51 protein-coding genes and 2 pseudogenes (1 of these 53 only partly in view) are annotated in these 56,645 nt (G+C 61.5%); 24 read left to right on the plus strand and 29 right to left on the minus strand.

The genetic code is table 11. The features are described 5' to 3' along the window. The first annotated feature begins 102 nt into the window (after window positions 1–102). The 7 genes from ytfR (at window position 103) to Tal182_RS11380 (ending at window position 8,705) form a co-directional block, all read left to right on the plus strand. Window positions 103–1,623 carry a galactofuranose ABC transporter, ATP-binding protein YtfR gene (ytfR, locus tag Tal182_RS11350; protein ID WP_085859493.1) on the plus strand — a complete coding sequence of 507 codons (1,521 nt, stop codon included), beginning with the start codon at window positions 103–105 and terminating at the stop codon, window positions 1,621–1,623. Next, window positions 1,620–2,624 (plus strand): ABC transporter permease, encoded by a 1,005-nt coding sequence (locus tag Tal182_RS11355; protein ID WP_085859494.1) that lies wholly within the window; start codon window positions 1,620–1,622, stop codon window positions 2,622–2,624. The genes ytfR and Tal182_RS11355 overlap by 4 nt, the downstream gene beginning before the upstream one ends. Window positions 2,625–2,629: 5 nt before the next feature. Further along, entirely contained in the window at window positions 2,630–3,598 is a 969-nt protein-coding gene (yjfF, locus tag Tal182_RS11360; protein WP_064802549.1) for a galactofuranose ABC transporter, permease protein YjfF, read from the plus strand. Window positions 3,599–3,614: 16 nt separating this feature from the next. Next, the gene (locus tag Tal182_RS11365; RefSeq protein WP_085860909.1) at window positions 3,615–4,400 is read left to right on the plus strand and encodes a FadR/GntR family transcriptional regulator; all 786 of its coding nucleotides are present in this window, start codon (window positions 3,615–3,617) and stop codon (window positions 4,398–4,400) included. Window positions 4,401–4,565: 165 nt separating this feature from the next. Next, window positions 4,566–5,927 (plus strand): bifunctional UDP-N-acetylglucosamine diphosphorylase/glucosamine-1-phosphate N-acetyltransferase GlmU, encoded by a 1,362-nt coding sequence (gene glmU, locus Tal182_RS11370; protein ID WP_085859495.1) that lies wholly within the window; start codon window positions 4,566–4,568, stop codon window positions 5,925–5,927. 109 nt (window positions 5,928–6,036) lie between these two features. Next, complete coding sequence (glmS, locus tag Tal182_RS11375) at window positions 6,037–7,863, plus strand: glutamine--fructose-6-phosphate transaminase (isomerizing) (RefSeq protein ID WP_085859496.1); 1,827 nt, start codon at window positions 6,037–6,039, stop codon at window positions 7,861–7,863. Between the two features lie 134 nt (window positions 7,864–7,997). Continuing rightward, window positions 7,998–8,705, plus strand: a complete 708-nt coding sequence (locus Tal182_RS11380; protein ID WP_085859497.1) for a DUF502 domain-containing protein — start codon at window positions 7,998–8,000, stop codon at window positions 8,703–8,705. A 77-nt stretch (window positions 8,706–8,782) separates the two neighbouring features. Here the strand turns inward: Tal182_RS11380 and recG are convergent, their stop codons facing one another. Next, entirely contained in the window at window positions 8,783–10,888 is a 2,106-nt protein-coding gene (gene recG, locus Tal182_RS11385; protein ID WP_085860910.1) for an ATP-dependent DNA helicase RecG, read from the minus strand. 92 nt (window positions 10,889–10,980) lie between these two features. Here recG and Tal182_RS11390 point away from each other — a divergent pair, with 92 nt between their 5' ends. From Tal182_RS11390 to Tal182_RS11400, 3 genes are read left to right on the plus strand one after another with little or no spacing between them, the layout of a single operon-like run. Then, complete coding sequence (locus tag Tal182_RS11390) at window positions 10,981–11,286, plus strand: succinate dehydrogenase assembly factor 2 (RefSeq protein ID WP_004680228.1); 306 nt, start codon at window positions 10,981–10,983, stop codon at window positions 11,284–11,286. Beyond that, window positions 11,283–14,786, plus strand: coding sequence for a transcription-repair coupling factor (mfd, locus tag Tal182_RS11395; RefSeq protein WP_085859498.1), 3,504 nt, complete (start codon window positions 11,283–11,285; stop codon window positions 14,784–14,786). Before Tal182_RS11390 ends, mfd begins: the two co-directional genes overlap by 4 nt. Window positions 14,787–14,801: 15 nt before the next feature. Continuing rightward, window positions 14,802–15,269 carry an OsmC family protein gene (locus Tal182_RS11400; protein WP_085859499.1) on the plus strand — a complete coding sequence of 156 codons (468 nt, stop codon included), beginning with the start codon at window positions 14,802–14,804 and terminating at the stop codon, window positions 15,267–15,269. Between the two features lie 15 nt (window positions 15,270–15,284). Here Tal182_RS11400 and Tal182_RS11405 read toward each other — a convergent pair whose 3' ends face one another. Genes Tal182_RS11405 through Tal182_RS11415 form a run of 3 tightly spaced genes read right to left on the minus strand, consistent with a single transcriptional unit; the run spans window position 15,285 to window position 18,384 of the window. Then, window positions 15,285–15,842, minus strand: a complete 558-nt coding sequence (locus Tal182_RS11405; protein ID WP_064802563.1) for a GrpB family protein — start codon at window positions 15,840–15,842, stop codon at window positions 15,285–15,287. Between the two features lie 8 nt (window positions 15,843–15,850). Then, window positions 15,851–16,522 (minus strand): DsbA family oxidoreductase, encoded by a 672-nt coding sequence (locus Tal182_RS11410; protein ID WP_064802565.1) that lies wholly within the window; start codon window positions 16,520–16,522, stop codon window positions 15,851–15,853. 59 nt (window positions 16,523–16,581) lie between these two features. Continuing rightward, a complete protein-coding gene (locus Tal182_RS11415; protein ID WP_085859500.1) occupies window positions 16,582–18,384 on the minus strand; it encodes an extracellular solute-binding protein in 1,803 nt (600 codons plus the stop codon). Window positions 18,385–18,671: 287 nt separating this feature from the next. Here Tal182_RS11415 and Tal182_RS11420 point away from each other — a divergent pair, with 287 nt between their 5' ends. Beyond that, window positions 18,672–19,334, plus strand: a complete 663-nt coding sequence (locus tag Tal182_RS11420; protein WP_064802569.1) for an invasion associated locus B family protein — start codon at window positions 18,672–18,674, stop codon at window positions 19,332–19,334. A 121-nt stretch (window positions 19,335–19,455) separates the two neighbouring features. Here the strand turns inward: Tal182_RS11420 and hspQ are convergent, their stop codons facing one another. From hspQ to Tal182_RS11435, 3 genes are all read right to left on the minus strand, one after another. Beyond that, complete coding sequence (hspQ, locus tag Tal182_RS11425) at window positions 19,456–19,785, minus strand: heat shock protein HspQ (RefSeq protein ID WP_064802571.1); 330 nt, start codon at window positions 19,783–19,785, stop codon at window positions 19,456–19,458. A gap of 158 nt (window positions 19,786–19,943) precedes the next feature. Further along, window positions 19,944–21,353: a type I glutamate--ammonia ligase gene (gene glnA / locus Tal182_RS11430; RefSeq protein WP_011425369.1), complete on the minus strand. Its 1,410-nt coding sequence runs from the start codon at window positions 21,351–21,353 to the stop codon at window positions 19,944–19,946. Window positions 21,354–21,431: 78 nt separating this feature from the next. Next, window positions 21,432–21,770 (minus strand): P-II family nitrogen regulator, encoded by a 339-nt coding sequence (locus Tal182_RS11435; protein ID WP_003539626.1) that lies wholly within the window; start codon window positions 21,768–21,770, stop codon window positions 21,432–21,434. Window positions 21,771–22,114: 344 nt separating this feature from the next. Here Tal182_RS11435 and Tal182_RS11440 point away from each other — a divergent pair, with 344 nt between their 5' ends. Beyond that, entirely contained in the window at window positions 22,115–23,587 is a 1,473-nt protein-coding gene (locus Tal182_RS11440; RefSeq protein WP_085859501.1) for an NAD(P)H-hydrate dehydratase, read from the plus strand. 21 nt (window positions 23,588–23,608) lie between these two features. Here Tal182_RS11440 and Tal182_RS11445 read toward each other — a convergent pair whose 3' ends face one another. From Tal182_RS11445 to uvrA, 3 genes and pseudogenes are all read right to left on the minus strand, one after another. After that, a complete protein-coding gene (locus Tal182_RS11445) occupies window positions 23,609–24,415 on the minus strand; it encodes a DUF72 domain-containing protein (protein ID WP_064802577.1) in 807 nt (268 codons plus the stop codon). Between the two features lie 23 nt (window positions 24,416–24,438). Next, window positions 24,439–24,555, minus strand: a pseudogene (locus tag Tal182_RS32725) (GNAT family N-acetyltransferase); the annotation flags it as partial. A 30-nt stretch (window positions 24,556–24,585) separates the two neighbouring features. Further along, entirely contained in the window at window positions 24,586–27,507 is a 2,922-nt protein-coding gene (gene uvrA, locus Tal182_RS11455; protein ID WP_064802578.1) for an excinuclease ABC subunit UvrA, read from the minus strand. A gap of 282 nt (window positions 27,508–27,789) precedes the next feature. On the opposite strand from uvrA, the gene Tal182_RS11460 reads away from it, so the two are divergent. After that, window positions 27,790–28,302: a single-stranded DNA-binding protein gene (locus tag Tal182_RS11460; protein WP_064802580.1), complete on the plus strand. Its 513-nt coding sequence runs from the start codon at window positions 27,790–27,792 to the stop codon at window positions 28,300–28,302. Window positions 28,303–28,522: 220 nt separating this feature from the next. Next, window positions 28,523–29,089: a DUF2569 family protein gene (locus Tal182_RS11465; RefSeq protein WP_085859502.1), complete on the plus strand. Its 567-nt coding sequence runs from the start codon at window positions 28,523–28,525 to the stop codon at window positions 29,087–29,089. A gap of 134 nt (window positions 29,090–29,223) precedes the next feature. Here Tal182_RS11465 and Tal182_RS11470 read toward each other — a convergent pair whose 3' ends face one another. Beyond that, on the minus strand, window positions 29,224–29,871 hold the full coding sequence (locus Tal182_RS11470; protein ID WP_064810390.1) for a MarC family protein: 648 nt from the start codon (window positions 29,869–29,871) through the stop codon (window positions 29,224–29,226). 237 nt (window positions 29,872–30,108) lie between these two features. Here Tal182_RS11470 and gyrA point away from each other — a divergent pair, with 237 nt between their 5' ends. Continuing rightward, the gene (gyrA, locus tag Tal182_RS11475) at window positions 30,109–32,898 is read left to right on the plus strand and encodes a DNA gyrase subunit A (RefSeq protein ID WP_064802585.1); all 2,790 of its coding nucleotides are present in this window, start codon (window positions 30,109–30,111) and stop codon (window positions 32,896–32,898) included. A 174-nt stretch (window positions 32,899–33,072) separates the two neighbouring features. On the opposite strand, the gene Tal182_RS33100 is transcribed toward gyrA, so the two are convergent. The 3 genes and pseudogenes from Tal182_RS33100 to Tal182_RS11480 form a co-directional block, all read right to left on the minus strand. Continuing rightward, on the minus strand, window positions 33,073–33,207 hold the full coding sequence (locus tag Tal182_RS33100; RefSeq protein WP_010056528.1) for a hypothetical protein: 135 nt from the start codon (window positions 33,205–33,207) through the stop codon (window positions 33,073–33,075). A 36-nt stretch (window positions 33,208–33,243) separates the two neighbouring features. Further along, window positions 33,244–33,399 (minus strand): hypothetical protein, encoded by a 156-nt coding sequence (locus Tal182_RS32230; protein ID WP_003539654.1) that lies wholly within the window; start codon window positions 33,397–33,399, stop codon window positions 33,244–33,246. Window positions 33,400–33,564: 165 nt separating this feature from the next. Continuing rightward, window positions 33,565–33,844 (minus strand): annotated as a pseudogene (locus Tal182_RS11480) (hypothetical protein). 90 nt (window positions 33,845–33,934) lie between these two features. Between Tal182_RS11480 and coaD the strand changes: the two are divergent. The 5 genes from coaD (at window position 33,935) to tgt (ending at window position 37,869) form a co-directional block, all read left to right on the plus strand. Then, window positions 33,935–34,429, plus strand: a complete 495-nt coding sequence (coaD, locus tag Tal182_RS11485; RefSeq protein ID WP_064802587.1) for a pantetheine-phosphate adenylyltransferase — start codon at window positions 33,935–33,937, stop codon at window positions 34,427–34,429. Between the two features lie 43 nt (window positions 34,430–34,472). Beyond that, entirely contained in the window at window positions 34,473–35,045 is a 573-nt protein-coding gene (locus tag Tal182_RS11490; protein WP_064810392.1) for a peptidylprolyl isomerase, read from the plus strand. Between the two features lie 28 nt (window positions 35,046–35,073). Then, the gene (locus tag Tal182_RS11495; protein ID WP_064802591.1) at window positions 35,074–35,583 is read left to right on the plus strand and encodes a peptidylprolyl isomerase; all 510 of its coding nucleotides are present in this window, start codon (window positions 35,074–35,076) and stop codon (window positions 35,581–35,583) included. Window positions 35,584–35,655: 72 nt separating this feature from the next. After that, a complete protein-coding gene (gene queA, locus Tal182_RS11500) occupies window positions 35,656–36,738 on the plus strand; it encodes a tRNA preQ1(34) S-adenosylmethionine ribosyltransferase-isomerase QueA (protein WP_085859503.1) in 1,083 nt (360 codons plus the stop codon). Next, window positions 36,739–37,869 carry a tRNA guanosine(34) transglycosylase Tgt gene (gene tgt, locus Tal182_RS11505; protein WP_064810394.1) on the plus strand — a complete coding sequence of 377 codons (1,131 nt, stop codon included), beginning with the start codon at window positions 36,739–36,741 and terminating at the stop codon, window positions 37,867–37,869. It abuts the gene before it with no gap. Window positions 37,870–37,888: 19 nt separating this feature from the next. On the opposite strand, the gene Tal182_RS11510 is transcribed toward tgt, so the two are convergent. The 9 genes from Tal182_RS11510 to Tal182_RS11550 all read right to left on the minus strand — a co-directional run bounded on the left by Tal182_RS11510 (window position 37,889) and on the right by Tal182_RS11550 (window position 47,273). Beyond that, entirely contained in the window at window positions 37,889–38,317 is a 429-nt protein-coding gene (locus tag Tal182_RS11510; protein WP_064802597.1) for a DUF4864 domain-containing protein, read from the minus strand. Between the two features lie 80 nt (window positions 38,318–38,397). Continuing rightward, window positions 38,398–39,663: a beta-ketoacyl-ACP synthase II gene (gene fabF / locus Tal182_RS11515; RefSeq protein ID WP_085859504.1), complete on the minus strand. Its 1,266-nt coding sequence runs from the start codon at window positions 39,661–39,663 to the stop codon at window positions 38,398–38,400. A 13-nt stretch (window positions 39,664–39,676) separates the two neighbouring features. Beyond that, entirely contained in the window at window positions 39,677–40,183 is a 507-nt protein-coding gene (locus Tal182_RS11520) for a helix-turn-helix domain-containing protein (protein ID WP_085859505.1), read from the minus strand. 65 nt (window positions 40,184–40,248) lie between these two features. Further along, window positions 40,249–40,782, minus strand: coding sequence for an NUDIX hydrolase (locus tag Tal182_RS11525; protein ID WP_016733049.1), 534 nt, complete (start codon window positions 40,780–40,782; stop codon window positions 40,249–40,251). Between the two features lie 138 nt (window positions 40,783–40,920). After that, a complete protein-coding gene (locus tag Tal182_RS11530) occupies window positions 40,921–41,730 on the minus strand; it encodes an inositol monophosphatase family protein (RefSeq protein ID WP_085860911.1) in 810 nt (269 codons plus the stop codon). A 31-nt stretch (window positions 41,731–41,761) separates the two neighbouring features. Further along, complete coding sequence (locus tag Tal182_RS11535; protein WP_085859506.1) at window positions 41,762–42,823, minus strand: ABC transporter ATP-binding protein; 1,062 nt, start codon at window positions 42,821–42,823, stop codon at window positions 41,762–41,764. Next, complete coding sequence (locus tag Tal182_RS11540; protein WP_085859507.1) at window positions 42,820–45,048, minus strand: iron ABC transporter permease; 2,229 nt, start codon at window positions 45,046–45,048, stop codon at window positions 42,820–42,822. Before Tal182_RS11540 ends, Tal182_RS11535 begins: the two co-directional genes overlap by 4 nt. 88 nt (window positions 45,049–45,136) lie before the next feature. Beyond that, complete coding sequence (locus Tal182_RS11545; RefSeq protein ID WP_012483807.1) at window positions 45,137–46,162, minus strand: ABC transporter substrate-binding protein; 1,026 nt, start codon at window positions 46,160–46,162, stop codon at window positions 45,137–45,139. A gap of 118 nt (window positions 46,163–46,280) precedes the next feature. Next, on the minus strand, window positions 46,281–47,273 hold the full coding sequence (locus tag Tal182_RS11550; RefSeq protein ID WP_085859508.1) for an ABC transporter substrate-binding protein: 993 nt from the start codon (window positions 47,271–47,273) through the stop codon (window positions 46,281–46,283). Window positions 47,274–47,508: 235 nt separating this feature from the next. On the opposite strand from Tal182_RS11550, the gene Tal182_RS11555 reads away from it, so the two are divergent. Continuing rightward, window positions 47,509–48,249, plus strand: coding sequence for a response regulator transcription factor (locus Tal182_RS11555; RefSeq protein ID WP_085859509.1), 741 nt, complete (start codon window positions 47,509–47,511; stop codon window positions 48,247–48,249). Beyond that, a complete protein-coding gene (locus Tal182_RS11560) occupies window positions 48,246–50,348 on the plus strand; it encodes an ATP-binding protein (protein WP_085859510.1) in 2,103 nt (700 codons plus the stop codon). The genes Tal182_RS11555 and Tal182_RS11560 overlap by 4 nt, the downstream gene beginning before the upstream one ends. Here the strand turns inward: Tal182_RS11560 and Tal182_RS11565 are convergent. Beyond that, window positions 50,345–50,638 carry a hypothetical protein gene (locus Tal182_RS11565; RefSeq protein ID WP_064810401.1) on the minus strand — a complete coding sequence of 98 codons (294 nt, stop codon included), beginning with the start codon at window positions 50,636–50,638 and terminating at the stop codon, window positions 50,345–50,347. The genes Tal182_RS11560 and Tal182_RS11565 overlap by 4 nt on opposite strands. 397 nt (window positions 50,639–51,035) lie before the next feature. Next, window positions 51,036–51,224: a hypothetical protein gene (locus Tal182_RS11575; protein ID WP_064802617.1), complete on the minus strand. Its 189-nt coding sequence runs from the start codon at window positions 51,222–51,224 to the stop codon at window positions 51,036–51,038. A 208-nt stretch (window positions 51,225–51,432) separates the two neighbouring features. Here Tal182_RS11575 and Tal182_RS11580 point away from each other — a divergent pair, with 208 nt between their 5' ends. Then, window positions 51,433–51,828, plus strand: a complete 396-nt coding sequence (locus tag Tal182_RS11580) for a hypothetical protein (RefSeq protein ID WP_085859511.1) — start codon at window positions 51,433–51,435, stop codon at window positions 51,826–51,828. A gap of 168 nt (window positions 51,829–51,996) precedes the next feature. Here the strand turns inward: Tal182_RS11580 and Tal182_RS11585 are convergent, their stop codons facing one another. The 3 genes from Tal182_RS11585 to Tal182_RS11595 form a co-directional block, all read right to left on the minus strand. After that, on the minus strand, window positions 51,997–52,677 hold the full coding sequence (locus tag Tal182_RS11585; RefSeq protein WP_085859512.1) for a GNAT family N-acetyltransferase: 681 nt from the start codon (window positions 52,675–52,677) through the stop codon (window positions 51,997–51,999). After that, window positions 52,674–53,195 carry a MarR family transcriptional regulator gene (locus Tal182_RS11590; protein WP_085859513.1) on the minus strand — a complete coding sequence of 174 codons (522 nt, stop codon included), beginning with the start codon at window positions 53,193–53,195 and terminating at the stop codon, window positions 52,674–52,676. Before Tal182_RS11590 ends, Tal182_RS11585 begins: the two co-directional genes overlap by 4 nt. A 131-nt stretch (window positions 53,196–53,326) precedes the next feature. Beyond that, window positions 53,327–54,487 (minus strand): MFS transporter, encoded by a 1,161-nt coding sequence (locus Tal182_RS11595; RefSeq protein ID WP_245344762.1) that lies wholly within the window; start codon window positions 54,485–54,487, stop codon window positions 53,327–53,329. A 117-nt stretch (window positions 54,488–54,604) separates the two neighbouring features. Between Tal182_RS11595 and Tal182_RS11600 the strand changes: the two genes are divergently transcribed. Then, window positions 54,605–56,113: a winged helix-turn-helix domain-containing tetratricopeptide repeat protein gene (locus tag Tal182_RS11600; protein ID WP_085859514.1), complete on the plus strand. Its 1,509-nt coding sequence runs from the start codon at window positions 54,605–54,607 to the stop codon at window positions 56,111–56,113. Window positions 56,114–56,148: 35 nt separating this feature from the next. Here the strand turns inward: Tal182_RS11600 and Tal182_RS11605 are convergent, their stop codons facing one another. After that, window positions 56,149–56,645: the 3' portion of a peroxiredoxin-like family protein gene (locus Tal182_RS11605; protein ID WP_064802623.1), read on the minus strand. 184 nt of this gene lie beyond the right edge of the window; only the last 497 of its 681 coding nucleotides appear in the window; its start codon lies beyond the right edge, outside the window; the stop codon is at window positions 56,149–56,151.

The following is a 56,645-nucleotide window of genomic DNA, read 5'->3' on the forward strand; positions in this document are numbered from 1 at the left end:
CTGGCCCATCATGGGCCGGTGCGGAACTGCCGGTGCCGGATCGGGCGTCATGCCCGGTCTCGGCGCGGGCGCACGGCGCAATATCAGGACACAGCAGCCCTCATGGTTCACAATAACGAGAATATTCTCGCAGCCTCGGCCATATCCAAGTTTTTTCCCGGCGCCGTCGCCTTGGACAAGGTGGATTTCACGCTGCGCCGCGGCGAGGTTCATGCGCTTCTCGGCGAGAACGGTGCCGGAAAATCGACGCTGATCAAGTGCATCACAGGCGCCTATCATCGCGACGGCGGCAGCATGGTGCTCGACGGCCAGGAAATCAATCCGGCCAACACGCTCGCCGCCCAGAAGCTGGGTATCGGCACCGTCTATCAGGAGGTCAACCTCCTCACCAATCTGAGTGTCGCCGAAAACCTGTTTCTCGGACGCCAGCCGAGGCGGTTCGGTATGACCGACGTGCGCGCGATGAACCGCAAGGCGCGCGAACTGCTCGCCGGCTACGGCATCGATATCGACGTCACCGCCGAACTCGGACGTTTCTCCGTCGCCGTCCAGCAGGTCGTCGCCATCGCCCGTGCCGTCGATCTCTCCGGCAAGGTGCTGATCCTCGATGAACCGACGGCCAGCCTCGACAACCAGGAAGTGGCGCTGCTCTTCCGGATCATTGAGGACCTGAAGAAGCGGGGGCTCGGCATCGTCTTCATCACCCATTTCCTCGAGCAGGTTTATGCGATCAGCGACCGAATCACTGTGCTGCGCAACGGCAAGCTCGTCGGCACCCGCGATGCTGCCGAACTGCCGCGCCAGGGCCTGATCGCCATGATGCTCGGCCGCGAACTCGCCCAGGCCGAAGAGACGGTCGGGGAGCGCAGCATCGCAGCCGGCGAGGTCCGGTATCGTTTTTCCGGCTACGGCAAACGCGGCAAGGTCAAGCCCTTCGATCTCGATGTGCGCGCCGGTGAGGTGGTTGGCGTGGCCGGTCTGCTCGGTTCCGGGCGCACCGAAACCGCCGAATTGCTGTTCGGCGTCGAACATGCCGACAGCGGCAGTGCGACGATCGATGGCCAGCCCGTCACCCTTTCCAGCCCGCGCGCTGCAATCGAAAAGGGTTTCGGCTTCTGCCCTGAGGACCGCAAGACCGATGGCATCGTCGGCGACCTGTCGATCCGGGAAAATATCGCGCTGGCGCTGCAGGCTCGCCGCGGCTGGACCCGACCACTGTCGCGCGCCGAGCAGAATGCGCTCGCCGACCGCTATATCAAGGCGCTCGACATCCGCACCACCGACCGCGAAAAGCCGATCCGGCTGCTCTCCGGCGGCAACCAGCAGAAGGCGATCCTCGCCCGCTGGCTGGCAACCAATCCGAAGTTTCTCATCCTCGACGAGCCGACCCGCGGCATCGATGTCGGCGCCCATGCCGAGATCATCCGGCTCATCGAACAGCTCTGCGCCGAAGGCATGTCATTGATCGTAATTTCCTCGGAACTTGAAGAGCTTGTCGCCTATAGTTCACGTGTCATCGTGCTTCGCGACAGGCAGCATATCGCTGAACTCACGGGCGAGCGCATCACCGCAGCCGGCATCGTCGATGCCATCGCCGCCGCCGAGCATAAGGAGGAAGCATGAAATCCTCCCGGAATGCGCTGGCCTATCGCCTGGCGCCGCAAGTGGTCGCCCTCGTTGTCATTCTTCTTTTGAATTTCATAACGTCGCCGCAGTTTTTTAATGTCGTTGTTCAAAACGGCCGCCTCTATGGCAGCCTGATCGACGTGCTCAATCGCGGCGCGCCGGTGGCTTTATTGGCAATCGGCATGACGTTGGTGATTGCCACCAAGGGCATCGATCTTTCCGTCGGCGCGGTCATCGCCATTTGCGGTGCCGTTGCCGCATCCTCTATTGTTTCGGGAAATTCAGTCGTTTATACGATTCTCCTGACGTTGATGATCGGGCTTGCCTGCGGCGTTTGGAACGGCTTCCTGGTGGCAATCCTCAACATCCAGCCGATCATTGCCACGCTGGTGCTGATGGTGGCCGGCCGCGGCATCGCCCAGCTCATCACCGAGGGCGCCATCCTGACCTTCAACGATGACGGTTTGATCTTCTTCGGCAGCGGCTCCATGGCGCTCCTGCCGATGCCGGTCGTCATCTGGCTGCTCGTTGGCCTGCTCGTCATCCTGCTCGTTCGCCGCACGGCGCTCGGCATGCTGCTTGAGGCTGTCGGCGTCAACCGCCGTGCCAGCACGCTCTCCGGCATTCAGACGCCGGTGCTGCTGATGGCCGTCTATATGCTGAGCGGGCTCTGCGCCTCGATCGCGGGCATTATCGTCGCGGCCGACATCAAGGGCGCCGATGCCAATAATGCCGGTCTCTGGCTGGAGCTTGATGCCATCCTCGCCGTCGTCGTCGGCGGCAATTCGCTGCTCGGCGGACGGTTCAGTATTGTCGGGTCGCTGATCGGCGCGATGATCATCCAGGCGGTCAACACCGGCATCCTGTCCTCCGGATTTCCGCCCGAGTTCAACCTGATCATCAAGGCGGTCATTATCATCGTGATCCTCGTCATTCAGTCGCCGGCGGTGCAATCGCTCGCCATCTTCGCCAGCCGCCGGCAGGGCGGAAGGGAGTAGCCGAAATGAACTCCAAATATCTGCCGCTGCTTGCGACCATCGTCATCTTCGTGCTCGCCTATGCCGGCTGCACGCTGCAATATCCGAACATGCTATCGACGCGCGTCATCGGCAATCTTCTGACGGACAACGCCTTTCTCGGCATTGCCGCCGTCGGCATGACCTTCGTCATCATCTCCGGCGGCATCGACCTGTCGATCGGTTCGATCATCGCCTTCACCGGCGTCTTCCTCGCGGTGATCCTGCAGAATACCTCGATCCATCCGCTTCTTGCTTTCGCGCTCGTTCTCGTCATCACCACCGCCTTCGGCGCCATCATGGGCGCGATCATCCACTATCTCGAAATGCCGGCCTTCATCGTGACGCTTGCCGGTATGTTCCTGGCGCGCGGTATCGCCTTTGTGCTCTCGATCGACAGCATTCCGATCAACCACGACTATTATTCGACGCTGACGAGCCTCTATTGGCGGCTGCCCGGAGGCGGGCGGCTGACGCTGATCGGCGCCATCATGCTTCTCGTCTTCGCCGCCGGCATTTTCATTGCCCACCGCACCCGCTTCGGCACCAATGTTTATGCGCTCGGCGGTGGTCCGCAGACCGCGCGGCTGATGGGCGTGCCGGTCGGCCGCACGACGATCCAGATCTATGCGCTGTCGGGTTTTCTCGCCGGCCTATCCGGAATCGTTTTTTCGCTGTACACCTCTGCTGGATATTCTCTTGCGGCGGTCGGCGTCGAACTCGACGCCATCGCGGCAGTCGTCATCGGAGGGACGCTGCTGACCGGCGGAGCGGGATTCGTGGCGGGAACCTTGATCGGTATCCTGATCCAGGGGCTCATTCAGACCTACATCACCTTCGACGGCACGCTGTCGAGCTGGTGGACGAAGATCCTGATCGGCCTTCTGCTGTTTGCATTCATCCTGATGCAGAAGGCGATCCTGTTCCTTTCCAGTCTGAACAAGAGGTATGCCTGAGGAGGAGACGGATCGCTTGCGCAACAAATTGATCGAGACACGCAAGACAGGGCGCCGGACCCGGACGAGCCATGCCCAGGTGGTCGACGAGCTCGGCAAGGCGATCGTCGCAGGCACCTATCCCGTCGGCTCGATCTTGCCGGGCGATACGGAACTGGCGCAACGCTTCAAGGTGTCGCGCACGGTCTTGCGCGAGACGATGAAGACGCTCGCCGCCAAGGGCATGGTCGTCGCCAAGGCGCGCGTCGGCACGCGTGTGACCGAGAAGAACCTCTGGAACATGTTCGACAGTGAGATTATCGCCTGGCACTTCGACAATGGTGTGACGGAAGAATTCCTGTTGCAGCTTTACGATATCCGCCTTGCCGTCGAACCCTTCGCCGCTGGCCTCGTCGCCGAGCGGGCCAATGCCGAGGAAATCGAGACGCTGCGCGGGCTGGCGGAGGAGATGGCGGCGAGAGACCATACGGCCGACAGCCTGGCGCTCGCCGACCTGCACTTTCATCTGGCGCTCGCCGAAGCCTCGCACAATCCCTTCATGCGCACCCTCGGCAGCCTTATCGAGGCGGCTCTCGTCGGCATGTTCCGTATCAGCACGCCGCCCTCCGAAAACGGGTTTGCCAACATTGCCGACACCCATATGCGCATCGTCGATGCCATCGCTTCCGGTGACAGCGCCGCAGCGCGCCGGGCGATGGAAGTCGTCATCCTGGACGGCCGCGATCATGTGCGCGAATCCTTTGCGACCAGCGGCTCTCCTGATGTCATGGAGCCGCTTTCGCCGGAAATTTCACCTAAGTAAGGGCTTTGCCTGAGCTGTGACTTTGCCCTTCTTTGGAGACGCGCAAAGCACGCCAACGCACTTTCGATCCTTCCATCGCGGCTTCCGAAAATCGATTCCGATTTCAGGAATTATGCAGTATGAGGCAACAAAGCCGCCTCATGGCGCGGATTCGCGGAGCAGATCATGGAACGTACTTGCCTTGCCGTCATCTTAGCTGCCGGTGACAGCACGCGGATGAAATCCTCGAAATCGAAGGTGCTGCATCCGGTCGCCGGGCGGCCGATGATCGCCCATGTCGTCGAGGCAGTCGCCTCCGCCGGCATTTCCTCCGTTGCCCTTGTCGTCGGCCGCGACGCCGAGGAGGTGGCAAAGGCCGCAAGCATCGATGGTGTCGGCGTCGAATCCTATCTGCAGCAACAGCGGCTCGGCACCGGCCATGCCGTGCTGGCGGCGCGCGAAGCGATCGGCAGGGGTTATGACGATATTCTCGTCACCTATGGCGATGTGCCGCTGCAGACCGACGGCCCGTTGAAAGCCGCCCGCCGGGGTCTTGCCGATGGCAGCGACATCGTCGTCATCGGTTTCCACACCGACCGCCCGACCGGTTACGGCCGCCTGCTTGTCAAGGACGGCGAACTCATCGCCATCCGCGAAGAGAAGGATGCGACCGATGCCGAGCGCGCGGTGACCTGGTGCAACAGCGGGCTGATGGCGATCAACGGCCGCAAGGCGCTCGACCTGCTCTCGCGCATCGGCAATGCCAATGCCAAGGGCGAATTCTATCTGACCGATCTCGTCGAGATCGCCCGCTCGCTCGGCGGCCGCGTCACCGCCGTCGATGCGCCTGAAATCGAGATGACCGGCTGCAACAACCGCGCCGAACTCGCCGTCATCGAGCGCTTCTGGCAGGAGCGCCGCCGCCGCGAGATGATGCTGGCGGGCGTCACCATGATCGCACCGGAAACGGTGTTCCTCTCCTACGATACGGTCATCGGCCAGGACGCGCTGATCGAGCCGAACGTGGTCTTCGGTCCCGGCGCGGTGATCGACAGCGGCGCCGTCATTCACGCCTTCTCGCATATCGAAGGCGCCCATATCAGTGAGGGTGCGACCGTCGGTCCCTTCGCCCGGCTGCGGCCGGGGGCCGACCTCGCCAGCGGTTCGAAGGTCGGCAATTTCTGCGAGGTCAAGAATGGCCGGATCGGTGAGGGCGCCAAGGTCAACCATCTCACCTATATCGGTGACGCCGTCGTCGGCGCCGGCAGCAATATCGGCGCCGGTACGATCACCTGCAACTATGACGGCGTCAACAAGAGCGAGACGGTGATCGGCGAAAACGCCTTCATCGGTTCCAACTCGTCGCTGGTCGCGCCGGTGACGATCGGCGACGGCGCCTATGTCGGCTCCGGCAGCGTCATCACCGCCAACGTGCCGGCCGATGCGCTGGCGCTCGGCCGCGCACGCCAGGAGATCAGGCCCGGCCGCGCATCCTTGCTGCGCGAACGCGCGCTCGCCATCAAGGCGGCGAAGAAGGCCAAGGCTTGAGGCCGCTTTCCGTAACCGGCGGAAATTGAAAGTGACCGCCGAGGCGATTGAGAAATAAGCGAAAATCGTTAGGACTGGCCTCGTTGTCAGAGGCTCATGGGGACATTGCATGTGCGGAATTGTGGGGATCGTCGGAACTCAGCCTGTTGCCGGGCGCTTGGTCGATGCGCTGAAGCGTCTCGAATATCGCGGCTATGATTCCGCCGGTGTCGCCACCATCCATGAGGGCGTGATGGATCGCCGCCGCGCCGAAGGCAAGCTGTTCAATCTGGAAAAGCGCCTGGATGTAGAACCGCTGCCGGGTCTGGTCGGCATCGCCCATACGCGCTGGGCGACGCATGGCGTTCCGAACGAGACCAATGCCCATCCGCATTTCGTCGAAGGTGTCGCCGTCGTCCATAATGGCATCATCGAAAACTTCTCCGAGCTTCGCGACGAACTGACCGAGGAGGGCTCGGTCTTCGAAACCCAGACCGACACCGAGGTCGTCGCCCAGCTGATGGCGAAATATCTGCGCGAGGGCCTCGATCCGCGCGCCGCCATGCTGAAGATGCTGAACCGGGTGACCGGCGCCTATGCGCTGGCCGTCATGCTCAAGGCCGATCCGGGCACGATCATGGCCGCCCGTTCCGGCCCGCCGCTTGCCGTCGGCCATGGCCGCGGCGAGATGTTCCTCGGCTCGGACGCCATCGCGCTGTCGCCCTTCACAAATGAGATCACCTATCTCGTCGACGGCGACTGCGCCTTCATCACCCGCGATAGTGTCTCGGTGCTGGATTTCGCCGGCAAACAGGTTAAGCGCGCCCGCCAGATCTCGCAGGCGACCGCCTATGTCGTCGACAAGGGCAATCACCGCCACTTCATGGAAAAAGAAATCTACGAGCAGCCGGAGGTCATCTCCCATGCGCTCAGCCATTATGTCGATTTCGCCGAGAACACGATCGGCGCCAATGCCGCGGCGATCGACTTCAAGGCGGCGACCGGCCTGGCGATCTCGGCCTGCGGCACGGCCTATCTCGCCGGTCTCGTCGGCAAATACTGGTTCGAGCGTTATGCCCGTCTGCCGGTCGAGATCGACGTCGCGTCGGAATTCCGCTACCGCGAAATGCCGCTTTCGCCCTCGCAGGCAGCGCTCTTCATCTCGCAGTCCGGCGAAACCGCCGATACGCTGGCCTCGCTGCGTTATTGCCGCGACAACGGCCTCAAGATCGGCGCCGTCGTCAATGTCCGCGAATCGACGATCGCCCGCGAATCCGATGCCGTCTTCCCGATCATGGCAGGCCCGGAAATCGGCGTCGCCTCGACCAAGGCCTTCACGTGCCAGCTCGCCGTGCTGGCGTCGCTGGCGATCGGCGCCGGCAAGGCGCGCGGCACTGTCAGCGCCGCGGAAGAGAGGGCGCTGGTGCGCCATCTCGCCGAGATGCCGCGTATCATGAGCCGGGTGCTGAACCTCATCCAGCCGCAGATGGAAAGCCTGTCGCGTGAGCTCTCCAAGTGCAAGGACGTGCTTTATCTCGGGCGCGGCACCAGCTTCCCGCTTGCCATGGAAGGCGCGCTGAAGCTCAAGGAAATCTCCTATATCCATGCTGAAGGCTATGCCGCCGGTGAGTTGAAGCACGGTCCGATCGCGCTGATCGACGAGAACATGCCGGTTATCGTCATTGCCCCCTACGACCGCTTCTTCGAAAAGACCGTTTCCAATATGCAGGAGGTCGCAGCCCGCGGCGGCCGCATCATTTTCATCACCGACGAGGCGGGTGCGGCGGCCTCCAAACTGCCGACCATGGCGACGATTGTCCTGCCTGTCGTCGACGAAATCATCGCGCCGATGATCTTTTCGCTGCCGATCCAGCTGCTCGCCTATCACACCGCCGTCTTCATGGGCACCGACGTCGATCAGCCCCGCAATCTGGCGAAATCCGTGACTGTGGAGTAAGCCGGCAAGGTCGGATCTCGGCGCCGAAACATATTGTGCGGCGCCTGGAATTCTGGCAATTTTACCAAATGGACAAGGGGGAAGGGTCGGCGTTCCGGCCCGTCCAGGACTGAGATGGAGTTCATCAGGAAACGATGGCCGACAACGCCCCCAGAATGCCGGTAGCGACCCGGCTGAGGAACAATTTTCTCGCAGGCCTGATCATCTGCGCGCCGATTGCGATTACCATCTGGCTGACCTGGACCTTCATCCACTGGTCGGACAGCTGGGTCAGGCCCTATATCCCGGCGCGTTGGAACCCCGAAAGCTATCTTAATTTCGCTATTCCCGGTTTCGGCCTGCTGATTGCTGTCGTGCTGATCACCGTCGTCGGCTTCCTCGGCAAAAACCTCATCGGCCAGAGCATCGTCCGTTTCGGCGAGTCGATCGTCCAGCGCATGCCGCTGGTGCGCACGATCTATAAAAGTGTGAAGCAGATTTTCGAAACCGTGCTGAAGGAGCAGGCGAATTCCTTCAAGAAGGTGGGCCTCATCGAATATCCGAGCCCGGGCCTCTGGGCCCTGGTATTCATCGCCACCGACGCAAAAGGCGAAATCGCCTCGAAATTCAACGCCATGGGCCAGGATATGGTCGCCGTCTTCCTGCCGCCGACGCCGGTGCCGACGGCGGGCTTCCTCGTCTTCGTGCCGCGCGAAAAGATCGTCCTGCTCGATATGAGCCCGGAAGACGCCGCCAAATTCCTGATTTCGGGCGGTCTCGTCGCACCCGGACACATGCCATCCGAGCCGAAGCAGAAGCATCTGCCGCGGCCGAAGCCTGTGGCGGTTTCCAAGGCGGATTGATGCATATCGCCCAAAAGTGTTTGGCGTTTTGCGATAACGATATGCATGGAAAGAAGATTAAAGCGCCGCGGCGCGCTTTATCCTGCTCTTAAGAAGCGGATCGCCTCGTCGCGGCGGAACAGGTAGAGCAGCGTGCGGATCGCCTGTCCTCTGTCACTGGTCAGCTCCGGATCGCGCTCGATGAGATAGGCCGCATCCTTGCGGGCGATTTCCAGCAGGTCGGCATGCGCCTCGAGGCTGGCGATGCGAAAACCCGGCGTGCCGGACTGGCGGGTGCCGAGCAGTTCGCCTTCGCCGCGCAGTTTCAAATCCTCCTCGGCGATGCGAAAGCCGTCTTCGGTCTCGCGCATGATCGAAAGCCGGGCATGGCCGGTCTCGCCGAGCGGCCCCTTGTAGAGCAGGATGCAGGTCGAGGCCTCTTCGCCGCGCCCGACGCGGCCGCGCAGCTGGTGCAATTGCGCCAGGCCGAAGCGTTCGGCATGTTCGATCACCATGATCGTCGCATCCGGCACGTCGACGCCGACCTCGACGACAGTGGTGGCGACGAGCAGCCGGGTCTCGCCGTTCTTGAAGGCCATCATCGCCGCATCCTTCTCCGGCCCGCTCATGCGGCCGTGGATGAGGCCGATGTCGGGGCCGAGCGCGGCAACAAGTGTCGCATGCCGCTCCTCGGCCGACATCAGGTCGAGCTCTTCGGATTCTTCGACCAGCGGGCAGATCCAGTAGGCTTTCTTGCCCTCGGCAAGCGCGCTCTGCAGCCGGCCGACGATTTCACCGGTCCGCTCCATCGGCACGGTGATCGTCTGGATCGGCTTGCGGCCGGCCGGTTTCTCGGTGAGCTTGGAAACGTCCATGTCGCCGAAGGCGGCAAGCACCAGCGTGCGCGGGATCGGCGTCGCCGTCATGACGAGCATGTGCGGTGAGATGCCCTTGGCCGTGAGCCTCAAACGCTGATGCACGCCGAAACGGTGCTGCTCGTCGACGACGGCGAGAATCAGATTGGCGTAAGAAACAGTGTCCTGGAACAGCGCATGCGTGCCGATGACGATCTGCGCCGCGCCAGAGGCGATGCGCTCCAGGATCTCCTCGCGTTCGCGTCCCTTGGTGCGTCCGGTCAGCACCTCGATGCCGAGCCCGGCGGAGGCGGCGAATTTCGAAATCGTCGCGTGGTGCTGGCGGGCCAGGATTTCGGTCGGTGCCATCAGCACGGCCTGGCCGCCGCTCTCGATCACCGCCGTCATCGCCATCAGCGCCACCAGCGTCTTGCCGGAACCGACATCACCCTGCAGCAGCCGCAGCATGCGCTCGGTGCCGGTCATGTCCTTCAGAATCTCGGCGATCGCCTCGTTCTGGCTTGATGTGGGCGAGAAGGGCAGCGCCTTCAGGATCTTGCTGCTGACCGCGCCCGTCGCATGGACCGGCTGGCCGGCCACCTTGCGCAGCCTCTGGCGCACCAGGCTCAGCGAAAGCTGACCGGCGAGGAACTCGTCATAGGCAAGCCGCCGTCGCGCCGGGGCCCGTGGGTCTATATCGGAGGGGTCGCGCGGCTCGTGCAGCATATGGAAACTGTCGCGGATCGACGGCAGGCCCTGTTTTTGCGCCAGCGCGGGGTCGATCCATTCCGGCAGCTCGGGAAAACGCGGCAGGGCGGCGTCGATGATCTTGCGCAAAGTCTTCGGCGAAAGCCCCGCCGTCAGCGGATAGATCGGCTCGACCAGCGGCAGGTTCTCCGCTTCCTCCGCTCTGACGATATAGTCGGGATGCACCATCGAGGCGCGGCCGTTGAACCAGTCGATCTTGCCGCTGACCGTCACCTCCGCATCGATGGGCAGCTGCTTTTCCAGCCACGCCGCCTGGCCGCGGAAGAAGACCAGCGTCAGCTCGCCGGTGTCGTCATGCAGGAAGACCCGATAGGGGACATTGCTTTTGCCGCGCGGTGGCACCTGATGCCGATCGACACGTGCGGTGATGGTGACGATCGCGCCCTGCGGCGCCTGGGTGATCCCCGGCTGGTTGCGGCGGTCGATCAGTGAGAAGGGGGCGTGAAACAAAAGGTCGATGACCCGGCAATCCTCCGGCGTCTCGCATCCGAGCAGCTTGACCAGCAGTTCGGCGATCTTCGGGCCGACGCCCGGAAGGCCCGAAATGGAGGAAAACAGCGGATCGAGAATGGCGGGGCGCATGCGGTCAAAATGCGATGAACAATGCGGCCTTGGCAAGGCTGACAAGCCGCTTTCCAGGGTCTATAGAGGCGCATCAACAGGAAGGTAATGCCATGACAGGTGTCACGCTCACGAGTGCCGGTCTCGACCCGCGCCGCCGCAGGATCCTTTTCCGCTGCTGGCATCGCGGCATCCGCGAGATGGATCTGGTCTTCGGCCAGTTCGCCGAAGCCGAGATCGCGACGCTTTCGGACGCAGAGCTCGACGAGTTCGAGACGATCATGGCCGAAGAGGATAACGACCTGGTCCGCTGGATCATGGGAACCTGGCCGGTGCCTGAGCGTTTTCAGACACCGATGTTTGCCCGCCTTGCCGCCTACACGCCCGATTTCGACAAGCCCCTCAGGACGCCGGAATGATCCCTGGTTTCGATGCGAAGAAGCTTGCGGCCATTGCCGAGCCGCTGACGATCGGCAATGTGCCTGCCGGCCTCGAACCGCTGCTGCTCGCCGAACTCGCCCGCACGGGAGAGCCGGTCGCCTATGTCATGTCCGACGGCCACCGCATGGCCGATCTCGAGCAGATGCTGGGTTTTGTCGCCCCCGACATTCCGGTTCTCACCCTGCCTGCCTGGGACTGCCTGCCCTATGACCGCGTCTCGCCGAGCGCCGATACATCGGCCCGCAGGCTTGCAGCACTGAGCGGCCTCATCGCCCACCGCAAAAAGCCGCATGCGGCCATCGTGCTCGTCACCGCCAATGCCATGCTGCAGAAGGTCGCGCCGCAGGATGTCATTGAAAGCCTGAGCTTTTCGGCCCGTCCCGGCAACCAGCTGCGCATGGACGATCTCGCCGGGCGCCTGGAGCGCAACGGTTTCGACCGCGTCGCGACCGTACGCGAGGTCGGCGAATATGCCGTGCGCGGCGGCATCCTCGATGTCTTTGTGCCGGGGTCGGAAGAACCGGTCCGCCTCGATTTCTTCGGCGACACGCTGGAATCGATCCGCAGCTTCGATCCGGCGAGCCAGCGCACCACCGGCCAGGTGCGCTCGCTCGATCTCAATCCGATGAGCGAGGTGACGCTGACGCCGGATACGATCAGCCGCTTCCGCAAGAACTACCTCTCGGCTTTCGGCGCGACGACGCGTGACGATGCGCTTTATCTCGCCGTCTCCGAAGGTCGCCGTTATCCCGGCATGGAGCATTGGCTGCCGCTCTTCTACGAGAAGCTCGATACCGTCTTCGATTATCTCAGCGGCTTCCGTATTGTCACCGACCACACGGTCCGTGAGGCGGCGGAGGAGCGCTCCAAGCTCGTCCTCGATTATTTCGACGCCCGCCTGAATTCCGGCCAGCCGGCCAAGGGCCAGATGGCGCAGGGCACGCCCTACAAGCCGGTGACGCCGGGCCAGCTCTATCTCGACAGCAAGCTTTTCGCCAAGACTCTCGACGCGCTCGGCGCGATCCGCATGAGCCCCTTTAACGAGATCGAGGGCGAGGCGAGGCGGGTCATCAATATCGAAGCCCGCCAGGGCCAGCGCTGGGCTCGCTCGAATGCCGAAGGCGGCGGCGATGCCGAGCGCGTCAATATCTTCGACGTCGTCGTCAAGCATATCGCCTACCGGCGCGCCGGCGGGGCGAAGGTGCTGGTAACCGCCTGGACCGAAGGTTCGCTGGAGCGCCTGCTGCAGGTGCTGAACGAGCATGGCCTGGAAAAGGTGAAGCCGGTCGAGGCGCTGAAAGATCTCGGCGCGTTGGCCAAAGGCGAGGCGGCCGCCGCCGTGCTCAATCTCGAATCCGGCTTCGAGGCCGGCGATCTCGTCGTCATCGGCGAGCAGGATATCCTCGGCGACCGCATGGTGCGCCGCTCCAAACGCCGCAAGCGTGCCGCCGATTTCATCGCCGAGGTCGCGGGCCTCGACGAAGGCTCGATCGTCGTCCATGCCGAACACGGCATCGGCCGCTTCATCGGCCTGAAGACGATCGAGGCGGCAGGCGCCCCGCATGCCTGCCTCGAACTGCAATATGCCGATGAGGCCAAACTCTTCCTGCCGGTCGAAAACATCGATCTGCTCTCGCGCTACGGCGGCGAGGGCACCGACGCCCAGCTCGACAAGCTCGGCGGCGGCGCCTGGCAGATGCGCAAGGCCAAGCTCAAGAAGCGGCTGCTCGATATGGCGGACGCGCTGATCCGCATCGCCGCCGAGCGCCTGACGCGCCACGCGCCTGTTCTGACGACCCCGGACGGGCTTTACGACGAGTTTTCCGCCCGCTTCCCCTATGACGAGACCGAGGACCAGGATAACGCCATCGATGCGGTGCGCTCCGATCTCGGCGCCGGCCGGCCGATGGATCGTCTCGTCTGCGGCGACGTCGGCTTCGGCAAGACAGAGGTGGCGCTGCGCGCCGCCTTCGTCGCCGCGATGAACGGCGTCCAGGTTGCCGTCGTCGTGCCGACGACCTTGCTTGCCCGCCAGCATTTCAAGACTTTTTCCGAGCGGTTCCGTGGCCTGCCGGTGCGTGTCCAGCAGGCCTCCCGTCTTGTCGGCGCCAAGGATCTGGCGCTGACCAAGAAGGAAGTGGCCGAAGGCAAGACCGATATCGTCGTCGGCACGCATGCGTTGCTCGGCGCCGGCATCAAATTCGCCAATCTCGGCCTGCTCGTCATCGACGAAGAGCAGCATTTCGGCGTTAAGCACAAGGAGCGGCTGAAGGAGCTGAAGAGCGACGTGCACGTGCTGACGCTGTCGGCGACACCCATCCCGCGCACCTTGCAGCTTGCCATGACCGGGGTGCGCGAACTGTCGCTGATCACCACGCCGCCGGTCGACCGCATGGCGGTGCGCACCTTCATCTCGCCCTTCGACAGCCTTGTGATCCGCGAGACGCTGATGCGCGAGCACTATCGCGGCGGCCAGAGTTTTTACGTCTGCCCAAGGCTTGCCGATCTCGCTGATATCAATGCCTTCCTGCAGTCCGATGTCCCGGAGCTGAAGGTCGCCGTCGCCCATGGCCAGATGCCGGCCGGCGAACTGGAAGACATCATGAACGCCTTTTATGAAGGCCGCTACGATGTGCTGCTGTCGACCACCATCGTCGAATCCGGCCTCGATGTGCCGACAGCCAACACGCTGATCGTCCACCGCGCCGACATGTTCGGCCTTGCCCAGCTCTATCAGCTGCGCGGCCGCGTCGGCCGCTCGAAGGTGCGCGCTTTCGCGCTCTTCACCCTGCCGGTGAACAAGGTACTGACGGCGACTGCCGACCGACGGCTGAAGGTGCTGCAGTCGCTCGATACGCTCGGCGCCGGCTTTCAGCTCGCAAGCCACGACCTCGACATCCGCGGCGCCGGCAACTTACTCGGCGAGGAGCAGTCGGGTCACATCAAGGAAGTCGGCTTCGAACTCTATCAGCAGATGCTGGAAGAGGCAGTCGCCGAGGTCAAGGGTGTCGACGAGATCCACGACACCGGCTGGTCGCCGCAGATCTCCGTCGGAACGACGGTGATGATCCCGGAAGACTACGTGCCCGACCTGCATCTGCGCATGGCACTTTACCGCCGTCTCGGCGAACTCACCGAACTCAAGGAGATCGACGGCTTCGGCGCCGAGATGATCGACCGCTTCGGGCCGATGCCGATCGAAGTGCAGCATCTCCTGAAGATCGTCTACATTAAGTCGCTCTGCCGCACCGCCAATGTCGAAAAGCTCGATGCCGGCCCGAAGGGCGTGGTCGTGCAGTTCCGCAACAAGGAATTCCCCAACCCGGCAAACCTCGTCGGTTATATTGGCAAGCAGGGCACGATGGCGAAGATCCGCCCCGATCACAGCCTGTTCCTGACTCGCGACCTGCCGACACCGGAAAAGCGCCTGCAGGGTGCTGCCGTGATCATGACGCAACTGGCCGAGATGGCGAAATAACGGAGCGAGACTGATATGGCGACATATGGCGCGACAATTGCCTGGGAACGACATGGCGAGACCTTCACCGACAACCGCTACAGCCGCGCCCATCGCTGGACCTTCGATGGCGGTATCGAGGTGAGGGCATCCTCATCCGCGCATGTCGTTCCGCTGCCTTATTCAGCCGAAGACGCAGTCGATCCGGAGGAAGCTTTCATTGCCTCGCTTTCGAGCTGTCACATGCTCTGGTTCCTCTCTCTTGCCGCCAAACAGGGCTTTTGTGTCGACAGCTACACCGATGCCGCCGAGGGCGTGATGGAGAAGAATGCCGAAGGCCGTCTCGCCATGACTGTCGTGACGCTGAGGCCACACGTCGTCTTCAGCCGTGAAAAGCAGCCCGCTCTGGGCGAACTCGAAGCTCTGCATCATCGCGCCCACGACGAATGTTTCATCGCCAATTCGGTGAAGACCGAAGTGCGCTGCGTTCCGGTTCTGGGCTGAGTTAAAGCCGCGGCTTCAGTCGCCCGGTGGCTCCGACCAACCAATCAGCTTTGCCCATTCATTGGCGCCGTCCATGATGATGTCGAATACCGGGTCCTTGATGTCGTAGTAGAAATCGACGTCCTCGGGGAAACGCTGGGCGAGCCGCTGTTTGATCAGCGCATAGGCGTTGGCCGCCGTCGGATGGGCACGCAGGAAGTCTCGGCAGAGCAGGGAGTAGCGCTGATTGAAACGGCCTCTTTGCCGGATATGCAGATTGGCCGGGCGTCCTTTGCTGCGATAGAAGGCCTTGCGCAGTTCGCCTTCCGCCAGTTCAAGTCCCGGAGGGCAGTGATCGATGGTGATGGGCCGGCGCTCGAAACCGGCCTGTTCGAATGCGTCGGCATCGACCTCGGCCAGATCGTTGACCGTAAGCTGGAGATCGATGATATCCTTGGCCGGAAGGCCGGGAATGGCCGTCGAGCCGATATGATGCAGATAGGCTCCGGCGGGTGCTGCGCCCATGAGGGCGCGCTTGAGCGCTGCGAAATCCTCGATCCAACTTTGTCGCGGCTGTTCGATCTCGATTCGCATCGATTGACTCAGTTCAATCCCGATCGCGCCTCGGCCTTTGCCTTTGCGATGTCGCGCAACGCGTTCGCCAGCACGTCAGGCGTCTGAGCGCCGCTGACGGCATACTGCTGGTCGAAGATGAAAAACGGCACGCCGTTGACGCCCATCTCCTGCGCGGCCTTGATTTCGGCGACGATCAGATCGCTATCGGCATTGGACGCAAGCAGCGAGGCGATGACCGAACGGTCGAGGCCGGCCTTCTCGGCGATGTCGAGCAGCACCGCATGGTCGCCGACATTGCGGCCTTCCTCGAAATTCGCCTTGAACAAGGCGGTGACGACCTTGTCCTGCTTCTCGCGGCCTTCGATCATCGCCCAGTGGATCAGCCGGTGGGCGTCGAGCGTGTTCGGGCCGATCTTGATCGCTTCGAAATCGAAGGCGATGCCGACCTCACGACCGTAATCGGTCAGCATCTTGTGCGCCTGCGCCACGCGCTCCTCGCCGCCGAGCTTCTCCGCCAGCGCCTTCTTCTGGTCGACACCTTCCTTGGGATAGTCGGGATTGAGCCGGTACGGCCGCCAGTTGATGTCGACGCCGATCTCGTCCTGCACTTCCGCAATGGCAAGCTCCAGCCGCGCCTTGCCGAGATAGCACCAGGGGCAGACGACATCCGAGACTACGTCGATGGTGATGCGCTCCATGATGATGTTCCTTCTGTGTATCTCCGGGGGAGACATAGGGCCGAAGTTTTCGGCCGCTTCTATTGGGCGCTTGTATCCCACCAAACCGGCAGCTGGTAGCCGTAAAGCGGTACCGCGTCGGGATGGCCGATGCGCTTGCTGCGGGCAACCCACTGCTGGTCCATATGATATAGCGGCAGGACGTAATGGCTGGATAGCAGCAGCCGGTCGTAGGAGCGTACCGCCGCGGTGAAATCTTCCGCAGAGCGTGCCCTCAGCAGATGGTCGATCAGCGTATCGAGATCGGGATCGTTGGCGCCGGCAAAACTATCGGTCCCCTCGCGGGTGCGCGCAGCCGAAGACCAGCGGCCGAGCTGTTCGTTTCCAGGTGATAGCGACGAGGTATAGGACTTCATGATCATGTCGTAATCGAAGCTGTTCGTCCGGCTCTGATACTGCGAATCATCGACAGTGCGAATCGAAGCCGCAATGCCGATCGTCTGCAGCGAACGCTGATAGGCGACGGCAAGCTTCTCCTGGTCGGCATTCTGCGTCATGATCTCGAAAGCGAGCTGGCGGCCGGAGGCGTCAAGCATCTTGCCACCCTGAATCGCATAGCCGCCCTGTTTCAGAAGCGCGACGGCCTGCTTCAGCACATTGCGGTCTCGTCCGGAACCGTCGGTGACCGGCAGCTTATAGATGCCCTCGAGAATTTCAGGCGCGATCTTGTCCTTGATCGGCCCGAGCAGCGCAAGCTCGGCCGCATTCGCGGGAACACCGAAGCTTGAGAGTTCCGAGTTCTGCCAGAAACTCTGCGTCCGCTTGTAGGCGCCGGAATAGAGATTCTTGTTCGCCCATTCGAAATCGAACACCAGCGACAGGCCTTCGCGCACCTTCGGATCGGCAAAGATCGACCGGCGCGTGTTGAACACGAAGCCGAGCATGCCGCTTGGCAGTTTCGGTGTGAACACGTCCTTGATCACGGCCCCGGAGGTGGCGGCCGGGAAGTTATAGGCATTGGCCCAATGGCCGGGATTGCCGTCGGGATAGAGGTCGACATCGCCCTTCTTGAAGGCTTCGAACAGCGTCGTGTCCTGCAGGAAATACTGGACGGTGATCTGGTCGTAATTGTCAGTGCCAACCTTGGCCGGAATGTCCTTGCCCCAGTAGGTCGGATCGCGCTCATAGGTGATGCTCTCGCCGGGCTTCACCGTCTTCACCTTGTAGGGACCGGAACCGACCGGCGGCGTCAGGGACGTGCGGTCGAAGGTTTCCGGGTCGACCGCGTGTTTCGGCAGCACCGGAAAAAGACCGAAAATCAGAGGCGTCTCGCGGTCTGCCTTGTCGTTGAAGGTGAAGCGTACGCTGTGCTCGCCGACCTTCTCCATCTTGGCGACGACGTTGATGCGGTTGGAGTAGGGCACGCGTCCCTTGTCGCGCATCAGTTCGAAGGTGAACATCACGTCCTCCGGCGTCACCGGCTGACCGTCGGACCACTTCGCTTTCGGATTGAGGTTGAACTGGATGAAGCTCCTGTCCTCATCCCATTCGACCGTTTCGGCAAGCAGGCCGTAAAGCGTGAAAGGCTCGTCCCGGGAGCGCTGCATCAGCGATTCGTAGACGAGGTTCCCATATTCCGGATCCCACATGCCGCGCGCCGTCGTGCGCATGCTCTTCAGGATGAACGGGTTGAGGTTGTCGAAAGTGCCGACGACGCCATAGGTGATCTTGCCGCCCTTTTTCACGTCGGGATTGACGTAGGGAAAGTGCTTATAGTCAGGCGGCAAGGCCGGCTCGCCATGCATCGCGATGCCGTGCAGCGGCTCTGCGGCGACGGTGCCGCACAGCAAGGAGAGGACGAGAGGGACGATGATCCGGAGCATTCGGCAATCCTTGATCCGCGAAAAATAAGTGCATGATTCATCGCGAGATTAGCATGGGGTCGACTGATTCCAACACGCAGGCGCGATTTCTTTGGCCTGTCGATGAAATTGACTCTTAAATTGCCAAAGAAAAGCTGGATATCTTGAACGCTGCGATGTAACAGGTGAACCCGAAGTTTCGGGGTCATGCATTTGCCTTATTTTTCCATGAGGTGGACTGCCGAACGACCCGATGGTTGGGGCGGCACGTCGCTGCTCCGAACGGATATCAGGAGACGGAATTCGTTATGATGTTCAAGTCTGAAAAGAAAATGCGGGCAGCACTGTCCGTTCTGGCAGTGGTGTTCGGCGCTTCGGCACCGGTCTCCTCCTTCGCACAGGATGCGGCGGCGCAGGCTCCGGCCGATGCCCCGGCACAGGCCGCTGGCGCGCCGAAGCTCGGCTGGTACAAGACCTGCAGCAAGCAGGAAGACAACGACATCTGCGTCGTCCAGAACCTGATTCTCGCCAATGGCGGCCAGCTCGTCACGGCTGTCGGCCTGATTTCGGTCACCGGCAAGATCAACCGCAAGCTCCTGCAGGTCTCCGTTCCCACGGCACGCCTCATTCCTCCGGGCATCAGCATGCAGATCGACGGCGGCAAGGGCCAGAAGCTCGATTATGCCGTCTGCCTGCCGGACAAGTGCACCGCTGAAATTCCGCTGACCGACGCGATGATCGCCAGCCTCAAGAAGGGTAGCGACGTGATCTTCACTTCGATCAACTTCCGCCGCGCGCCGAACCCGATCAAGATTTCGCTCGAAGGCTTCACCGGCGCTTATGATGGCGAACCGGTTTCCGAATCCAAGCTCGCTGAAAGCCAGCGCAGCCTGCAGGAAGGCATGCAGAAGAAGGCTGAAGAAGCCCGTAAGAAGCTGGAAGACGCTCAGAAGGCTGCCAAGGCTCAGTAATCTAGTCGACAGGCTTGAACAAAAAACCCGGCTTCGTGCCGGGTTTTTTGTTTCTCGCCAAGAAAAAGGCCTCGCCGGGAGATGCGAGGCCTCGTTTCATCGATCGGCGTGTCTGATCTTATTAGTGGGCGAAGCTCATCTTGGGTTTGAACTGCCCGGACGGAGCCTGATCGAAAATCTGGTAGATCTGCGGGTTGCGAAGCGGCGTGCCGCTTTCGTCATTCACCAGGTTCTGCTCGGAGACATAGGCGACATATTCGCTTTCGTCGTTTTCGGCGAGCAGATGGTAGAAGGGCTGGTCCTTGCTCGGGCGCACTTCGGCGGGAATGGAGTTCCACCATTCCTCGGTATTCGCGAATTCCGGATCGACATCGAAGATGACGCCGCGAAACGGAAAAACCTTGTGCCGGACCACTTCGCCGATACTGAACTTTGCTAGTCTTTCTTTCATGGTACGACTTCCTTTCATCACCAAATTTGGTGATTGGTGCGGTGCAAATCAAGAATTTTGCACCAGCGCGTCACATGAACGTCATATCCTCCTTCTGCCGTTCATGACCGGGGGAGGTAAAGGTCCCGGCGAACCGGGACTTTCCGCGTGGCGGCCGATCAGGCCGAATAATACATGTCGTATTCGACAGGATGCGGCGTCATTTCGAAACGCATCACCTCTGCCATTTTCAGCTCGATGAAGGCATCGATCTGGTCGTCGTCGAAGACGCCGCCGGCGGTCAGGAACTTGCGGTCCTTGTCGAGGCTTTCGAGCGCTTCGCGCAACGAACCGCAGACGGTCGGGATCTTCTTCAGTTCCTTCGGCGGCAGATCGTAGAGATCCTTGTCCATGGCCTTGCCGGGATGGATCTTGTTCTTGATGCCGTCGAGGCCGGCCATCAGCATGGCGGCGAAGGCGAGGTAGGGGTTGGCGGTCGGATCCGGGAAGCGGACTTCGACGCGCTTGGCCTTCGGGTTGGAGCCGAACGGAATGCGGCAGGAAGCCGAGCGGTTGCGGGCCGAATAGGCGAGTAGCACCGGCGCTTCATAACCCGGCACGAGACGCTTGTAGGAGTTCGTCGACGGATTGGTGAAGGCATTGATTGCCTTGGCGTGCTTGATGATGCCGCCGATGTAGTAGAGGCAGGTCTCGGAGAGGCCGGCATATTCGTCGCCGGCAAACGTCGGCTTGCCGCCCTTCCAGATCGACTGGTGCACGTGCATGCCCGAACCGTTGTCGCCGAAGATCGGTTTCGGCATGAAGGTCGCCGTCTTGCCGTAGGCGTTGGCCACCTGGTGCACGACATATTTGTAGATCTGCATCTTGTCGGCGTTGCGCACCAGCGTGTCGAACTTGATGCCGAGTTCGTGCTGGGCGGCGGCGACTTCATGGTGATGCTTTTCGACGACGACGCCCATTTCCGAGAGCACCGTCAGCATTTCCGAACGCATGTCCTGAGCGCTGTCGACCGGGGGAACCGGGAAATAGCCGCCCTTGACGCGCGGGCGATGGCCGAGGTTGCCGGTTTCATAATCGGTGTCGTCGTTCGACGGCAATTCGGTCGAATCGAGCTTGAAGCCGGTATTGTAGGGATCGGCCTTGTACTTGACGTCGTCGAAGACGAAGAATTCGGCTTCCGGGCCGACGAAGATCGTGTCGCCGATCCCGGAGGCTTTGAGATAGGCTTCGGCCTTCTTGGCGGTGCCGCGCGGATCGCGGTTATAGGCCTCGCCGGAAACCGGATCGAGAATGTCGCAGACGATGACCATGGTCGACTGGGCGAAGAATGGATCCATATGCACCGTTTCGGTATCGGGCATCAGCACCATGTCGGACTCGTTGATGGCCTTCCAGCCGCCGATCGAGGAGCCGTCGAACATCACGCCGTCGGCGAACATGTCTTCGTCGACGACGGCAACGTCCATCGTCACATGCTGCAACTTGCCCTTCGGATCGGTGAAGCGCAGATCGACGAACTTCACGTCGTTTTCCTGGATCTGCTTCAGAATTTCGCTTGCGGTCGCCATTAAATACCTTCCTCCAATTAGCAATGACAATAGGTGGGCGCGGTGACGGTATCGGACTTTGCGCGGTAGGCAAAGTGGTCAGATGGCATCGATGCCGGTCTCGCCGGTGCGGATGCGGATAACCTCTTCGACATTGGAGACGAAGATCTTTCCGTCGCCGATGCGGCCGGTTTGCGCCGCCTTGCGGATCGCGTCGATGACCGCCTCGGCGTTTTCGTCGGCCAGCACCACCTCGACTTTCACTTTCGGCAGGAAATCGACGACGTATTCGGCACCGCGGTAGAGTTCCGTATGGCCCTTCTGACGACCGAAGCCCTTGGCTTCCGTGACTGTGATACCCTGCAGGCCGACTTCCTGAAGGGCTTCCTTCACTTCGTCCAGCTTGAAGGGCTTAATGATCGCTTCGATCTTTTTCATGAGAAAATGTCTCTCCGCTTCTCCTGTTATGGCAGGGATGTTCCCGCTCGCGGATATGATGCAGATATCGTGCCAGTTTGAAATCCGTGTTATCGAAAAAAAACGTCGATTTTGTCGAAACCGGCGCGTCTGCGGGGAATTTAATGTCGATTTGGTGACGAGAGGGGTGGAAAAACGTCGGCTATCGGAGAAAAATCGGCCGAAAACCGGAAAAGCCAGGTTTTCCTTCGATTGCAAAACCAAGTTGCGAGGCGATTAAAATATAAGCAAATGCACAAATTTAGATCTCTGTCGCTTCTCTCCAGACGGTTGTTTTTTGTGCGTTTTTTGAATTGAATAGGCTGATGAGCAAACATCTCTCCGAGCTTCTGGTGACGCCTGCCGAAATGAGCGCCATCGATGCGGCCGCAGCTGCCTCCGGAATCGATTCCTTCGGCCTGATGGAAAGGGCAGGGGCCGCCGCCGCGGCTGCCGCGCTCAGGCTTCATCCCGGGGCGCTGCGTTTCGTCGTGCTCTGCGGCCCCGGCAACAACGGGGGCGACGCCTATGTCGCGGCAAGGCATCTGCTGGAGGCCGGAGCGACCGTGGCACTTTTTCATCTCGGCGATCCCGCAAAGCTGAAAGGCGATGCCGCCCGCGCTCGGGCTGGCTGCGCATTGCAGGGCCAAGAACTCGGCCGCTATCGGCCGGAAGCCGGCGACGTCGTCATCGACGGTCTGTTCGGAGCAGGCCTCGGGCGCGCGGTGCCGGCCGATGTGGCTGCCTTGACCAAGCGTGTCGCCGAGGCCGGTATCGCGGTGCTCGCCATCGATCTGCCCTCAGGCGTCGATGGCCGCACCGGCAAGGTGCTGGGTGCTGCCTTCCAGGCTCGCAATACCATCACCTTCATGACCCGAAAGCCCGGCCATCTCCTGATGCCGGGCAGGGAGCTTTGCGGCGAGTTGGAAGTCTTCGACATCGGCATTCCCGCCCGGATCATCCGGGCTGAGGCGGGCGGCGCCATCGCCGAGAACACACCTGACGCCTGGAAGGGCGTGCTGCCGGCCGAGCAGCTGGAAACCCACAAATACAAGCGCGGCCATCTGGTCGTTTTCTCAGGCGAGGCCGACAAGACCGGGGCTGCCCGCATGTCGGCGGTCTCCGGCCTGAAGGCCGGCGCCGGCCTGGTAACGATCGCCACCCCCGGCGCAGCGATGGCCGCCAATGCCGCGCATCTCACAGCCGTCATGCTGCATGCAGTCGACGACGAGGCGGATCTGGCAGAGTGGCTGTCCGACAAGCGGCTGCAGACATTCGTCCTCGGTCCCGGCTTCGGTGTCGGCGCGAGAGCCCGCGGCTTCGTCACCGCGCTTGCCGATCGCCGACTCGTGCTCGATGCCGACGGCATCTCTTCGTTCAAGGACGATCCGCAACAGCTTTTTGACCTTTTCCAGGGCGAGCCGCGTCTGGTGCTGACGCCGCACGAGGGTGAATTTTCGCGGCTCTTTCCGGATATTGGCGACGACGAAACGCTGGGGAAGGTAGACAAGGCCGTGGCGGCCGCCCGCCGCGCCAATTCCGCGATCGTCTATAAGGGCGCCGATACCGTAATCGCCTCGCCGGACGGGCGCGCGCTCATCAATACCAATGCGCCTGTCTGGCTTGCCACGGCAGGTTCCGGCGATGTGCTTGCCGGCATCATCGGCGGATTGCTCGCCCAGGGCCTGGCGACTTTTGAAGCTGCGGCCGCCGCCGTCTGGCTGCACGGAGAGGCTGGCCAGCGCGCCGGCAAGGGGCTGACGGCGGAAGAGCTTGCAGCCGAGGTGTTGCCGCTTTAGCCCGGGCTAAGTCTCAATCGCCTATTTTGCCAGCAACTGCTGCAGCGCGATCGCCCCGTGCGGCGCATTGACCTTGCCCTCGTGGATCATGAAGGCGAAGACATCGCGCGGCTCAGCCTTCACCTGACGATCCCCGTCGATCAGCGGCAGATCGTCCGGAACTTTGCCCTCGGCCCAGGTCTCGAGCCGCTTTGCCCAGGCCTTCAGATCCTTGTCGGGATAGCAGGTCGGAATATCATCCGATCCCTTCTGCAGTCGGGCATAGACGAAATCTGCCGTCACATCGGCGATCATCGGATATTCGAAATGTTCGGCACAAACCGGCGCCACGCCATATCTAGCAAGCAGAGCAACGAATTCCGGCACCTTGAAGGAATCGTGCCGCACCTCCACCACGTGACGGAGCGCCAGTCCGTCCTGCTTTGCCGGCAGCAGCTTCAGGAAGGCTTCGAAATCGTCCGGATCGAATTTCTTTGTCGGTGCGAATTGCCAGAGCAGCGGCCCGAGATGATCGCCGAGCTCGCTTATTCCGGATGTGAGGAAGCGCTCCATCGATTCACCGGCTTCCGCGAGCACCCGCCGATTGGTGACGAACCGCGTTGCCTTCAGCGAAAAGATAAAGCCATCGGGCACATCCGCTGCCCATTTCGCAAAGACCGCAGGCTTTTGCGTGCTGTAATAGGTGCCATTGACCTCGATGACCTTCAACTGACGGCTGGCATAATGCAGCTCGTCCTTCTGTTTCAGATCGGCGGGAAAGAAATGCCCCCGCCAGGGCTCGAAGGTCCAGCCGCCGACGCCGGTGCGGATAGTGCCGGATTTCGTCATGTCGTCCTCCCAGTTCGCGGCAGTCAAGCCGCATGAATCTCTTTCGTCATGTCGATGAGCGTCCATCCTGGCCGATAAGGGTTCGGCCTGCGACCCGTTTTCCGGAACCCGAAGACACTATAGAGCGCGATATTCCGTTTGGAGATCGTCGGGCGACGCCAACCTCATGGTCATTCCGCCGCGACCGCCTTCTTCGCCGGCCGCCGCTCCAGCAACTCCTTCAGGAACTGGCCGGTATAGGAGCGCTTTTCCCTGACGATCGCTTCTGGTGTGCCGGTCGCGACGATCTCGCCGCCGCCATCGCCGCCTTCGGGGCCGAAATCGAGCACCCAGTCCGCTGTCTTGATGACTTCGAGATTGTGCTCGATCACCACGACGGAATTGCCCTGGTTGACGAGCTCGTGCAGCATTTCCAGGAGCTTGGCGACGTCGTGGAAGTGTAGGCCGGTCGTCGGCTCGTCGAGAATGTAGAGCGTGCGTCCGGTCGAACGTTTCGACAGTTCCTTGGCGAGCTTGACGCGCTGCGCTTCGCCGCCCGAGAGCGTATTGGCCTGCTGACCGACCTTGATGTAACCGAGGCCGACATCCTTCAGCGATTGCAGCTTGTCGCGCACGGCGGGGACTGCCGCAAAGAAATCGACGCCCTCCTCCACCGTCATGTCGAGCACGTCGGCGATCGACTTCTGCTTGAAGGTCACGTCGAGCGTCTCGCGGTTATAGCGCTTGCCGTGGCAGACGTCGCAGGTGACGTAGACATCGGGCAGGAAGTGCATCTCGATCTTGATGACGCCGTCGCCCTGGCAGGCTTCGCAGCGTCCGCCCTTGACGTTGAAGGAAAAGCGGCCCGGCTGGTAGCCGCGCGCCTTGGCTTCCGGCAGGCCGGCGAACCAATCGCGGATCGGCGTGAAGGCGCCGGTATAGGTCGCCGGATTCGAGCGTGGCGTGCGGCCGATCGGCGACTGGTCGATATCGATCACCTTGTCGATATGCTCGAAACCGTCGATGCGGTCGTGGTCGGCCGGAATTTCGCGCGCGCCCATAACGCGGCGAGCCGCCGATTTATAGAGCGTCTCGATCAGAAAGGTGGATTTGCCGCCGCCGGAAACCCCGGTCACCGCCGTGAAGACGCCGAGCGGGATCGACGCGGTGACGTTCTTCAGATTGTTGCCGCGTGCGCCGATCACCTTAATTTCGCGGCCCTTCTTCGGCTTACGGCGCTCTTCGGGAACGGGAACGCCGAGTTCGCCGGAGAGATATTTGCCGGTCAGTGACTTCGGATTGTCCATAATGTCCTGCGGCGTGCCATGGGCGATAACCTCACCGCCATGGATGCCGGCGGCCGGACCGATATCCACCACGTCGTCGGCCGTCAGGATCGCATCCTCGTCATGCTCGACGACGATGACGGTGTTGCCGATGTCACGCAGGTGCTTCAGCGTGTCGAGCAGCCGGGCGTTATCGCGCTGATGCAGGCCGATCGACGGCTCGTCGAGCACGTAGAGCACGCCCGTCAGCCCCGAACCAATCTGCGAGGCGAGCCGGATGCGCTGGCTCTCGCCACCCGATAGCGTGCCGGAATTGCGCGACAGGCTCAGATATTCCAGGCCGACATCGTTCAAAAAGCGCAGGCGGTCGCGGATTTCCTTGAGAATGCGGACGGCGATTTCGTTCTGCTTGGCGTTGAACGTCGCCGGCAGTGCCTCGAACCAGTCGCGCGCGATGCGGATCGACATGCCGGTGACTTCGCCGATATGCAGCTTGTCAATCTTCACCGCCAGCGCTTCCGGCTTCAGGCGGAAGCCGTTGCAGGCCGGGCAGGGGGCGGCCGACATGAAGCGCTCGATATCCTCGCGCGCCCAGGCGGAATCGGTCTCCTTCCAGCGGCGTTCGAGATTGGTGATGATGCCCTCGAAATTCTTGTGCGTCGTATAGGAGCGGGCGCCGTCGGCGTAGTGGAACTCGATCTTGTCGTCGGTGCCGTTGAGAATGACGTCCTTGGCCTCGTCGGACAGGTCGTTCCAGCGGGTGCCGAGCTTGAAGCCGTAATGTTTGCCGAGCGCTTCCAGCGTCTGGTTGTAATAGGGCGAGGTCGACTTGGCCCAGGGCGCGATCGCTCCGTCGCGCAAAGTCCGCTCCGGTTCGGGCACGATCAGGTCGGGGTCGATCTTCTGCTGGGCGCCGAGACCGTCGCAGGTCGGGCAGGCGCCGAAGGGATTGTTGAAGGAGAAGAGCCTGGGTTCGATTTCCGGGATGGTGAAGCCCGAGACCGGGCAGGCGAATTTCTCCGAAAACAGCACGCGCTCATGCGTTTCGTTCAGCGACTTGTTGGCCGAACCGCCGGCCGAGGTCTCTTCCGGCGGCAGCGGCTTGTCGGCGAATTCGGCGATCGCCAGCCCGTCGGCGAGCTTCAGGCAGGTTTCAAGGCTGTCGGCCAGGCGTGCCGAGACATCCGGGCGCACGACGATACGGTCGACCACCACGTCGATGTCGTGCTTGTATTTCTTGTCGAGAACAGGCGCCTCGGCGATCTCGTAGAACTGGCCATCGACCTTGACGCGCTGGAAGCCCTTCTTCATCAGCTCCGCCAGTTCCTTCTTGTATTCGCCCTTGCGGCCGCGCACGAGCGGCGCGAGAATATAGAGACGAGTACCCTCGCCGAAAGCGAGGATGCGGTCGACCATCTGGCTGACGGTCTGGCTCTCGATCGGCAGGCCTGTCGCCGGCGAATAGGGAACGCCGACGCGGGCAAAGAGCAGGCGCATGTAATCGTAGATCTCGGTGACCGTGCCGACCGTCGAGCGCGGGTTGCGCGAGGTGGTCTTCTGCTCGATCGAAATGGCAGGCGACAGCCCGTCGATCTGGTCGACATCGGGCTTCTGCATCATTTCCAGGAATTGCCGGGCATAGGCCGACAGGCTTTCGACATAGCGCCGCTGGCCCTCGGCATAGATGGTGTCGAAGGCGAGCGAGGATTTGCCGGATCCCGAAAGCCCGGTCATGACGATCAGCTTGTTGCGCGGCAGATCGAGATCGATGCTCTTCAGATTGTGCTCGCGCGCGCCGCGGATGGAGATCGTCTTCAGTTCGCTCATCGTCTCTGCTTTGGTTTTCTGGATAACAGCCCTTATTTAGTGATGCCGACGGGCGAGTCGAGGCTGAATATCCTGGATGGCTCAAGGTTTTCGATTCTGTTGACAGGATCATACGGATAAACTAGAACAAATAAAGAACAAAATTCCTGATGAATGCATGCGGCTTTCTGATGGATAAACATGTGGATGAACGACCGTTTACGCGCATTGGCGGTCCGCGATGGTTTAAGGTGCGCCGATCGATCAACGCCGCCGGGCAGGGCGGCAGGCAGGGTGAAAAGCATGGCTGGTAGCGTGAACAAGGTAATTCTGGTTGGAAACGTGGGTGCAGACCCTGAAATCCGCCGCACTCAGGATGGCCGGCCGATCGCCAACCTCCGCATCGCGACCTCGGAAACCTGGCGCGACCGCAATTCTGGCGAACGCCGCGAAAAGACCGAGTGGCATACTGTCGTCGTCTTCAACGAAGGCCTCTGCAAGGTCGTCGAGCAATATGTGAAGAAGGGCGCCAAGCTCTATATCGAAGGCCAGCTGCAGACCCGCAAGTGGCAGGATCAGCAGGGCCAGGACCGCTACTCGACGGAGGTCGTGCTGCAGGGCTTCAATTCGACGTTGACGATGCTCGACGGCCGCGGCGATGGCGGCGGCGCGAGCTCCGGCTTCGGCGGTGGCCGTGGCGGCAGCAGCAACAATGATTACGGCGATGACTACGGCGCCCCGGCTCCTTCATCATCGCCGAGCCGCGGCGGCGGCGGCAACTTCTCGCGCGATCTCGACGACGACATCCCGTTCTAAAGAGAATTGTGCGAACCCCGGCGGATCAGCATTGGAAGAACGGGTTGAAATTGTCCGACTTCCTTGCTCGGGCTCGGTCGGCGAGACGCCAAGTGGTCTTTTGCGAGATTGGTTCCAGATGCTCCGCGAATAAAGGCGGGTGATCGGCCAGAACTGGTGTCGGGGATGAGCGGAACCGCCTTATGCAGGTGGAGATTTCAGGCTTTCGGGGGATTTGCTGATGGGATCGTTTTCTATTTGGCATTGGTTGATTGTTTTTCTATTTTTCGGAGTGCCAATTTATTTTGCTGTTAGATCAGCCAGGAGAACAACAGACCCAGTCAACGGCCCGTCGGGTTTCGGTGGGTGGCTTCTGCTTTTAGCAATAGCAGAGGTCGTAGGACTACTTAAAACACTGGGAGCTGTTGCGAAGTCGATAGAAAATTATGCTGAATATGATGGTGGCGGAGGAGGCCAACTGGTGTTTATTGGCGAGGCCGCCTTGAACTTTGCGCTTATGGCGCTTCAAGTAGTGGTACTCTGGTTTATGTTTAAAAAGGACAGAATATTTCCGAAGTTGTTCTTCTATCAGTGGATAGCTATCCCAGTCGCCCTCGTACTCGATATTGCCTTCGTTTCCACCGTCCTAGGTATCGGTGTTAATCAACTTCTGACAGCCGAGATTGTTGCCCCGAGCGTATTTGCGACTATCGTCACCGGCCTGTGGGTGTGGTACGTGTCCAAATCGGTAAGGGTTCGGAACACATTTATCCAGCAAGTCCGCACTCGGAGCGAGATATTTTCGTAGAAAGCGACGATTTGATCCTCCCATTCAGTCTATACGCCGTGTTCTGATTTTCCGTTCTGACCGGTGGACCTGCGTGGTAGTACTTCGGAGCAGGATGTTCGAAAACGGCGTCAATGCTCTCGTTGATTTTCCGATCAATGCGGCGTCGCGCTGATCAGATTGAGCGCCGCCTTCGCACCGTCGACGACGAACTGCACTGCAAGGGCGGCGAGGATGACCCCGAGCAGCCGCGTCAGGATCGCCCGGCCGGTGACGCCGAGGAAGCGGTCGAGCCTTTCGGCGATCAGTAGCATCAGGAAAGTCAGCAGCAGGTTGGCGGCGATGACGGCGATCAGCTGCGCTTTTTCGACCGAGGACGGCAGTGTGCCGGCAAGCAGGATCGTCGCCGAGATCGCGCCCGGGCCTGCGATCAGCGGCAAGGCGAGGGGAAAGACGGCGACATTCTCGATATGATCCTTGGTGACCGCAGCCTCCGAGGCCTTCTCCTTGCGCTCCTGGCGCCGCTCGAACACCATCTCGAAGGCGATCCAGAAGAGCAGCAGTCCGCCGGCGATACGGAAGGCGCCGATCGATATGCCGAGCACGCCGAGCACCCCGGCGCCGAACAGGGCGAAGACCGCCAGTATGATGAAGGCGATGGTCGAACCGCGCAGCGCCACCTGCGTCCGCTGGGCCCTGCTCATGCCGGTCGTCAACCCCAGGAACAGCGGCGCCAGCCCCGGCGGATCGATGGTGACAAGTAGCGTCGTGAAGGCGTTGATCAACTGGTCGGCGCTTGCCATCGTCTCTCCGAAAGCCCATATGGGTGCGTGATTTTCTGCGATTGTGAAGCGGGGATTTGGATTTGGCAAATATGCCGCGGCGGCCCGCGGCGGATTTGTCCGGTCCGGTCGCACAAGTCCCGTGCTTTACCCTTTTTCGGCCGCAAAAGCCTGTTCAAAACGCGCTCGGAAATTGGCGCGGGAACAGGCTTTCCGCTATAAATCTTCAAGTGATTCTAGAAGAGATCGTGATCTGTTTTGACTGAGCAAACACCCCCCGGCGGCGGGAAGCTCCCGCCAGGCATCGAGCCCATCTCCATCATGGAGGAAATGCAGCGGTCGTATCTCGATTACGCCATGAGCGTCATCGTCAGCCGCGCGCTGCCCGACGTGCGCGACGGCCTGAAGCCCGTGCACCGGCGCATCCTCTACGGCATGTCCGAGCTCGGCATCGACTGGAACAAGAAATACGTCAAATGCGCCCGTGTCACCGGCGATGTGATGGGTAAATACCATCCGCACGGCAACGCCGCGATTTATGACGCGCTCGCCCGCATGGCGCAGCCTTGGTCGCTGCGCCTGCCGCTGATCGACGGTCAGGGCAATTTCGGCTCGGTCGACGGCGATCCGCCGGCGGCCGAACGTTACACCGAATGCCGCCTGGAAAAGGCTGCCCATTCGCTGCTCGACGATCTCGACAAGGAAACCGTCGACTTCCGCGACAACTATGACGGGACGCTGTCCGAGCCGGTCGTGGTTCCCGCCAAATTCCCGAACCTGCTCGTCAACGGCGCCGGCGGTATCGCCGTCGGCATGGCGACCAACATTCCGCCGCACAACCTGTCGGAAGTTATCGACGGCTGCATTGCGCTGATCAACGATCCGGCGATCGAGCTGCCGGAGCTGATGCAGATCATTCCCGGCCCTGACTTCCCCACCGGCGCCAAGATCCTCGGCCGTGCCGGCATCCGCTCGGCCTACGAGACCGGCCGCGGCTCCGTCATCATGCGCGGCGTCGCCACCATCGAGCCGATGCGTGGCGACCGCGAGCAGATCATCATCACCGAAATTCCCTATCAGGTGAACAAGGCGACGATGATCGAGAAGATGGCCGAGTTGGTGCGTGAAAAGCGCATCGAGGGCATCTCCGATCTGCGCGACGAATCCGACCGCCAGGGCTATCGCGTCGTCATCGAATTGAAGCGCGATGCCAATGCCGAGGTCATCCTCAATCAGCTTTACCGCTACACGCCGCTGCAGACCTCCTTCGGCTGCAATATGGTGGCGCTGAACGGCGGCAAGCCGGAGCAGTTGACGCTACTCGACATGCTGCGCGCCTTCGTCTCCTTCCGCGAAGAAGTCGTTAGCCGGAGAACGAAATTTCTGCTTCGCAAGGCGCGCGAGCGCGCCCACGTCTTGGTTGGTCTCGCCATCGCCGTCGCCAATATCGACGAAGTCATTCGCGTCATTCGTCAGGCACCGGATCCGCAGTCGGCCCGCGAAGAGCTGATGACGCGCCGCTGGCCGGCCGAAGATGTCGAAAGCCTGATCCGTCTGATCGACGATCCGCGCCACCGCATCAACGACGATCTCACCTACAACCTATCGGAAGAGCAGGCGCGCGCTATTCTCGAGCTGCGCCTTGCCCGCCTGACTGCACTCGGTCGTGACGAAATCGGTGATGAGCTCAATAAGATAGGCGAGGAAATCCGGGATTATCTCGATATTCTTTCCTCGCGTGTCCGCATCCAGACCATCGTCAAGGACGAGCTTTCCGCCGTCCGCGACGAGTTCGGCACGCCACGCCGCACCGAGATCGTCGATGGCGGCCTGGAGATGGACGACGAGGATCTGATCGCCCGCGAAGACATGGTGGTCACCGTCTCGCATCTCGGTTACATCAAGCGCGTGCCGCTGACCACCTACCGCGCCCAGCGCCGCGGCGGTAAGGGCCGCTCCGGCATGACGACCCGCGATGAGGATTTCGTTAGCCGGCTATTCGTGGTCAATACCCATACGCCGGTCCTGTTCTTCTCCTCCCGCGGCATCGTCTATAAGGAGAAGGTCTGGCGTCTGCCGATCGGCACGCCGACCTCGCGCGGCAAAGCGCTGATCAACATGCTGCCGCTCGAACCCGGCGAACGCATCACCACCATCCTGCCCTTGCCCGAGGACGAGGCGAGCTGGGACAATCTCGACGTCATGTTCTCGACAACGCGCGGTACGGTTCGCCGCAACAAGCTGTCGGACTTCGTCCAGGTCAACCGCAACGGCAAGATCGCCATGAAGCTGGAGGAGGAGGGCGACGAAATCCTCTCCGTCGAGACATGCACCGAGCGGGACGACGTTCTCCTGACCACGGCGCTCGGCCAGTGCATCCGCTTCTCCGTCGACGACGTCCGCGTCTTTGCCGGCCGCAACTCGATCGGCGTGCGCGGCATCAATCTCGGCGAGGGCGACCGCATCATCTCGATGACGATCGTCGGCCATGTCGATGCGGAGCCGTGGGAACGGGCCGCCTATCTCAAGCGTTCCGCCGCCGAGCGTCGCGCGACGGGCGTCGATGAAGAGGATATCGCGCTTGTCGGCGAGGAAGTCACCGAGGAGGGACAGCTCTCCGACGAACGCTACGAAGAGCTGAAGGCACGCGAGCAGTTCGTGCTCACCGTCTCCGAAAAGGGCTTCGGCAAGCGTTCGTCTTCCTACGACTTCCGCATCTCCGGCCGTGGCGGCAAGGGCATCCGCGCCACCGACACGTCGAAGACCGGCGAGATCGGCGAACTCGTTGCAGCCTTCCCAGTCGATGACGGCGACCAGATCATGCTCGTCTCCGATGGCGGCCAGTTGATCCGCGTACCGGTCGGCGGCATCCGCATCGCCAGCCGCGCCACCAAGGGCGTCACCATCTTCTCCACGGCCAAGGACGAGAAGGTCGTTTCGGTCGAGCGCATCAGCGAGCCGGAGGAGGATGAGACGGAAGGGACCGTCGAAGGCGCCGATGAGACGCCTGTCGCCGATGGCGATCCGGGCGGTGCTGCCGAAGAATGATCGAATGAACGGGGCGGCTTCCAGCCGCCCTTTTCTGTTAGGGCCTTGCTTGCAGGCTGAAGCATTCAGTTGGCTCACTCACTGCCCAAGAAAAAAGCCGGACGCTGTTTGCATCCGGCTTTGAAAGGCCCAGGCGGCGAATGGTGCCGCTCATGGGAGGGGAAGAGAGGAATGTCAGAACGCGCTATGCTTTTCGTTCAGCGCCTTCACCTCTTCGCCTTCGCGCCGCAGCGCTGATATCGTCGAGGCCACAGACACGATGAACATGACGCTGATGAGGGCGGTGAGCACTGTCAAGATCGTGAACATAGGCATTCCTTTCCCGGGGAGTTGCGTACTCGCTCCTCAGTACTGGCCCAGTACGGCCGTGCGAGCCGAAGCATAGGGACCATAAACCTTGGAGGTATCGACCTTCTGATCGTAAAGAGCGACAGTTGCGGTGAGCATGCCCGTGACCATGACCATCCAGAGCACGTTAATCATCGTAATCTTGCCGGGCATTTTTGGTCCTTCCTGCCGCGCTTTGACGCATTTCTGTGTCGGTTAAGTGAACGCATCCGTTTAAAAATGGTTCCGCCGGATGTTGAGCGGGTGTTTACCAACGGGGATCTGAAGCCTCCTTGAATGTCTCGTTCATCTGGCGTTCAGATTCGAAGTTCGTTTTTCCTAGCGCAGTCGGTCTTCATTTCCGCGCAGCGGCCTTTGGGCGCGCACGATCGCCGCATGTTCGGCAAGCTCCGGCCGCACCCAGCTCACCTCGTAGCGATCGGCGAAGTGGCCATAGGCTATCTCGGCGGCGAGGGAGAGAACAGTGGCGAGTGCAACGAGCACGATCAGCATGGATTTCGGTCTTTCGGGGAGCGCCGGCTGCCGGAATGGCATCGGCTGGGTTGATGATCCGAGTTAAACAGATCCCGTCTGAAACGGCCTTGAATGGCATGTTCATCCGCTGTTCAGCCGTGCGCCACGGCCGGGTAAATCACTTGCGACAAGTCCGCATCCGTGACAAAAGGCGTCAAACGAATGGCCGGGCCAGATGACGACAGCTTTTTATCCTGGGTCCTTCGACCCGATCACCAACGGACATGTGGATGTTCTGGTCCAGGCGCTGAACGTCGCCGAAAAAGTCATCGTCGCGATCGGCATCCATCCCGGCAAGGCGCCGCTCTTTTCGTTCGAAGAGAGAGCCGAGCTGATCCGCCTGTCGCTGGCCGAAGCCTTGCCCGGCAAGACCAGCGACATCACGGTCGTCGCCTTCGACAATCTGGTCGTTGATGCCGCCCGCGCCCATGGCGCCACCCTTCTGATTCGCGGCCTTCGCGATGGCACGGATCTCGACTACGAAATGCAGATGGCCGGCATGAACCGAACGATGGCGCCCGACATCCAGACCATCTTTTTGCCGGCCGGCACGGCGTCGCGGCCCATTACCGCCACATTGGTCCGCCAGATCGCCGCCATGGGCGGCGATGTCAGCGCTTTCGTCCCGGCCGCCGTCCTGCAAGCCCTCACATCCAAGCGCCCAAACTAGCAAGCGCAAAAGCCTAGGCGGATAACGCCGCAACGGAGCTCACATGAAACTCTTCTATCTCGCATTTGCCGGCGTGCTGTATCTCGCCTCCTTCGCGGGGGATGCGTTGGCCCAGTCGGCCGATCATTATCTCACCGTTCAGCTGAAGAACGGCCCGGTGGTGATCCAGCTGATGCCGGATGTAGCGCCGAAACATGTCGCCCAGATCGAGGCGCTTGCCAAGAAGGGCGAATATGACAACGTCGCCTTTCACCGCGTCATCGACGGCTTCATGGCCCAGACCGGCGACGTCAAATACGGCAACATGGAGAAGGGCTTCGATGCCAGCCTCGCCGGCACCGGCTCCTCCGACATGCCTGACATCCCGGCTGAATTCTCCAAGACACCGTTCGTGCGCGGCACCGTCGGCATGGCCCGCTCGCAGGATCCGAATTCCGCCAACTCGCAGTTCTTCATCATGTTCGCCGATGGTTCCTTCCTGAACGGTCAGTACACCGTCGTCGGCAAGGTCGTTTCCGGCATGGAGAATGTCGACAAGATCAAGCGCGGCGAAGGCCAGAACGGGGAAGTCAAAAATCCCGACCGGATGATCAAGGTCACCCTGGGCAAGAAGTAAATTACGAGAGAAACAAGAGGAGAAGACAATGGCCGAGATCAAGGATCCCGAAAACACCATCATTCTGGAAACCACCAAGGGCAAGGTTGTCATTCAGCTTCTGCCGCAGGTCGCCCCGGAGCACGTCGCCCGCATCAAGGAACTCGCCCGCGAGAAGGCCTATGACGGCGTCGTCTTCCATCGCGTCATTCAGGATTTCATGGCCCAGACGGGTGATGTCGAATATGGCAAGAAGGGTTCTGAAACCTTCAATCCCGGCCGCGCGGGCATGGGCGGCTCCGCCAAGCCGGACCTGAAGGCGGAATTCTCCGCCACCTCGCATGTTCGCGGCACTTGCTCGATGGCCCGTTCGCAGAACCCGAACTCGGCCAACTCGCAGTTCTTCATATGCTTCACCGACGCACCGTGGCTGAACAAGCAGTATTCCGTCTGGGGTCAGGTGATCGAAGGCATGGACAATGTCGACAAGATCAAGCGCGGCGAGCCTGTCTCCGATCCGGACTCGATCGTCTCCATGCGGGTTGCCGCCGACGTCTGATTGTGATTTCTGCTGAAACCCGCCCTTGCGCGAAAGCGCGGGGCGGGTTTCGCTTTGCCTGAAAGTGCACTTATGCGCGTAGACCTTTTCGATTTCGATCTGCCCGAGGAGCGCATCGCCTTGCGGCCCGCCGAGCCGCGTGACAGCGCGCGGCTGCTCGTCGTGAATGCAAATGCGGCAAGCACCCTCTCGGATCATCGCGTTTCCGATCTGCCGTCGTTCCTGCGCGCCGGCGACGCGCTTGTCTTCAACGATACGAAAGTCATTCCCGCCCAGCTCGAGGGCATCCGCCATCGCGACGGCGCCGGCGGGCAGCAGGTCTCGGCAACGCTGCACATGCGCATCGGCCCCAGCCGCTGGAAGGCCTTCGCCAAACCGGGCAAGCGCATAAAGGAAGGCGACCGCATTGCCTTTGGCCACAGCGGCGAAAGCTGCATGATCGGCTCGCTCGATGCGACCGTGGAGGAAAAGGGCGAAGCCGGCGAAGTGACGCTCGCCTTCGATCTTTCCGGTCCGGTGCTCGACGAGGCGATCGCCGCCGTCGGCCATATTCCCCTGCCGCCCTATATCGCCGCCAAGCGCCCCGATGATGATCGCGACCGCGTCGATTACCAGACGATCTATGCCCGCGAGGAGGGCGCCGTTGCAGCCCCCACCGCCGGCCTGCATTTCACGCCTGGCCTGTTCGAAGCACTCGACAGGGCCGGCATCGAACGTCATTTCGTTACGCTGCATGTCGGCGCCGGCACCTTTCTGCCCGTCAAGACCGATGATACAGATGACCACAAGATGCATCTCGAAAGCGGTTATGTCAGCGCAGAAACCGCTGCCCGGCTGAACGCGGTAAAGCAAAGAGGCGGTCGCATCGTCTGTGTCGGCACCACCTCGTTGCGGCTGATCGAGAGTGCCGCCGAGGAGAGTGGAGAGATCAAGCCCTGGGCCGGGGCCACGGGCATCTTCATCACGCCCGGTTACCGCTTCAAGGCGGTCGACATGCTGATGACCAATTTCCACCTGCCGCGCTCGACACTGTTCATGCTCGTCTCGGCCTTCGCCGGCTTCGAAACCATGCACGCGGCCTATGAACACGCCATTTCCACGGGCTACCGCTTCTACTCCTACGGCGACGCGAGCCTTCTTTTCCGGAAAGACTAGATGACAGAGAACTTCCAATTCACGCTCGAGAAGAGCGATGCCGGCGCCCGTCTCGGTGAGATTTCCATGCCGCGCGGCACGATCCGCACGCCGGCTTTCATGCCGGTCGGCACGGTCGGAACCGTCAAGGCCATGTATCTCGACCAGGTGCGCGAAACCGGCGCCGACATCATCCTCGGCAACACCTATCATCTGATGCTGCGCCCGACCGCCGAGCGCGTCGCCCGGCTTGGCGGCCTGCACAAGCTCATCCGCTGGGAACATCCGATCCTGACCGATTCCGGCGGCTTCCAGGTCATGTCGCTCGCCGGCCTGCGCAAGCTCGACGAGCAGGGCGTCACCTTCAAGTCGCATGTCGACGGCAGCCTGCATCACATGTCGCCGGAGCGCTCCATCGAAATCCAGGGACTGCTCGGCTCCGATATCCAGATGCAGCTCGACGAATGCGTGGCGCTGCCGGCCGAGCCGAAGGAGATCGAGCGCGCCATGGAAATGTCGCTCCGCTGGGCCGAGCGCTGCAAGGTGGCCTTCGGCGAGCAACCTGGCAAGGCCATGTTCGGCATCGTCCAGGGCGGCGATATCCCGGCGCTGCGCATCCGTTCGGCCGAGGCGTTGACCAAGCTCGATCTCAAGGGCTACGCCGTCGGCGGTCTAGCGGTCGGCGAGCCGCAGGACGTGATGCTGAATATGCTGAAAGAGACGCTTCCGGTCTTGCCCGTTGAAAAGCCGCGTTACCTCATGGGCGTCGGCACGCCCGACGATATCCTCAAATCCGTCGCCCGTGGCATCGATATGTTCGACTGCGTCATGCCGACCCGCTCCGGCCGCCATGGCCTGGCCTTCACCCGCCGCGGCAAAGTGAATATCCGCAATGCCCGCCATGCCGAGGATATGCGCCCGCTCGACGAACAGTCGAACTGCCCGGCCTCGCGCGATTATTCGCGCGCCTATCTCCACCATCTCGTCCGCGCCAACGAAGCCCTCGGCGGCATGCTGCTCTCCTGGCACAATCTCGCTTATTACCAGGAACTGATGCAGGGCATCCGCAAGGCGATCTCCGAGGGCCGCTTCGCCGATTTCATGGCGGAAACGATGGAGGAATGGTCGAGGGGTGATCTCGACCCCGTTTGATCGGCCGAAGGCAGTTTGATCAGATTCCCTTGCTGTCCGCATCCGGCATGATCTGCACGCCGTTGATCCGGTAGCTGCCGTCGGGCTGGCGCGTGACCTGGTAGATCGCCGTCCAGTCCTTGCCGTCGCGGCCCGAAATCAGCACCTCGTGATAGATCAGCGCGCCGTTGTCGATCGAGCGGCTGCGGCCGAAGGCGTAGTTGCCGGGATGGTAGACCGGCTCGTAGCTCTTCTTGACCATGGCGAAGAACAGGTTTTTGTCGGGGTACATCGCCTTGATGCCGGGAGCGGCGAAGGAATAGGCGGTCTCGGCATCGTCCTTGAGGAAGGCTTTGATCTGTTCCTCGATCATCGTCCGCGTCGCGTCGATCGGATCTTCGGCGCGGGCCGAGACGGTGGAGAGGAGGGACGCGGCACACAGAAAGACAACTGCGAAGAAGGCGCGCATGGGTTTGTCTCCAGCTCTATCGGGGAATGATCCCCGACAGAGAGGAAGTGTAGGCCATTTCCAGCGCAAGGAAAGCGGACTTATGACCAGCGTCGGAAGAGGGCGCTGGCATTCACCCCGCCGAAGCCGAAACCGTTGGTGATCGCATAGTCCATTGCCACGGAGCGCGCCGTCTTGCCGACGATATCGATGCCGTCGGCATCAGGATCGACCTTTTCCAGGTTGCGGGTCGGCGGCGCGATCTGGTCGCGCAGCGCCAAAATGGTGAAGATCGCCTCCAGCCCGCCGGCGGCCCCGAGCAGATGGCCGGTCGCCGATTTCGTCGCGCTGACGGCAATGCCGCCATCCCGCCCGAAGACGGTGCCGATCGCCGCGATCTCGCCTTTGTCACCGACCGGTGTCGAGGTGGCGTGCGCGTTCAGGTGTTTGACCTCGGACGCCGGGATCTTGGCCTGCCGGAGCGCTGCCTCGATCGCCCGGCGCGCGCCGTCGCCATCTTCGGGGCCTGAGGTCATGTGGTAGGCATCCGCCGCCGTGCCGTAGCCGACGAGTTCGGCAAGCGGTGTCGCGCCGCGGGCAAGCGCATGCTCCAGCGTCTCGATCACCAGGATGCCGGCGCCTTCGCCCATGACGAAACCGTCACGGGCCGTGTCGAAGGGGCGCGAGGCCAGTTCCGGCGTCTCGTTGAAGCCGGTGGAAAGGGCGCGCGCAGCGGCAAAGCCACCAAGGCTCACCTTGTCGATACAGGCCTCGGCGCCGCCGCAGATCACCACATCAGCCTCGCCGGAACGGATCAGCCGCGCCGCATCGCCGATCGCCTGGACACTGGCCGCGCAGGCCGTCACGGGCGCGCCGAGGGGCCCCTTGAAGCCGTAGCGGATGCTGACCTGGCCGGCGGCGAGATTGACGAGGAAGGAAGGCACGGTGAAGGGCGAGAGCCGCCGCACGCCGCGCGTCTCGCCGATCCGCACCGCTTCGGCGATCGCCGGAAAGCCGCCGACGCCGGAGGCGATGATCGTTGCAGTGCGTTCGCGCTCACCTTCGTCGGTTGGCATCCAGCCGGCCTGCTTAACCGCTTCTTCCGTCGCTGCCATGGCGAAATGGATGAAGCGGTCCATCTTCTTCTGGTCCTTGGGTGTGATGTAGCGGTCGGGCTCGAAGCCCGCCTCAACATCCTCGGCGATGCCGGGAACGATGCCGCCGACCTTGGCCGAGAGTTCGCCGACGACATCCTCGTGCAGTACTCTCAGACCTGAAGCGCCGCCTACAAGGCGCTTCCAGGCGGGTTCGACGCCGGTGCCAAGTGGCGAGACAAGTCCCATGCCGGTGACAACAATGCGATCCATGATATTTTCCTCTCTATGCGTCGATGCCGAGATACCAGGCGCGCATGCGGGCGATCCGCGCACGCACCTCGTCATCGGCTGCGGGGCCTGGAAGCAGACTGGTGTTTTTGGGTGTCACTTCTTCGCCGGTCCGTGCGTCGACCAGCACCGTTTGGCGCTCTCTGCCCGAAGCGGCGTCACCGAGCAGAAAGGCGAGATCTTCCTCCGGCATGTGCCGGCTTCCCCAGGAAAACAGCGTCATCAGCACCGGAAAGAAATCACGGCCCTTCTCGGTCAGCCGATATTCGTAGCGGGCAGGGCGCTGCTGGTATAGCCGTCGTTCGAACAGCCCCTGATCCGTCAGGTGTTTGAGCCGCCGCGTCAGGATGTTCGGCGCCACGCCGAGGCTTTTCTGGAATTCATCGAAGCGCGACAGCCCCTGGAAGGCATCACGCACTATCAGAATGCTCCACCAGTCGCCGACGCTGTCGAGCGCGCGCGCCGCCGGGCATTTGAATTGACTGAAGCTAGTCCGTTGCATGATGATAGTCACTACAGCAGTAAATATCATCATGCAAGTTACCTTGCGTTGAAAGCTGACTGCCGTCAGCGAGGATCGCGCTTTTTGCGACCGCGGACTTCAAATTCGACGAGCAGCGACTTGAGTTCGATCTCGCGAACGCGTCGTGCCGCTTCATCGGGGCTGACCCATTCGAGAATACGCTGTCCTTGTTCCTTGAAGTCATCGTTGATCTCGATGACTTCAACTTGAAACAAGTCGACGATGCAGGGGGCTATGTCGCCATCGTCGAGTTCTTTCAGATAGGTGTAGCGGCCGACCGGCTTCTTCCTCACGGCTCCGCGCACACCTGCTTCCTCCCAGGCTTCGATTGCCGCCGCTTCAAACGGCTTCTTCCCCTTCATAGGCCATCCTTTCGGAATGACCCAACGGGCACTCTCGCGCGATGTAATCACCAGAATTTCGATTCCCGGTCTGTCATCGGTGTAGCGGAAGCAAATCGCGCCGTATTGTTGGCGGAATGCACCGGAAAACAGCTTCGCAGGAACGGCGGCGAGCTGCCGCAGCAATGGCTGGGACTTGTCTGGTCGAGGTTTGCTGCGCTTTCTCGGAGTCTTCATGGCGATTGGGGCTGTTGGGTTTGCTTTATTCCTACTCGCCTGAGTATGCTCGGGACCAGATTATGACAACCAGTTGTATGGGCAACCATTCGCCCTCGGCAGGCGTGGCGCTCGCCGCCACGCTGCGTCTCTCCCGTCTTATTGCCGTCGGAGGGAATTGTGAATCTCCAATAGCTCCGGATAAGCGGTACCGTTGCTGGCAAGGACAGGATGCCCCTTAAACAAATCTTCCCCTTCGGTAGGGAAGGGCAGGTACTCGCCCCCAGCTTCTTTCACAAGGCAGTAGCCCGCCATGCAGTCCCAAGCCCGCATGTGAGGTTCATAGTAACCGACAAGACGCCCTGCAGCCACATAGGCAAGCATAAGCGCTCCGGAGCCGTTCCGAATGAACGTGCCGCCGCTGGCAAGCAAGGCTGTTATGATGGCGCCGACAACGTCCGGAGCGACGTGCGTATTGCAGCCGATACCCGTCAGGGCATTCTGTATTGTGCGGGAGGGATCGAGCAAAAGCGTCTCACCGTTCAAGCTCGCCCCAAGGCCACGGGCTGCTGCATAAAGCTCGTTCGCACAAGGCACCTGGATCACGCCGACGACCGGGACGCCTTGGTGCAGGACAGCGACCGAAACGCACCAGGTAGGCATGCCATTGACGAAAGGCGCGGTGCCGTCGATTGGATCGACCACCCAGATGTAGCCGGAACTTCCCGCTTGATGGCCAAACTCCTCGCCGAGGAAACCGTCCTCGGGAATTGCTGCCGCAACCCGCTCGCGCAGGAAGGTTTCGACGTTGCGATCCGCGATCGACACGACATCCTGAAGATCGCGCTTTGTCTCGATCACAAGAGTCTCGCGCTTATTGAAATAATCGAGTGCCAAAGCACCAGCTTCCGCAGCAAGGGATTTGGCCAGGGCGAAGCGTCGCTCCAGGTCGGTGTCATCCATAGTCATATTGCTATCCTTTATTCGCATTCCAAATGTTTCAGGCATTGATCAGCGCGATGCCACGGTTCTCGAACCCGAGTGTGACATCGCTCGCAGGCGCCAGGTTTCTTTCGACGGCATGGTCGATGATAAAGAGCGTTCCAACAGCGGTTTCGATCTCATATTCGACATGTCCGCCGAGATAGGCGCTATGGAGCACGCGTCCCGGCAGGCCCGGCTGGTCGGCTGCCGCTATGGTGATCGATCCGGGCCTGACGGCAAGTTTTGCCATGCCGGGCTTTGCGCTGCGGCTTGGCAAACGATGGTCCACACCGGCCACGCGGATAAGCGCCTCAGTACCTTCAACGCCGATCACCTCGCAAGGGATGACATTGGCCTCGCCCATGAAATCGGCGATGAAGGACGATGCCGGTGCTTCATAGAGCTCACGCGGCGTCCCGGACTGGGCGATCTCGCCATCTTTCATGACGATGATGCGGTCTGACACCGCCAGAGCCTCATCCTGGTCATGGGTGACGTAAACGGCGGTGAAGCCGAGCCGTTGCTGCAGTTCGCGGATTTCCGTGCGCACCCGGCGGCGCAGGCGTGCATCGAGGTTGGAGAGCGGTTCGTCGAGCAGCAGCACCTGCGGCTCGAGCACCAGCGCGCGGGCAACCGCGACGCGTTGCTGCTGGCCGCCGGAAAGCTCGGCCGGCAGGCGATGGCCCATGCCCGCAAGGCCGACGAGATTCAATCCTTCCTCGGCCTTTTCCCGCGCTTCCTTCTTGCCGAGGCCCGACGACTGCAGGCCGTAAGCGACATTATCCAGCGAAGTCATATGCGGAAACAAGGCATAGGACTGAAACACCATCGAGACATCGCGCTCATTGGCAGGCAGCATGGTAACGTCGGCACCGCCGATCAGAATACGCCCGGATGTCGGATGCTCGAGCCCGGCCAGCATGCGCAGCGTGGTGGTTTTGCCGCAGCCGGACGGGCCGAGCAAGGTCACCAGTGTGCCTGGCTCGATGGAGAGGGAAAGGTCCGGAATGGCCGTGAATGCACCGAAAGACTTGCGGACATTCTGGAAGGTGACGGAACCGGGTTTGACGGTGATCATGCGGTTTTCTCCTGACCGAGAGGAACAGAGGGAGCTGAACTGCCGGCGACGCGATTTTCGCGGCGTAGGCGGCGCTCGCCGACGACGAGCTGGAAGCCGGCGATGACAATGCTCATGACCACGATCAGCATGGATGAATAGGCGATCGCCACGCCGTATTCGCCATTCTCGACGAGGCCGACGATATAGGACGTGGCCATGTTGTATTCCGCGCTGACGAGGAAAATGACGGCGCTGATCGAGGTTATGGCGCGCACGAAAGAGTAGACCAGGGCAGCGGTGATGGCTGGCCGCAGCAGCGGCAGGATTACCTTGCGGATCGTGCGGAAACTGTCCGCACGCAAAGTCAGCGACGCCTCGTCCAGGCTCTTGTCGAGCTGGCTCATCGCCGCGATCCCGCCTCGTACGCCGACCGGCATGTTGCGGAAGACGAAGCAGAGGATGAGGATCAGCGCCGAGCCGGTCATCTCGATCGGAGGCAGGTTGAAAGCCATGATGTAGCTGACGCCGATGACCGTTCCGGGGATGGCGAAGCTCATCATCAGCGCGAATTCGAAGACGTTCCGCCCGACGAATTTCTGCCGTACGATGATATAGGCCGTGAGCAGGCCCACCGCAGCGGTCAAGGGCGCGGAGGCGAGCGCGATTTCCATCGTCGTCCAGAAGGAGTTCCACGCCACGCCAGTCCACGCGACCCCGCCATTGTCGAAGCCGATCGAGAAGGCGCGAGCGTAATGGTCGAGCGTCAGCGAGTTGTCGAGGCCCCAGGTTTTCACGAAGCCGCCGACCAGGATCATTCCATAGACGACGACGGTAAAGACCATCCACGGAATGACTACCGCATGCACGGCAATGGAAAGGCCGCGCGGCAACGCGATGTGAGCGCCGCTGTCGCCCTTGCCGGTGACCGTGGCAAAGCTCTTGCCGGATAGCCAGAGACGCTGAGCGAGGAATGCCGAGAGCGTGAAGCAGAGCAGCACGATGGCAAGAACGGCCGCGCGCGACGGATCGTTCTGCGATCCGACGACCGCAAAGAAGATTTCCGTCGAAAGCACGCCATGCGTGCCGCCGAGCACGAGCGGATTGCCGAAATCGGCCATGCTCTCGATGAACCCGATCAGGAAAGCGTTGGCGAGACCCGGCTTCATCAGCGGCAGGGAGACGCGCCAGAACGTGCGCCAGCGACCGGCACGCAGGGTTTGCGATGCCTCCTCCATCGACGGGCTGACGCCTTCGACGACGCCGATGAGGACGAGGAAGGCGATCGGCGTAAAGGAGAGCACCTGGGCGATCCAGATGCCGGTGAGCCCATAGAGCCAGCGGCCTGGCTCGATACCCAACAGACTGGACAAGGCCTCGGTGATAACGCCGGCGCGGCCGAACAGCAGCGTCAGCGCCAGGCCGATGACGAAGGGCGGTGTGATGATCGGCAGCACCGTCAGCAGGCGCAATCCCTTTTTGAACGGAAAGCGCGTGCGCGTCGCCACCAGCGCAAAGCCGAGGCCGAGCAGGGTCGAGCCGGAAGCGGTCATGACGGCGAGAAGGAGCGTGCGCCAGGCAACGCCGCAACGTTCTTCGCCCGCTATGCAGCCGAGGCTCCAAATGCCGGGGTCCTGAATGTTGCGTATAAGGCCATCCGGATTGAAGGAGCCATCGAAGTCCTGCACCGAAGCGATGAACATGCTGCCGATCGGGTAGAAAACGAAGATGGTGACCAGAAACGCGAGAATGCAAATCGAGCCGACAATGAAGGCATCTCCCTTCATCACCCCGCGTTCGGCCAGTCCGAACGCAAAGAGGAGAACGAAGACGAGCGCCAAGAGGACCGCGCCGGCACCCATCGACGGCTGCCCCTCGGACAATATGCCGAACAGGTTTTCACTGATTGCCCAGGTCCAGCCGGAAAAGCCGATCGCCAATCCCTGCAGAGACAGGAAGACGAGGCCGACGGCGCCGAGTGAGGCGAGCAAGGTTCCGCGCCGCATCGGATCGCGCACCAGGCGCGCCAAACAGCCGAGCAAAAACAGCAGGACCACGCCGGCAAGCCAAGTTCTTCCATGCTGCAGGATTTGCAGCAGCCCTGGCGCGGTATCGGCGGAGAACGGGAAGGCGGACAGCCACTTGAATCCGAAGAAGCCGCCCTCGATGCGATACCACGGGACCAGGATCAGGGCAGCCGCCCCCAGGCCAAGGACGATGTCCAATCGGCGATTGCCACGTCTCATGGCATACCTCGCTTATTTCACGTTGATGAAATGGGAGAATGGAGCGGCACCCCGGATCCGTCCGGGATGTCGCGCCACTCGTCGATCTTCAGTTGGCAATGGCGCCGACTTCCCGGTCCCAGCGCTCCAGCAGGGCCTTGCGCTTTGCCGGATCGCCATAGGTCTTGAAGTCGTAGTCGATCAGCTTGATGTCCTCGAACTTCGGCGCCTCCTTCGGCACCTCCGCCGATTTGTTCGACGGCAGCTGGAACGACTTGGCATCCTTCATGCGCGATTGCACTTCGGGCCGCAGCGCCCAGTCGTACCAGACCTTGGCGTTGTCGAGATTGCGGGCGCCTTTGATGATCGACATGGAGCCGATTTCATAGCCGGTGCCCTCGCATGGCGCGACCGATTTGACCGGAAAGCCTTCGGCGGTCTGCGCGACCGCGTCATGCATGAAGACGATACCGAGGGCGGTTTCGCCCCGCGCCGCCGCCTTGACCGGAGCCGATCCGGACTTGGTGTATTGCGAGACGTTGGCGTTCAGTTTTTTCAGATAGTCGATAGCCTGGTCTTCGCCCATGATCTGTACCAGAGAAGCGAGAGCCGTATAGGCAGTGCCCGAGGAGTTCGGATTGGCGATCTGGATTTCGCCCTTCAATTCCGGCGCCAGGAGATCGGCCCAGCAGCGGGGCTCCTTGTAACCCTTGGTCTTGAAGATCTCGGTGTTGTAACCCCAGCCGAGCGCACCGGCATAGACGCCGACCGTCTTGAAGCCGGTGCTCTCCGCCTGCTTTTTGGCCCAATCCTGCAACTGATCGAGCATCGGCGACTTATATTCCAGCGTCAGGTTTTCCGATGCAGCCTGGACATGCGGATCCCCCGTGCCGGCCCACCAGATGTCGGTCTTCGGGTTGCGAGCCTCGGCGCGTATCTTGGCATAGGTCTCGCCCGACGACAGGCGCACCATATTGACCTTGATGTCGTGAGCCTTTTCGAAGTCGCCCTGCATCTGCTCGCAGATGACGACATCGGCCGAGCAGATGAGGTTGAGCTCGCCAGCGGCCTGGACCGAACCGGCAGCCAGCGCCGTTCCGGCAAAGAGAAGCGTGGAAAGAACTGTCAGTCGCATGGGTATCCTCCTGTTGCTTGCGTCTGAGAGGGTGTTGGGTCAACGGCACAAGCGCTGCCCGTCGCGGCGCGTCGATCGCACCGTGTTGTCAAGTTTCGGATGGAAGTTGGATTCCGGCCTATTGGGTCGGGGAGATCTCGGTGTCGAAGCGGGTCAGCAGCCGACTTCGCTCGTCGGACAGGCCGAATGTTGCAAAGTCATAATCCACCATCTTGATCATGGTGATGTCGGGCGCGGCCGGCGGCAAAGCCGCTTTGGCGTTCGACGGAACCTGGTTCTGGCCGGCCGCAGCGCCTGTCGCCTGGCCTTCGGGACTGAGGGCGAAATCGACGAATGCCTGGGCGGCTCTGGCATTGCGGCTACCCTTGACGATGCTGACCGCACCGATTTCGTAGCCCGTTCCTTCGCAAGGAGCGACGATGACCAGCGGCGCGCCTGCCTCCTTCAGGGTTACCGCGTCATGCATGAACGAGATGCCGATCAGGACTTCACCCCGGGCGGCAGCCTTTACCGGCGCCGAGCCGGACCTGGTATACTCGACGATATTGCGGTTGAGGGCAGCCATGTACCGGAACGCCTCCTCTTCGCCGAGGAGCTGCACGAGTGTGACCAGCATTGTGAAAGCCGTTCCGGAGGAATTCGGATTGCCGGACTGGATATGGCCGCGATAGACCTCTTTCGTCAGGTCCTGCCAGCAGGTCGGGGCCGGAAGCTTCAGCGCTCCGAGCAGATCGGAATTGTAGGCAAAACCCAAAGCCCCAGCATATATGGCGGCCGACCGTGAGCCGGACATGGCAAAAAAGTTCTGCGCCCAAGGCAGCATATCGTGTTCATGGTCGGGCTGGTATCGATCGAGCAGATCCTCTGAGGCAGCCTGCAGATGGGCATCACCGGTTCCACCCCACCAGACATCCACAGTCGGATGTGGTTTTTCGGCACGGATCTGATCGAGTATGTCGCCGGTGCTCTTGCGAACCATGGAGATATCGATACCCGCGCGGGCTTCGAACGCTTTTTCCATGGTCATGCACCAGGCTTCGTCAACGCCGCACAGGACGTTCAATCGTGCCTCGCTCATGCCTTGGCTTGCGCCGCACAGCCAGAAAGCCATGCCCGCAGCAAGAGCGGTGAATATCCTCACGCAAGCCTCCCCTGGAACCTCCCGTTCCAATCTCCACAGCCAGCATGTCAGATCCTCGCGTCACCGCAATCGAAGAATGGTTACCGATTTTTCATCGCCGGGCGGAGCACCGTTACATTCATTACAAATGTGACAAACCTCATCATCAGAGTGTCTTTGAACATTGGCGGCGGCATGCCTATGATGGCGCCGGGAGGATCAAGCGGTGCTGAATCAGAAGGTTCGAATTCTGATCGTCGAGGACGATCCGGATATGGCGGAGCTTATCTCCGATCTCGTCGAGGCCGAGGGGTGGATTCCGACCTGCGCGGGATCCGCCGAGGAGGCGACCAATATCCTGGCGCGAGAGCAGATACATCTGGTGCTGGTCGACCACAACCTGCCGCGGACATCCGGCCGGGCTTTCGCCCAAAAACTGAGGTCGGAGACCAATATCGGTATCGTCATGGTGACGGCAGCCGGCAGTGCCGCCGATCGTGTTCTCGGCCTGGAAACTGCTGCGGATGACTATGTAGTCAAGCCGTTCGAACCGATCGAACTGACGGCCCGCATCAAAGCTGTCTTACGGCGAACCGTGCCCTCAATGAAACAGGAAAAGGAGAGTGAGCGGGAGCACGAACGTCCCTCTCTGCTGCTTGGCGATTGGGCCATCGACCTGTTGGGCCGCCAAGCCGTCTGCCTCGCCGACCGCAGCAAAACGCTGACGACGGCCGAATTCGCCCTGCTTGAAATCCTTGCGCAGACCCCCAACCAGCCGGTGAGCCGGGCGCAGATCCTCGATCGGCTTGGCTCGGAAAGCGATCGGTACATCGACCGCAACGTCGACGTCCTGGTTCTGCGACTCCGGCGGAAAATCGAACGCAATCCCGACCTCCCGCGCCATATCAAGACACGACGCGGAAAGGGCTATGTCCTGCACACCGGCGACGGCGAGCCGTCCGCGTGATCAGCCGCTCCTTTCTGTCGTCGATTGCCTTTCGATTGCCGTTCGCGATCGCCTTCATCTGCTTCCTGGTGTTCAGCCTGTCGGCGATCGCGATCTACGGGCTGCAGCGCGCCCGTGACGAGATGGCAGCTTACGGCCTGCAGGCCTTCACGAGCCTCGCCAAGGCCTCGCTCGTTTCCCGGCAAGTCTCCGATCTGGTGTCGAGCGCGCCCTTCCTGATGAACTCGACCTCGCCATACCGGGTGGCGAGCGAGAGCCGCGCTGTCGTGCTGCAGGTCGACAGCCTGCTGAAGACGGCCGCGTCCCACGGAGCAGACCAGGCTGCCCGCGGCTTTGCGAGCCCGAGAATGGTTGAGCTTCTCGATCTTATCAGGACACAGACGCTTGTGCTTTCCAGGGACGCCGACGCTGCACAGAATCACAAGGCTGAAGCTGCCGCGGCGCTGGGGGAGGTGGCGACCGGCAAAGGCATCGTCGATCACGAGCTGCGCCGTCAAGTGAATGGAATCGTGCAAGCGGCTTCCACCTCCGACAGTCTTTTCCAGCTCGGTGAACTTCGCAGACGATACGTGGCGGATACGATGACCGCGCAGGGGAAAGCCGAGCCCGATTTGAGGATTTCGCCTGCCGAGCTCCAGCCGTATGAGCGTGTATTCGAAGCTCAAACACGATACCTCTTGAACATGTTCGCGATCCGGGCGGCGGTCGCAAAGCTGCATGCCGTCTCCCGCGACCTCTCCCATGCAACGGAGACGCAAAGTGACGCGGTTGCACGCCAGCTGAACGACGATCTGCTTTCGACCTCCGATGCCTTGAGCCGACTGCTGGTAACCGTGGCCTTGGCTTTCTTGCTCGTGCTCGTCATGGCAATATTCTCCATCCGGTCGGTCATGCGTGTGTCACGGGGCATCGTGGCGCTGTCGAACGGCATGAATGCGCTTGCCAAGGGCGAAAACGAAGTGGGTCCGCCAGCCTACCGTGGAAATGAAACCGAGCTTGTGCGTCTGCTGGACGCCTTCCGCGCCTTCAAGGACAGCGTGGATCGTGTGTCTCGATTGAGACGCACGGCAGAAGCCGCCGCTCGCACCATCCGTTCAACCTTTCGCAATATGAACGAAGGGATTGCGCTTTTCGACAGGATAGGGCGACCGATCACCATGAACAGGCGGATCATCGAACTGTTCGGCCATTCGGGTTCCGCGCGCAAATTGCCGCTGCGCCGGTTTGTCGAGCCGGTGCCGGAGATCGATCCCACCCTGTTGCCCTCCGATCCGGAGCGCGGCACTCTGTTGGAACGTGCAGTCGTCCGCCATCGCACTGGTGACCAGCGGGTGATCGAGATCTCCATGTCACGACAGCCGGAGGGCGGCATCGTTCTTCTGGCACGCGACGTCACGCTGATGGATCGACAGGAGGCGGAAGCGGCAAAGGTTCAGCGACTGGACGGCATCATGCGCATGACGCATCAGGTGAGCCACGAAGTGGGCAACATGATCGGCATCATCACCGGCAGCCTCGGCCTTCTCGAACGTGAAACCGGCTTCAACGATCGGCAGAAACGCAACATTGCGCGGATTCGCAAGGCTGCCGAGAGAGGACGGTCGCTGGCCGGCAGCATGCTGTCGATCGGCAGCCAACAGCCGTTCTATCCAAGCCCGGTGGATGTCGCCAGCCTCCTTCGCGGAATGGCCGATATCCTGGAGATCGCTGTCGGCGCAAAGTGCCACATCAAGCTGGAACTGGATGCCGGCCTGCCGGTCGTATCGCTCGACGCGGCCCTCTTGGAGCAGTCCGTTCTGAACCTCTGTCTCAACGCTTCGGCAGCGATGCCGATAGGAGGCGTCATCGTAATCGGTGCAACAGCAAAGGGAGACACATTGCTGATCTCGGTAACGGACAGCGGCATAGGCATGAGCCCAGAGGTCGTAGACAAAGCTTTCGAGCCCTATTTCACCACAAGAGGAACACACGGTGGGGCAGGGCTTGGCCTCGCCATGGTTTACGGCTTCGTCCGTCAGAGCGGTGGAGAGGCATCCATCTGTTCCTCTCCCGGGCAAGGAACGACCGTCAAGCTCAGCTTTCCCACAGATTTGCGCTAGTTCGCATCGCCGCCGAAAATCCGGGCGAGCAGGATGCCGGTGAGGAGCATGCCGGCCGCCACGAAGATCGTATCGCCCGGCGTGCCGATATAGAGTGGCCCGACATTGGCAAACAGCAGGAAGGCAATGAGGAAATTCGCCCAGCCCCAGACGACATTCGCCGTCGGCGAACTGGGCATTGCAAATGGAGTGCGGAAGCGCCGGCCGCTGACACCGTTGACGAAATGCGGGATGCCGTTGGTCAGAAAGGCGGCTGCAATGAAATGGGCGATATAGGCGATCCAGGGCAAGGGCTTCTCCGTTGCTGCGAGTGGCGTCAACGGAGAATGTGGCCGGCAATGTGATGCCGGCAAGAGGAGCCTGGAAAAGCGCGTTCGCGCAATATCCCGTCCCCTGGTTCACGACGAAAATCGGGTCATTGCCTTTCATCGCTGGAACGACGGCGAAGAGTTTCTCGTCGTGGGATCATTGAACGATGCTCTCTCCGATGACGGCTACTGGCTGCACAGCGAACGGGTGGGGGATGGTCTTGGCAGGAGCTCTTCAATACTGACGCCGGCCAATATAGCGGCTGGACATCGGCAATCGCGGAGACAAGATCAGAGCCACGGCAGAAGCGCTGCACGCCGTATTGGCTGCGTCAGGCGTGCTGGTCTTCCGCAGGCTTTTGATGGGAGGCGGGAGCGGTCAGGCGAAGCCGAGCGGCAGGTTTTCCGGTTTCCTGTCGGCCCCATAATCGCGCTCGTGTGGCGAGCGGCGGCGGCTGTCACGGCGTGAGGAAAGGTCGATACGGTTTTCGGCGAAGATCCCGTCGGCATAGGTGCCGGTAGCAGGGCAATCGGCGTCGATCTCAGGAGCAAAGATTTTCAGGATCATCGGGGTTCCTCCACGGCGCAGCATCAACACGCGGAAAGGCCGCGTGGTTCCGATTATAGAAGCCGAATTATTAATAAATTAACCACAAATGGCGACCAAGAGTGAGCTGGTGCGCCCCCGGCGCAACATGCACCCGATCGAAATGCTATGCTCGCTGGAACTCCTGATGTTGCTCGCCGTTGATCCGGCATGAACACAGGAGGTTTCCATGCAATTGATCGACGCACGCGTGACACAGTCGGGCGACTTTTTCATCGTCGAATTCCTGGGCGAGGGAGGAGAATCGGTTACCGTCAAAATCGATAATTCCCATGGCGAGCTCGACGGCTCGACGGCGCTCGACCATGCCAAGGTGATGATGGTTCAACTGACTGCCTTTCCCGTCCGCAACGCCGACGGCAGCATCAACCGTTACGACGCCTTGAGCAACGGCAACTTCGACGAAGGCAGCAAGGGTTTGGTCGGCCAGCCGAGCGCACGTTCGACCCATGATCGTGAAACGCTGGAAGAGGAGCTGAACGAAGGCCTCGAGGATAGCTTTCCGGCCAGCGATCCCGTTTCGGCGACGGTGTCGTCCATTCCCGCCAACGCGCCGCGGCACTGATCTTGGTCGACCCAGCCGCCGGCCGCCCCCATTCGTGGGCGGTCTAATTCGCCGCGAGCTGTTTCAGCCCGGAAAAATACTGGCAATTTGAAGTGCTGCCAGCGGCGGTGCGCTATGACCAGTGAACACGTGCTTGAGCCGTAGGAAACGCTCTTTCAATCGACCCTTTCAAGTAGGACGCTTGACCACGCACATGTTCATCTCCGACCGAACTACGAAGCCGTGGGCCGCATAGAGAGAAATGGCCGATGTGTTCCCCGCATAGGCATGCAGATAGGCGGTGTCGCCGCCGGACGCTATTTCGCCGGCCACGAAGCGGAAGAGCAGGCTGCCGAGGCCGCGCCCCTGGAAGTCGGGATGGGTGCAAAGCCCGCTGAGCTCGATAAAGCCGATCTGCCGCATGCGCTGACCGGCCATCGCCACGAGACGACCTTCTTGCCTGATCCCCCAGAAGCGGCCAAGGCTCTGCGCACGCAACGTGAATGGACCCGGTTTGGTCAAGGTCGCCAAGTCGAGCATATCGGCGGCGTCAGCCTCTGTCAGCGGCTGGATGCGGGGATCCGAAATTTTCTCGTGAGGCCGCTCGGCCACCATCTGGGTGACCGGTGCCTCCATTAACACGACAAGACTTGGGGGAATGGCGATCGGTCCGGCCTCGACCAGAAACATCCTTTCCTCGCCTGATGGCAGATTCTCCAGGGCGCCGAGGCTTTCCGGCGTATCGTCGGCGGAGGCCGCGAAGGGGACGATGGACGGCGGATATCGCTGTGCGTGCTGTCCGCCTTCGGCGAAATCGGCATGCGCAGTCTGCAGAGCGCTCCAGATCGGCCGGTCGAGCACATGGTTCATTGACATCCCTCCTCATTGGCGTCCGAGGGTAGGCGCGACGTCCTATTTGCGCCGCGGCGTATGAGCGGCGCCGCCGCAAGCCCGTCCTCGATTGCCGCAAGTTGCTCGAGGATCGGTCCATCGAGGTCGCCGCAGAGATCCGCAACGGCAGCCGCCACGCGCGGCCAGATCGTCGTCTTCGAATGGTCGACGAGTTTCCGGCCCTCGTTGCTCAGCGACACCAGTTTGCGTCGCTGATCGTCCGTCGCCGGCTGCATATTGACGAAGCCCAATTCGAGAAGCTGGCCTATGGTCCGCGTCACGCCGGGCTGGCTGATACCTACCGCCTGCGAAAGCTCGCCGACCGTCAGCGGTCCGGCCCGGTCGATTGCCGCCAGGAACGGATATTGGCCGGCCTGAATGCCCACTCCGGCCTCGTCGATGACCTGCTGCGTATCTGCCTGCAATCTTTCCCCGATGCGTCGCAGCCGACTGCCCAAACACAGAAAACCCAGTGTTCGGACCACATCCTCGACCATGCCACCCTCCTATCTGGTCCAGAATTATATAACGTGTTATGTATTTGGCCAATAGGTGAGTCCAGGGACAGGGGAGCACTGGCAGCGAAAAAGGTTCGTTTGCAGGGGCAGCAAGAAACCGCAAATCAACCTCATCGTTTCTCAGCCAACAGGAACACCCCCAAGGCGCAGCTGAGCAGGCCGAATGATAGTGGTAGCCCTTGGTGCCCAATCAATTGCATCGCCAGTCCAGCCGCGGGTGACCCCGCCATGCCGCCGATGCCCCAAGCGAAGGCGAAGGCGGCATTGCCGGCGATCAGGGTTTGTCCAGTAAAACGCTCGCCGAGTTGGATCAGCGACATGGTATAGAGCCCGAATGAGACGCCGCCCCAGGCGAAAACGAGCGGCCAGATGAGCCAGGTGGAGAAAGCAACCGCCAGCAGCAGGCAGCCGGTGAGGCAAACCAGGACACAGAATATCATGGTGCGCGTCGCGCCGAACCGTTCGGCCGCCCGCCCGAGCGGGATCTGCAGCACGGCATTGCCGGCGACGAAACAGGTGATGAGCGAAGCCGTGCGTCCCTCTGCGCTGCCAAGCGCCGCTCCATAGATGGCGAACAGCGATAGCTGGATCTGCTCGAAGGCGGCGGCGGTGAAAACCGCAAGCAGCAACAGCGGCGCCAGGGCGAAGAAGCCACCGACCGACGTTGCCTCGCCTTCATCAGGCATCTCAGGAAGGCGAGGGGCAACGGCAAGCACGATCAGGCCACAGGCAAGGAAGGCCGAGACGCCGATGATGAATGGCGGCCATCCGTCCGTGCCGGCGAAGCCGAGCGACAGCGGGCCGACTGCGAAGCCTGCAGAAACGATCGATGAATAGAGGCCGAGGATTCGGCCGCGGCGTGGTGCCGGCGTGATCGTGATCAGCCAGGTTTCGCTGATCACGTAAAGCGGATTGGCAAAGAAGCCGAGCAGGAAACGCAGCGGCATCCAGGCCCAGACCTGCTGGGTCCAGGCAATCGCGACCAGGGTAAAGGCAGCCAGGATCGAACAGAGAATGGCCAGCCGCGCCCCGCCTACGCCTCGCGAAAGCGCCGGAATGAGGGGCGCCGAGATGATGAAACCCAGAGGCGTCATCGCGGCCGAGAGGCCGATCAGGCCCGATGGTATTCCCTGCCGCTCGAGAATGAAACTCAGCAGCGGATAGGTCAGCCCCTGTGACACGGCGAACACGGTCACCGTCGCGATGATACCCGCCATTGCGGTCCACTGGATCCGCTCCTCGCGCTGTGGTGTCGTGCTTGCTTCGGCCATGCAGATATCCTCGTGTCGGTCAGGTCTGACGACCAATTCTGCGGGACAGCGGAAGCGGCGTAATTAAGCCTCGCCAAAACGTTCTCAAAAACTCCCAAACGGATTATAGGTCCGCTTATGCAGGGATCGCGCTTTGCCTTTGGTCCGTTCGTGCTTGATCCGGATGCGGGAATGCTGCTTCGGAACGACAACCCCGTTGCTGTCAGCCACCGCGGGCTGAAGCTGCTTGCAGCGCTCGTCGGGCGACCAGGTGAAATCCTTGCGAAGACCGATCTGATGGACGCGGCCTGGCCCGGCCTGGCGGTCGAGGAAGGCAACCTTACCGTCCAGATCGCGCAGCTGCGCAAGCTGCTCGGCCCATCCACCGGCGGCGGCGAATGGATTGCAACGGTTCCGCGCGTCGGCTACCGTTTCACGGGAGCCGTGCATCGGCTGAGCGGCGTGAAGCGAAAAACCTTGCCGCTGCCTGATAAACCGTCGATCGCCGTGCTGCCCTTCCTGAATATCGGCACCGATCCCGAACAGGAATCCTTCGCGGACGGGCTGACGGAAGACCTAATCACCGACCTCTCCAGGATGCCCGGCCTGTTCGTCATCGCCCGCAACTCGGTCTTCGCCTATAAGGGCAAGGCGATCGAGGTACGAGGGATCGCTGAAGAGCTCGGCGTGCGCTACTTGCTTGAAGGCAGTGCAAGACGTGCTGCCGGGCGCGTTCGTATCAACGCCAAGCTGATCGACGCCGTCAGTGGCGATCATCTCTGGGCGGAACGTTTCGACCGCAGCCTCGACGACATCTTCGCGGTTCAGGACGAGGTGACGGGCAGGATCGTCGAGGCGCTGCTCGGCCGGCTGCACGCACCGCCGCCGCGAAATCGGCCGAAGAAACTCGAGGCCTACGATCTTTGCGTGCGGGCGCGCAAGCTCATGGACGATTCCCCGCAGGCGGCTGAGGAAGCGCATTTGATGCTGACGCGCGCTGTCACCCTCGACCCCCACTATGCCGAGGCCTATCGCTGGCTTGCCATGAACCACTGGATGGGATGGGTCCATAGCGGCGGGCCGACGGAATCGAACCGCGACGTTGCTTTGCAGCTGGCGCGCAAGGCTGTTGTGATCGATCCCAACGATGCCGGCTGCCGTTGGGTCCTCGCCTATCTGCTTGCCTATGCACGCGATTTCGCCGAGGCGGATGCGCAATTCGCCAAGGCAATCGAACTCGACCCGAACGAGGCCGACACCTTTGCCGCATTATCCGACATCACGGTCCTGGCCGGGCGGATTGACGAGGGCCTCGAACATGCTCGCAAGGCGTTCCGGCTGAATCCCTTTCCGGCAAGCTGGTATTATCTGGCGCTCGGCCAGGCGCAATATGCAGCCGGACAATATGAGGCCGCTGTCGAGACGCTGCGTCGCGACGAAACCGATCGCACGAGCTCCCGTCGTTTCCTGGCGGCAAGCCTGGCTCAGCTTGGACGGCTCGACGAGGCGCGGGCGGAAACCGAGCTCTTCCTTGTCGCCAACCCAGGCTTTTCCACCCGCCGCTGGGCTGCGACCGAACCGTTTCGCGACGCCCGGACGCTTGGCCATTTCGTGGACGTCTACCGCAAGGCCGGCCTACCGGCTTGAAGCGGCCGGCCCGCCCAAGCGCCAGGGAAGTCGCGTCAAACAGCCATGTTCGCCGCTGCAGACATCACATCCCGAGGCGCTGGACCACCGAACAAGTTGCGGCCACCTTCCTCGACTTCCGTGAAACACCAGCGCACGACGCCATCGCGGTCGAGCAGGAATTCGCCGACAAGCTGGCCATGGCCGGTGGCGATCATCCGCGTGTCATCCTCCGTGAATTCGTAACCGTCGGCCTTGTCGAGATATTCGGTCGCCGCCATCACATCCATAGGCTCCGGCAGCTCGCCCGGCATGTCGATCCGCATTGAGGACATCGTGCTCATGCTGACCTTGTGCGGCCATTCATTCTCGGATTCGGTGAACTCGATATTCGGCAGGCCGAAGGCTCTGTGCGATACCCGTTCGGGGTCGGAGGCCGCCAGCAAATTGGGAAGCGGGTGGTAGCGGAAATAGAGGCGCGCTCGCTCGATCGGCGTATTGACGACTGTCAGGCTGTCGATGCCTTTCTCCTGCAACGCATCGGTGAGCTCGG

This window comes from Rhizobium sp. TAL182 (assembly GCF_002117725.1).
Classification (GTDB): Bacteria; Pseudomonadota; Alphaproteobacteria; order Rhizobiales; family Rhizobiaceae; genus Rhizobium; species Rhizobium esperanzae.

Excerpts from the sequence above, each read along its gene's own strand:
- Tal182_RS11400 (WP_085859499.1), top strand. The coding sequence starts at position 14,802 with ATGGCGACATATGGCGCGACAATTGCCTGGGAACGACATGGCGAGACC.
- queA (WP_085859503.1), top strand. The coding sequence starts at position 35,656 with ATGCGCGTAGACCTTTTCGATTTCGATCTGCCCGAGGAGCGCATCGCC.
- Tal182_RS11420 (WP_064802569.1), top strand. The coding sequence starts at position 18,672 with ATGATGTTCAAGTCTGAAAAGAAAATGCGGGCAGCACTGTCCGTTCTG.
- Tal182_RS33100 (WP_010056528.1), bottom strand. The coding sequence starts at position 33,207 with ATGTTCACGATCTTGACAGTGCTCACCGCCCTCATCAGCGTCATGTTC.
- glnA (WP_011425369.1), bottom strand. The coding sequence starts at position 21,353 with ATGGCGACCGCAAGCGAAATTCTGAAGCAGATCCAGGAAAACGACGTG.
- Tal182_RS11550 (WP_085859508.1), bottom strand. The coding sequence starts at position 47,273 with ATGGCTTTCTGGCTGTGCGGCGCAAGCCAAGGCATGAGCGAGGCACGA.
- Tal182_RS11465 (WP_085859502.1), top strand. The coding sequence starts at position 28,523 with ATGGGATCGTTTTCTATTTGGCATTGGTTGATTGTTTTTCTATTTTTC.
- yjfF (WP_064802549.1), top strand. The coding sequence starts at position 2,630 with ATGAACTCCAAATATCTGCCGCTGCTTGCGACCATCGTCATCTTCGTG.
- Tal182_RS11380 (WP_085859497.1), top strand. The coding sequence starts at position 7,998 with ATGGCCGACAACGCCCCCAGAATGCCGGTAGCGACCCGGCTGAGGAAC.
- Tal182_RS11495 (WP_064802591.1), top strand. The coding sequence starts at position 35,074 with ATGGCCGAGATCAAGGATCCCGAAAACACCATCATTCTGGAAACCACC.
- Tal182_RS11490 (WP_064810392.1), top strand. The coding sequence starts at position 34,473 with ATGAAACTCTTCTATCTCGCATTTGCCGGCGTGCTGTATCTCGCCTCC.
- Tal182_RS11405 (WP_064802563.1), bottom strand. The coding sequence starts at position 15,842 with ATGCGAATCGAGATCGAACAGCCGCGACAAAGTTGGATCGAGGATTTC.
- Tal182_RS11575 (WP_064802617.1), bottom strand. The coding sequence starts at position 51,224 with ATGATCCTGAAAATCTTTGCTCCTGAGATCGACGCCGATTGCCCTGCT.
- Tal182_RS11535 (WP_085859506.1), bottom strand. The coding sequence starts at position 42,823 with ATGATCACCGTCAAACCCGGTTCCGTCACCTTCCAGAATGTCCGCAAG.
- uvrA (WP_064802578.1), bottom strand. The coding sequence starts at position 27,507 with ATGAGCGAACTGAAGACGATCTCCATCCGCGGCGCGCGCGAGCACAAT.
- Tal182_RS11540 (WP_085859507.1), bottom strand. The coding sequence starts at position 45,048 with ATGAGACGTGGCAATCGCCGATTGGACATCGTCCTTGGCCTGGGGGCG.
- Tal182_RS11470 (WP_064810390.1), bottom strand. The coding sequence starts at position 29,871 with ATGGCAAGCGCCGACCAGTTGATCAACGCCTTCACGACGCTACTTGTC.
- Tal182_RS11440 (WP_085859501.1), top strand. The coding sequence starts at position 22,115 with ATGAGCAAACATCTCTCCGAGCTTCTGGTGACGCCTGCCGAAATGAGC.
- Tal182_RS11595 (WP_245344762.1), bottom strand. The coding sequence starts at position 54,487 with ATGGCCGAAGCAAGCACGACACCACAGCGCGAGGAGCGGATCCAGTGG.
- Tal182_RS11460 (WP_064802580.1), top strand. The coding sequence starts at position 27,790 with ATGGCTGGTAGCGTGAACAAGGTAATTCTGGTTGGAAACGTGGGTGCA.
- coaD (WP_064802587.1), top strand. The coding sequence starts at position 33,935 with ATGACGACAGCTTTTTATCCTGGGTCCTTCGACCCGATCACCAACGGA.
- glmS (WP_085859496.1), top strand. The coding sequence starts at position 6,037 with ATGTGCGGAATTGTGGGGATCGTCGGAACTCAGCCTGTTGCCGGGCGC.
- Tal182_RS11415 (WP_085859500.1), bottom strand. The coding sequence starts at position 18,384 with ATGCTCCGGATCATCGTCCCTCTCGTCCTCTCCTTGCTGTGCGGCACC.
- Tal182_RS11435 (WP_003539626.1), bottom strand. The coding sequence starts at position 21,770 with ATGAAAAAGATCGAAGCGATCATTAAGCCCTTCAAGCTGGACGAAGTG.
- Tal182_RS11390 (WP_004680228.1), top strand. The coding sequence starts at position 10,981 with ATGACAGGTGTCACGCTCACGAGTGCCGGTCTCGACCCGCGCCGCCGC.
- hspQ (WP_064802571.1), bottom strand. The coding sequence starts at position 19,785 with ATGAAAGAAAGACTAGCAAAGTTCAGTATCGGCGAAGTGGTCCGGCAC.
- Tal182_RS11520 (WP_085859505.1), bottom strand. The coding sequence starts at position 40,183 with ATGCAACGGACTAGCTTCAGTCAATTCAAATGCCCGGCGGCGCGCGCG.
- tgt (WP_064810394.1), top strand. The coding sequence starts at position 36,739 with ATGACAGAGAACTTCCAATTCACGCTCGAGAAGAGCGATGCCGGCGCC.
- fabF (WP_085859504.1), bottom strand. The coding sequence starts at position 39,663 with ATGGATCGCATTGTTGTCACCGGCATGGGACTTGTCTCGCCACTTGGC.
- Tal182_RS11525 (WP_016733049.1), bottom strand. The coding sequence starts at position 40,782 with ATGAAGACTCCGAGAAAGCGCAGCAAACCTCGACCAGACAAGTCCCAG.
- mfd (WP_085859498.1), top strand. The coding sequence starts at position 11,283 with ATGATCCCTGGTTTCGATGCGAAGAAGCTTGCGGCCATTGCCGAGCCG.
- glmU (WP_085859495.1), top strand. The coding sequence starts at position 4,566 with ATGGAACGTACTTGCCTTGCCGTCATCTTAGCTGCCGGTGACAGCACG.
- Tal182_RS11355 (WP_085859494.1), top strand. The coding sequence starts at position 1,620 with ATGAAATCCTCCCGGAATGCGCTGGCCTATCGCCTGGCGCCGCAAGTG.
- Tal182_RS11410 (WP_064802565.1), bottom strand. The coding sequence starts at position 16,522 with ATGGAGCGCATCACCATCGACGTAGTCTCGGATGTCGTCTGCCCCTGG.
- Tal182_RS11530 (WP_085860911.1), bottom strand. The coding sequence starts at position 41,730 with ATGACTATGGATGACACCGACCTGGAGCGACGCTTCGCCCTGGCCAAA.
- Tal182_RS11580 (WP_085859511.1), top strand. The coding sequence starts at position 51,433 with ATGCAATTGATCGACGCACGCGTGACACAGTCGGGCGACTTTTTCATC.
- Tal182_RS11600 (WP_085859514.1), top strand. The coding sequence starts at position 54,605 with ATGCAGGGATCGCGCTTTGCCTTTGGTCCGTTCGTGCTTGATCCGGAT.
- Tal182_RS11585 (WP_085859512.1), bottom strand. The coding sequence starts at position 52,677 with ATGAACCATGTGCTCGACCGGCCGATCTGGAGCGCTCTGCAGACTGCG.
- recG (WP_085860910.1), bottom strand. The coding sequence starts at position 10,888 with ATGCGCCCCGCCATTCTCGATCCGCTGTTTTCCTCCATTTCGGGCCTT.
- Tal182_RS11445 (WP_064802577.1), bottom strand. The coding sequence starts at position 24,415 with ATGACGAAATCCGGCACTATCCGCACCGGCGTCGGCGGCTGGACCTTC.
- Tal182_RS32230 (WP_003539654.1), bottom strand. The coding sequence starts at position 33,399 with ATGCCCGGCAAGATTACGATGATTAACGTGCTCTGGATGGTCATGGTC.
- Tal182_RS11590 (WP_085859513.1), bottom strand. The coding sequence starts at position 53,195 with ATGGTCGAGGATGTGGTCCGAACACTGGGTTTTCTGTGTTTGGGCAGT.
- Tal182_RS11545 (WP_012483807.1), bottom strand. The coding sequence starts at position 46,162 with ATGCGACTGACAGTTCTTTCCACGCTTCTCTTTGCCGGAACGGCGCTG.
- ytfR (WP_085859493.1), top strand. The coding sequence starts at position 103 with ATGGTTCACAATAACGAGAATATTCTCGCAGCCTCGGCCATATCCAAG.
- Tal182_RS11510 (WP_064802597.1), bottom strand. The coding sequence starts at position 38,317 with ATGCGCGCCTTCTTCGCAGTTGTCTTTCTGTGTGCCGCGTCCCTCCTC.